Below are 57671 nucleotides of genomic sequence, written 5' to 3' on the forward strand. Positions count from 1 at the left end.
GTTGATGAAAGTGGTAAACAGATTTTTGATTCACCTGAACAAGTTGAACAGAATGTAGATTTAACAGTACAACTAAAACTAAATGCCGAGATCGGTAATGTGTTTGCCAAATCCTTTAATGTTGAGGATGTAGAGGCAAAGTAAGACGCGATCCGATTCTCAGACTATCACTATCTTTATTGTATAACAGCGGGTGTAGTGTGGATGATCTCTACACTATGCCCGTTTTGCTTTTCTTCTACCTATTAGTTTTCAAAGAATCGGTTGATCCTGATTCATCACAAATTGAACAAATCAGGCATACAGAACTACTACAGGCAATATGGTTAAGTACTGGCAATATCAAGAAAGAAGATATACCGAAATTTAGTATATATGAACTCGATTCATTGAACATTATTTCAAATAAAACCTTAGCTGAACAACAAGCAGAGAGGGAGAAGAAGATCGCAGAACAACAAAAAGCAAACATGCTTAATTGGATGGGAGTAAAGCCTAATGGCAAACAATAATAAACAATCAATGATATTTGAAATCACAGGTGATGAATCTGGATTACAAAAATCATTAAAAAACGCAGCAAATGATATAGGTGATTTTGGGGATCGTGCTGGCGGTGTGTTCGGTAGTTTCAATACCGGACTATCAACCACGGCTAAAGCTATGTCTGGTTTCGCTGGTGCGGTAGGGGTGGCAGGTATCGCCATTGCCGCCACATTAGCCAACGTACAAGCACAATCAGAAAAGGCGTTTGAAGTCTTTCAGGCAGCATCACTATCACAAACGGGCATAGTACAGATACAACAGGCGGCTAATATGTTTGCGGGTGTTGGTCTGACTATGGATCAAGTAGCCGATCAGATGAAAGATGCTAAGGATAAGTTAGGCGATGCTATCACGAATAACGCTGGCTCTATGCTAACCGATGTAATTCAACCATTGAAGTTGAATATGTTTGAGTTACAGAAAGCAGCAGAAAACGGTGAAGATATTATTGCTAAGATTTACTATCAAGCTAAGCAAATGGGCTTTAGTCAGGCTCAGATTGTACAGATGATGGAAACCGTAGCTAACGATGCTACTAAACGCATGACTGTATATAGAGAATTCAGTACTGAACAAGAGTACCAAAATAGCCTTGCTAATGAAACTATACAGTTAACAGCAGAGCAATCACGACAATTTGAAGAATATAGAACGGCAACTAATAATCTATCAAGGGCGTGGGATGCGTGGCGAAATTCAACACTTGCCCCTGTTGCTAAAAGCCTTGCTGATATTCTTGATCTAATGACTAAGATACTCAACAGTAAGCCAGTGGCAGCAGCCGCAGCAGCTACGAGTAAGCAGGGTATACAGGCCGTACAGGAATACCAAAAACAGTACCAACAGCAGATACAAAAAAACTCTTCTATCTATGGTGCTCAGATGGTAGAAGATCAGCAGAAGCAACAAGAAGCTAATAACAAAACCTTTGAGAATCTTTTAGCTAATCTTGATGCCGCACATAATCTACTTGATAAACAGAAAGAAGAATACAATAAAGGCTCAGATAGAAGTGTTATTGATACAGCGTTGAAACCTTATCTTTCAGCTAAGCAGAAGACACAAGCACAGATTGATACACTTGATGCTACTCACAAACAACTACGAGCAACTATTAAAGATTCTTTAGTACGTGCATATAAGGGTGATGAAGCGGCAATGAATGCCGATTTAGCTAAACTTGATGAAGGTTATAAAGCTAACCGCGAGAAGTTAGTAAAAAGTCTAACAGCCGATGAAGACAAAGCACGTGAAGATAAAGCTAAGAAAGACGAAGCAGCAGCTAAGAAAGCAAAAGCCGCACAAGATAAACTTAATGAACAAACTAAACGAGCAAAAGCTCTATTAGAACAAACGCTATCACAGATCGGTACTAACGAAGCTCAGATACGTATTACTCGTTTTGACTATGAACAAGATGAAATTGAAAAACGTATCAGTACAGCAGGTAAATTAGCTGGTAAGAGTGAAACTGAAATTACAGCAATGTTAGATCAGCAATATAAAAGCCGTGCGACTAAGTACAAAACTATGGTTGATGAAATGCTTGCTGAAACAGACCGTTTAAAACAAGCACAAAACATTGCCGCAATTGCCAGTGATCCGAATGCCACACCAGAGGCTAAAGCCAAAGCAGCAGCAGCGGGTAAGACGTGGACAGGTGACACAGCAGGTCAGGGATTAGGGTATACAAACCCATTAGACTTCTCACCAGATCCAACGAAAGTACAGCAAGTGAACACTGAACAGCAAGAGAACCAGGATGGGGCTAAAGCTCTATACGATGCCAAAGTAATTGGGTTCCAGGAGTACCAGGATCAGCTAACAGCGATTCAGGCCAACGCCGATATGAAACGTGGTCGATTAACCGCAGACGCACTAACCAGTACTTTAGGTATGTGGCAAGCGGGGGCAGGTGATGTAGGAACTATCATGGCTGGGGTTTTCGGTGAATCGTCAGCAGCGGCTAAGGCAGCTTTTGCCGTAAGCAAAGGTATTGCAATTGCACAGAGTATTATCAATATCCAGCAGGGCATATCCGAAGCTATCAAACTTGGGTGGCCTATGGGGATCGCAGCAGGTCTACAGGTAGCAGCTCAAGGTGCGTCCATTGTCCGTACTATCAAAGGTACAGCTATCCAGGGGCAAGCCCATGATGGTTGGGATTCACTACCAAGTACTGGTACATACAATCTTGAAAAAGGTGAACGTGTAGTAGGTAAATCACTAAACCAGGATTTAACAAAATACTTGAGTAATCAGGATGGTAGTAAATCTGGTGATATTAAGATTGACGCACCGTTAATTATTAATAGTAATGGTCAAATATCAGATTCAGATTTCCAAAAGATGTGTGATAAACACGCTGATACTATTGTTCAGGCAACACGTAAATCTCAGAAGAATAACGTATAAATATCATATAGCCCACATGGATTGTGGGCTAACTATTAAAGGAATAATAATATGTTAAATAAAACTCTTATTAGTGATTTCATGTTAACGGACAATATACCCCAATACCAAAACCAAACATGGACAGGTGAAACTATTACACGTGTTGTTGGTTCGCAGTACTTTACCCTTAGTTTCAAAGTTACCTTGAACAAGATGAACCGTGCTGAACTCGCTAACTTCTATGCTTTATATGGTCAGGGTAAACCGTTCTCTATGCCTCTTGGATGGTGGAGTACATACAACGGTACTCAAACATCACAAGTACAGGCAACAGCAGCAAGGGAGGCGGGGGCAACATCCATTGCCGTTAATGCTAATACACTTGAAGTTGGTACGTTAGTTCAATTCAACGGACACCAAAAATTATACCGAATCATAGCCAACACTGGCAACGTGATTACTATCTTCCCTGGATTAATCAAAAACATCCAACTTGGGGAAATAATGAAATATGACAATATTCAAGGTTCATTTATTCTTACACCACAGAACGCAGCATATCAGATGCCAAGTACAAACATTATGGAAGTGACAATAAATGCAACCGAAAACATCAGAGGTTAATTTATGTCTATTCCAAGTAATGTACTAACTAATGCGGATCTTGTCGCGTACTGGAACCTTACACGAGGCGATAACAAAACCGTACTAACAGAGAAAGAACTTTATCAATGTGGTGTTATGGTAAAGCTCATAGATGTACTTCCACCTACCGGAAGTAACATATACCTAACTGATGCCATTGCCGATCAGAACTATAATGGAATTAACTATAAGTCTGTACCTGATTTCCTTGATTCATCATTTGCTAACTATGTAGAAAAGAACCAAATCAACAATAACGGTACTTCTTTGAAAGTAAGTAATGTAAGCCAGGATTATCTTTCTATGGCGTTACGTGGATTGTGGAATGATGCCAAAGTTAATATCTGGATGGGCATTGTTAACCCAGCTACAGGGGGTATTTTATATGCCTATCGTATGTTTAGTGGTTACATTGATTACTTTAGTTCTGACTTTAACAACACAGCAGGTAATACCACAAATGAAACAACAGTAAATCTAAATTCATTGTGGAAGAAGTTAGACCAAACACAACGCCTGTTATCCAGTACATCAGTACACCAATCATTACACACTGGTGATAAGTTCTTTGACCTAATCGGAATACTAAATAGTTCAGAGCAATTCTGGAAGAGTAGTAAGAAATAATGAAAAACGGATTTATAACAGAGTACCTAAGTGGTTTAGTTGGTGAGCCGTTAGTGTACGGTACTAATGATTGTCATATCATGGTGCTAACAGTCATTGATATGATCACAGGTAGTAATTACCGTGATGAAATCTATCAGAAATACACAACACCAACAGCAGGTAGAAAATACGCAAAAGCAAACTGTAGTTATTCTACTCTACATCTATTGTGTAAAGAAAAAGGCCAGTTAGTAACTGAACCACTTGATGGGGATATCATCATTTCATCAGGTCACAGTACAGTTTATTGGCGTGGGAAAGTAGTAATTTTATCAGAAGATAAATCTAACTATATCGTTTCTCAATATATCCCAAATGAAAAAGACAAAATATACAGATTTAAAGGGGAATAACTATGGCAGTAGCAGCAGTTGCCGTAGCTATTATCGCAGGGGCATCAGCAGCGGCAGCAGCATACGCAGCAGGTTTAGCTTTAGCAGCAGTAGTAGCTATAGGTATTGGTACAGCAGCACTATCTTACATTAGTTCATCACAGATGATGAATGTAGGCCAGATGGGGGTAACGTATCCGAGTACGGGTAGTAACAATGCCCGATCAACATCACCAAGTACTGGTATACCGATTTCATACGGCGGTTCTAACCGCAACGCAACAGAGGTAGCCTATAACAAGTTAGGCTCTATCGTCGTTTGGCAGAACGTCTATAAAGGTATTTCAAACCAGTTATGTACGGTTCACGCGATCAGTATCGGTGAAATCGGGCAAGTACCAGGGGAACAATCACAAGGCGTAATCAAGCAGATCTATTTTGATAATGCTCCTGTACTCATGGATGGTGCGTACATCACCACAGAAGGGATCGTACCTACCTCAATGATGATTGAGAAGTACCGCAAATACTTACAGATTGAGGTACGTTTTGGTAAGCCGTCCTACGGTGGTTCTATGACGCTTGCCCGTCAATATGGCGGTAGTCAATGGACTGACAACATGCGTGGTGATGGTCTTGTACAGATCTGTACCGTAATCAAGAAAACCAACGATTCATTGATTGATGGGATTCTAACGAACCAGAACTATACATTATCGGTAGAAATGCGTGGACGTATGATCTATGACCTAACTGATAATGTACGTAAACCAAGTTCAAACCCACCAAGCCAACTATATGACTTTATCACTAATACAGAATTTGGTTTTGGGCTTGATCCTAATGATATTGATATTACCAGTTTCCGTAATATGGCAAACTATTGTGCTCAGAATCATTTCTATTCCAATGGTAATATTCAATATGATAAATCCTTTAAGGAAAACATTGAAAATATTCTACAAACATTTGGGGGTGTACTTTATGAATCAAACGGTAAGTACTATCTAACCGTTGATGCTCCTGATATTCCAAGTGTACATTTTGATGAAACAAATATTATTGGCAGTGTGAATATCACAACGGGTTCTAAGTCTGACTATTTTAATACAATGGACAGTACCTATACAAACCCAGGGAATGACTATTCACAAGATATTATCCGTTATCCAAGTGATGCCATTAGTAACGCATCCATTGCTAAAGATGGTTATATTATTAAGAAGGATTTAAACTATCTTTGGGTACAGGATAAAAATCAGCTTGCTATTCTTAGTAACATTGAATTACTAAAATCTAAGTACATTACGAACACGATTACTTTCAATACCTATGTGACAGATATGAAAGTATATGATGTGTTTACAATTGATTTTAAAGAAGCTGGATTTAGTAATAAAAAGTACAGATGTATTCAACGTACTGTACCAATGACCGTAGACAAAGCAGGCATTATCCAGATCACCGCGATTTCATATGATGATGGAATTTATCAAGGAAAAGATCCGGGACAATTCCCACAAGATGGATTGACCAATCTACCTAACCCAACATACGTAGAACCGCCAAGTAACCTACAGGCTCAACGTTTAGGGGCAACGGCATCAGGTAACACCGTTCTATTAACCTGGGATTTATCACAGGATACAACTGTACGTGGTTATAAGATTCGTTATAAACGCAGTGATTCCAGTGTTTGGATCAACGTGGGTAATGTAGGGCAGTACTCTACGAGTTTTGAGATATTAAATCTTCTATATGGTGTACAGTACGATTTTGCTATTGAGGCGTATAACACATTAGGTTATTCATCGGAATTAGTAGCTATCTATAATCAAACACCACAAGTTATATTCGCATTACCGAAGATAACTAACCTTGACATGGTGAATGATGATGTAGGTCTAAACCAGACATATGCTCAAGATTTTATTTTACGTTGGGATGATCAGGCTAACATAGCCGTTAATGGTAAAACCTTTGCTGATTTCTTCAAACACTATGAAATACGTGTGTATGACCGATACAGGAACTACATCACATCGTACTACACCACTACAAGCAACTGGACGTACTCATATTCAATGAATACCAGTGATGGCCTTAGCCGTTACCGTGTGTTTGGGATCATAGCTCATGGTTGGGGTACTGGTATCTATAGTGAAGAAGTTCAGATTGAAGTTAGTAACCCACAACACCCACAGTTGTTAGGTATCAATTTGAAGAGTGGTTATGATTCCGTGTTCATTGACTGGACTGAATCAAACGTACCAGATTATGCGGGGATAGTGCTTCAAATCGCACTTGATGAGGGTTTTAGCTCAGCTACAAAGTACTTTAGCAGTGCTAACCGCTATTCAGCATCGTTTGGTATCGAAGATGGTTCATGGTTCGCACGAGTAGCAGCCTATGACGTGTTCGGACAGGATGAACTTGTATGGTCGCCTACTATCGGTTTTAACCAGAACACGAAGGTTCCATACAGCAAATTAAACGAATCAGTAATTGATAGTCTACTTAACAGTGATAAGGCTACTGGCATTGTTGAGAAACAGATCGTAGATGAACTTGGTTCACGCTGGCAGATACAAGCAACTAACAATGGTAACGTATCAGGAATGGCATTAGCCAATGATGGCAAAACCTCTGTGTTTACCGTAATGGCGGATCGCTTTAGTGTTATCAGTACGGACAGTGCCAAATTATCAGACAGGGTTTATCCTCTTGTTGTTCAAAATGGGAAAGTATTTCTTAACTCAGCAGTAATAGCTGATGCAAGTATCAATACAGCCCAAATTAACAATTTAGCAGTGACTACCGCCAAGATTCAAAACGCAGCAATTGATAATACTAAGATTGCCAATGCCGCAATCCGTAACGCTCACATTATGGATGGTGTAATCGACTCAGCGAAGATCAGCCAGCAGATACAATCAAGTAATTGGGATGGTGTGAATGGTTGGATGATTAACAAGAACGGTACAGCCAACTTTGGTAACGCTACTATTCGCGGTACTATTTTTGCGAACAGCGGGGTACTCAACAACGTTACTATCAATGAAAACTGTAACATTCTTGGTACTCTAAGTGCCTCACGTATCGTAGGTGATATTTGCCGCCCTCAGTCTACAGGTATAGTATCAGTGCCGTTTATCTTTGGTTCACATAGTGTATCAGGTGGTCAGGCCGCTAATGATCCAGTAGCAAACCAACATTATGTAGCGTTGCGTATACGTGGTGAGGATTTTGATCGTATCCTTGATAGTAATATGACTATTACACTTACTTCATTTGAGCGTCAGTACTTCTATATTCGTATGGGTGGTGATGGTATTGGTTTAACAAACTTAGCTTTCGTTGATGCTGGTAATGAAGGACATAACACACCATATACGTTCCCAATCAATGGTATCTTTGTTCCTCGTGTTGGTCGTGGTAACTGGAATTATATCTATGTTATGTGTACTACATCGCGTTCTGGTTTAGCTTCACTTAATGTACCTTCATTATTGAATGCGTTTATATATCGAGCGGGAGATCAACCTTTATATAACGCGTAATAAATACTATTACCACGATTATATAATATAGGGAAATACTAAATGGGTATGGGAACAATTCTTGCTTTAGTTATTAGTGGTTTGGGTGTTATATATACTATCTTCCGTGACAATACAAAGGATACTACTGATTTATTAAGTCGTGTATCCTACCTTGAAACTACCATTGCGGTACAAGATAGTAACATTACACGTCTAAGCGACGAACAAGACAAGATGAAAGAAACCTTGCGAAACCTTGAAATTCAAATTCACGAATTGGATATCAAACTTGAAAGGATTATTACTATTCTTGAACAATCAAAGCAGTAATTAAAAAGGGATAGTACCGTAATTGATACTATCCCTTTTTTTACTTATTAGTTAGTTGTGCGATCATCGCATTAACTCTATTTGGTGTCTGACGATACCATAAACTATCTTTTGCTTGTTTGATTGCTTCCGTGTAGTTGGCATCACGTAGTGCTTGAATCATCTTTTTAAACTTCATCGTTCCAGATAGGCCAAGTTGAAAAATCATGATGATCATGAAGTCTTGCCAATCTTTAGGAATGGTTAGGTTTAGTTTACTTAGCTGGCTTGTTGCTATGGCTATATCTTTATCAAGTAGTCGAAGTGCTTCAATCTCAGTAATACCATTAGTGAAGTTTTCATTTGGTAGTACTTTATGCCCGAATCCTACAGTTAAGAATCCTTCTGTATCTTTATAAGGGTAGTACTTGTCATTGCGAAAGTATCCCATACGTGTTTGATATGCTCGTGAACCCTCATATTCTATTAATCGTGTTTTTAAATCCATCTTCATAAATACCTTTAGTTAATTTTAAAAAGGTATTTACTAATGGCAGGACGCATTAATAAGAATTGGGAAATGTTCGATAAAGACCAATGGGATATTGCAGACGTAACAGACGGCAACTATACATCTTTTGTTTACATCATAGAGTTTCCAGAAACAGGTGAATTCTATTATGGGAAGAAAATGATTTATCAAAAAGTTAAAAGCATAGATAAACTAAAAGTTACTTCTGTAGAATCTAACTGGAAAAACTACACAGGTAGTAGTAAGACAGTGAATGCTATGATTGATGCTGGCATGGATTATACAAAGAAGATTTTGTATTGTGTTAAATCAGACGCAGAAGCAAGCATTATTGAAACGGCGTTGATCTCATACTTTGGTTTACATCCAGACAATCTAAACAAGGCAATTCTATGTAAAGCACGTTTACCAAAGAACAGACGTGATTTATTCAATGTATTACAAGATTTAGTAGCGATGTTAGGGAATAGGTAATATGGCATGGAAGGGTGGCAATAGTCCTAATGATATGAAGCGATTCATAAACAAGAATAGCCCAAAGATAGGACAAGAATTTAAAAAAGAATTAAGTAGCCGTATGCGTATAGTTACACAGCACATTCAAAGAAAACTTGATAATGATGTAGCGGGTGGTGGTGTCGCGTTTACTGGAAAAAGTATGTACTTTAACTTTAGAAAGATAAGTGAGTTCAAGTCAGTTAACCAGATCATCCTACTACCTAATCAAGCATCATATCTAAAGTACGTTCTTGATCCGGCATATAAGAATGTTAATGAAGGGAAGATCATACCGTATCAGAATGCTAAGTTAACTAAGCAAGGTAACATTACACAACTACGTTCGAGAACCAAGAGTGATAAATACAAAAAGGTGAAGAGTAGGAACGGTAACACGTACTTAATCGACACTACCAAGAAATCCTCTAAACGTAATCCTAAATTGGCACGTGAACAAAGGGTGATTGGTTATTATGGTTCCGTTGGTAGAAAACCATTGTTTGATTTCTATGATGAAACCGAGAAGCAAGTAATAGAACAATTAAGAACATTACGCGGTACGTTTGATTACCGTTGGAGGAAGTAAGATGGATAACTTAGAAAATTTCCCATGTTATGATCATTCTGTACTAACAGATTTTTCTTTTCAGACAATACAACCTGTAAGTGTTACCTTACCATATGATAAAGCACTATCTGGTAGTAAGCTCATAAAAAAGAAAGTAGATAAAACAAAAGGCGATTTAGTCGTATATAGTTTTCATTATCATACAACACCTAAAGTAAATGAAGATGATGTATTGATGATTGAACTACTAAAAGAACAAGTAGAAGTAAAGGTACTATTATCTTACAACCACATTTTTAAAGGTCATCGCGTAGTTTCTTGTGTTTGCCAAATACAAGGATAACATATGTTAAGTATTATCATTGACCTTATCAAATCAGGGATTAGCCTTTTTACTAAGAATAAAACCGAAGTTGCTAAGTCAAAAGACGAACTTGAAACAGAAAAAACGAATGAAGCACAGGAAACAAACCGTGAAGAGATCAAAGCTGGTAGAGGCTGGAGATCATTCTTGGGTTATGCGTGTACTTTCATTCTTGTTTATAACTATATCTTAGTACCTATCTTAGATTACTTTGGTATTGTTTTATTCTCTTTCCCACTATCTGACATTATCAGAATCATCGTTTTGTTACTTAGTGGTAACTAATAAGAAAGCCCCTTATGGGGCTTTTTTGTTTTTGATGATTTATTTCTTGATAAGCAATGGATGAAGCTGTTAATCTTTTGAGAACGATACTAATAATGGTTGCTAATATGAAATATACAACAACATTTACTTTGATTATTAAGTTTCTTAGTAAAAATTTAAAGCCCATTTTATCATTCTTCTTTGGTGTCATTTTAGTACTTTGTTTTGTTAAAACTGATAAGTTATCTGATTCAATAAGTGCTTTAGCAAATGTTGTTATGGCATTTGCGGCTATTATGGGTTTAGTTTTTGCTAAAAGGTGGAAGCGTGATGCTACTAAAGATAAAGTTATTGATAGATGCGTAAAAATCCTTTCCGTACATCTATTAGATATCAGAAAGGATTTTGTACCAGCTTTACATGTTAGCGTCTTTAATGTTTGGTTTTCTTCATTCGTAGAAAAAGAAGTTACTACCTATAAAGATGTGCGTTCTATGAAAAAAATGGCTTCAAACTATGTTGGTTTGATTAAAAAAGAAAGTGAAATATATACTGAGTTTGTATCTGAACTTGAGTACTTAAAACTACTTTCATGGGATGTTAAGAAAGAACATAGTGAAGAAATAGATAAAATTAGAACGCACATGAAAAACATAGTAACCAAGGATCAAGAGCTATTAACACTAATCAATATAGTCTTTGGTATGTGGAATCTTAACGTTTATGAAAATGATGAAAGTAAAGCTCACACTGAACTTACATTCAATATTTCAAAAGATCCAAGGGTAGAAATGGCACTTAAGCTCATACCCGAAATCACCAGAGAAAGGGAAAATTTACAAACACTCATTGAAGGGATGCTAAGCAAGCAACTGAATGTTTTTTCTTTCATCGAACAATCTGAATAGTATTTTTTAGTGGCGGTAAACGTTGATCGATTGCGAGCAGTCCGTCGTGCCCCCGCCGATATCCACGACTAATACGCGCTTCTCTTCCGTCAGCGTGGCTTCAAAGTCCAGCCCCGCGGCAACCGGTTCATACTGGAATACCACATCGCGGAAGCCTGCGCGGTGCGCCGCGCGTTCAAGGATCCCCTGCGCCTGCTGGTTGGCCTCGTCGCCGCCCAGCCCCTGGAAGTTGATCGGGCGGCCAATCACCGCCTGGGTAATCGCATCGGTGACCTGCGTCTGCGCCTGATTGCGAATATGCAGCATCATCGCGCACACCAGGTCTTCAAACAGCGCGACCTGCTGCGGCTTCAGGCCGCTGGCGCCGAGGAAGGATTTTGGCGACTTAACGAAATAGACTTCTTCGGGGTCTTCAATGTAGTGCCCGAGCGAAGAGAGGCCGAACTGCACGCTGGACGGCGAAACGTCGATGTCTTCCTCGCGATTAAAGCTGACCGCCCGGCGCAGCAGCGCCTGGGTCTCCGCCGCCGTGGCCGGAACCTGGTGGTGGCGGAACAGCCATTCGCTCACCGCTTCACGCGTCGGTGCGCAGAGCATAGACGGCAGCAGCGTGCTCTCTTTTTCCATTTTCAGGAGCCGTGGCTGCCCGTTTTGCATAATCGCAACCGAGCAGTTTGCCGTACCGTAGTCAAATCCAATAAACACGATGAATCCCCATGCCGGTGAGAAGGGGCGAGACTTTAACGAAATGTCCGCATGGCGACAACAGGAATATGAAAGCAAGGCGAAACAGGACCTTTCCGTTTATGCTGTGAAGAACCCAAAAGGAGAGACGATGTACACCCTGAACTGGCTTCCCCCTTACGACTGGCAGTGGATGTTTGGCTTTCTTGGCGCGCGTGCGGTGACGGGCATTGAAACCGTCACAAACGACTACTACGAGCGCAGTTTTGCCTGCGAAGGGCATCAGGGAATATTTCGCGTGACGCCGGATATCGCTGCCCATACGCTGACCGTTACGCTCAGTCCGGGGTTGATTCCGGTTGCGCAGGCATGCCTCGAGCGCATAGAACGCCTGTTCGATCTCTCCTGCAACCCGCAGCACATAGCGGATACGCTGGGCGATCTCGGAGCTGCAAGGCCGGGCTTACGTTTGCCGGGATCGATGGATGCGTACGAGCAGGGCGTCCGGGCGATCCTCGGGCAGCTCGTGAGCGTGGCGATGGCGGCGAAGCTGGCGTCGCGCGTGGTGGCGTTATGCGGCGAACCGGTGGCGGATTGCCCGGGGTATCTCTGCTTCCCCACGCCGCAGGCGCTGGCGGCAGCGGACCCGCTGGCGCTGAAAGCGTTGGGCATGCCCGTAAAACGCGCGGAGTCGCTGATTCATCTGGCGCAGTCGGTTATCGACGGAACGTTTCCGCTTTTCCCGCCCGTGAATATAGAAGAGGGGATGAAGGCGCTACAGCAGCGGCCGGGGATGGGGCGCTGGACGGCAAATTATCTGGCCCTGCGCGGCTGGCAGGCGAAAGATGTGTTTCTGCCGGATGATTACCTGATTAAGCAACGCTTCGCAGGAATGACGCCCGCGCAAATTCGTCGTTATGCCGAACGCTGGAAACCGTGGCGCTCCTACGCGCTGCTGCACATCTGGTATACAGACGGCTGGGCACCGTCAGTTGATGGCGAAATAGCTGGTGTTTAGCAGAAGATCTAATGGCTGCGGCTCGGCGATAGTGTCGCCATAGATAAAATCAATGCCGATGCCCGAGAGCGTATCCATCATGATGGGCTGATTACACGGCCCTGCTATGGTCTTCATTCCCAGACGCTGGGCGTGGCCCTGAACAATGGTCACCATCATCTCATCCATCAGATTGCCATAGACGTTGCTGACCACCTCTGCGTCCAGCATCAGATAGTCGGCCATGTTCGGGCTCAGGTGCGTGAAGACGTTCATGTCGCGTCCTATCTGACTGAAGATCACACGGCAGCCCGCCTGGCGAAGCTTTTGCAGACCCCGTTGCAGGTTTTTATCCGGGCTGCACACCACGTCGGCAGAGATAACCAGATGCAGGAGACGGCCCGGCATGGGGCTTTTATCCAGCAGCTCGAGAAGTTCATCGACCAGCGTTACGCTGGCTAAACCGGCCTCGGAAAGCGGCAGTGCCACGCCCATGCCTTTACTGGCCACCTGCGCGGCGAAGGCACGGAAAAATTCACTAAAGATACGTCTGTCGAGGGCGTGCAAAAGCTCAGGCTCCGCCAGGCCCGAGCGGAAGGCATGCTCCTCCTGTACTTCACCCTGGCTGGTCCACAGGCGTAACGAAAGCAGCCAGAAATTACTGCTTTCCGGGATGCGCGGGGAGGCGACGCTGCGGGCGATCATCATCAGGTGATTGTCTTTAATCATGTGCCACTGTTCATCAAGCGACATCATGCTGCGCGTGTTGTGATCCCGCTCCTGCTGGGGTTCGTAAACCGTCACAGTACCGCGCCCGTTGTTTTTTGAGGCGTAACAGGCAATATCCGCCTGCGACATTACCTCCGACGCCTGATGGTTATTTTCATCAATCAGCGTGATACCTGCGCTGGCGCCGATCCGGTGCAGGCGGCCTTCCCACATAAAGTGATAGTCGTTGATGGCATGAATCAGGCGACCGGCAATATAGCGCGCGCTTTCAATATTGCAGTCCGGTAACAGTAACCCAAACTCATCCCCGCCCAGACGCGCCAGCACGTCGCTGGAGCGGAGCATGGTCAGCATCAGAGAAGAGAGTTCCCGCAGCAGGGCATCGCCCGCCGCATGGCCCGCCGTATCGTTGACGGCTTTAAAGCGATCGAGATCGATAAAGACAAGGGCATGGCGCTGTCGCGTTTCGCGAACGGTCTGCAGGAGTCGTTTGAGATGATTTTCGAAGCTGACCCGGTTTGCCAGATGGGTCAGGGCATCGTGGGAGGCGCTGTAGCTCAGCTGGCGCAGCATTTTGCGCGACTCTGTCACGTCCTGAATCACGATAACCGAGCCAATATTCTGTCCATCCAGCGTGCTGAGCGGCGTAATGCTGTAATGAATATCAAAATTACCACCGGTACGGCAGTTCAGCACCACGTCCTGATCGATATCAGAACGGGACATATCGCCGCTGTGAATATTCTCCATCAGCGGCCCTTTTTCACCAAAGGTGATATGCAACACCTTCAGGATCGGCTGGCCGATAGCTTCGGTCTGCAGCCAGCCGCTCATTTTCTCAGCGACCGGGTTCATAAAGGTGACGTTCATGTTGATATCGGTGCACAGCACCGCTTCACCGATAGAGTCGAGCGTGATGTGTAGCCGCTCTTTTTCCTGGAAAAGCGCCTCGTTAAGCTGCTTAACCTCGGTCATGTCCATGTTGATACCGAGCAGCCGTTCGACTTCGCCCTGCTTATTGAGCACCCGGTTCGCCAGGGAGCGAATATGGCGCACGCCTTCCTTCACGCGGATGCGGAATTCCAGCTTAAACGGCAGACGGGATATCAGCGAGTCCCGCAGCACCTTCTCAGCGTGGGCACGATCTTCCGGCAGCATCGTATCGTGCCAGAGCTGCCAGGTAGGCTTGATATGCGGCGGGATTTCATACAGCTCAAACATCCGCTTGTCCCAGCTGATGATGTCTGGCTCGAGATCCCACTCCCAGATGCCGATGCCGCCCGCTTCGTTAGCAAGCGTAATGCGCTCCATCAGGCGTTTATTGACCCACTCGGTCTGCTTCAGGTCGTTAATATCTTCAATCTGGGCGATAAAATAGAGCGGCGAGCCGTCGGCATGGCGCACGACGGAGACGGCAAGCAGCGCCCAGACCACTTCCCCGTCGCGGGTGTAGTAGCGCTTCTCGAGGGTGTAAGTGTTGATGTCGCCGTTGACCAGCTGTTCGAGCTGCTCCAGGTCGGTATTCAGATCTTCCGGCCAGGTGAGCTGCTGGAAGGTCAGCGACTGGAGCTCCGTCTGGCTGTAACCGAGGAAATTGCACAGCGCCTTGTTAGCCTGTAGCCATTTACCTTCGATGCTGACCAGCGCCATACCGATGGCGGAATACTCCATCGCATTGCGGAAACGCTCCTCGCTTTCGGTAATGTGCTTGCGCTCGGCGCGGAAGGCGTACATCACCATGGTCATCACGTTGGCAGGCAGGAGCAGCATCAGGAACGGCAGCCAGGGGGCGTTCAACATCGGCCCGACGTGTTGGGTTGTCAGCGCCACCGGGTTCCGGGCAATCATCAGCGACACAACCATCACGGTGACAAGAAACACCATGAATGCTTCCATTCGCGGCAAGCGCACTGCGCTCCACATAAGCAAAACGATAACGCAGGTGAAAGGCCACGGCAGCCAGGTAATGGCTGCCCAACTGAGGGCCAGCGTCACGGCCAGGGTGGTCAGGGTTTCCAGCAGCAATCGCGGGTCACGGTGGCGCAGCAGATAATGCGGTTTAAACAACAGTCCCAGTGGTACCACCGCCAGCGCGCCAATGGCTTCAGACAACACCCAGACGAAGAAATTACGCGCTGGTTCAGGGCCGGGCGCCAGCAGAGACACCAGGACGCCGCCCACCAGGGGCGGTATCACGGCGCTGCCGATGGCCACCCGGATCCAGTCATTCAGATTCTGCAGCGGGTTGTACCACGGCAGCAATTTGCGCAGCAATAACGCACCGGTAAAGGCTTCAACCACGTTAATTGAGGTGTAGGTGAGGTTTATCGATCCCCACGAAAACAGCATCCATGTGGCCAGAATATTGCCGAACGAACAGGCCAGGGCGATTCCCGGCCACATTTTTCCTGCATGGCGATAAAACGCCACCATCATAATGGCGGTGGGGAACCAGAGCGGGGCCAGCAGGGTGCCGAACCGGGTGAGCTCCAGCGAAAATAAGGTAAAGATAAAGGTGACCAGGCCCAGACAGACAAGTCGTATTAAAGGATGTGGGGTGGTAACCAAAACCCGCTGGTATTGTTTATTCATTACCGCTTTATCCAGAGACGCCATGCCGTCAGGGAAGATGTCCGAACGCGTGAATTTGATAATTTGGTTTATGCTAGTACAAACAATTTACAATTCATATGGTGACCGCTCAGAATTTGACACCACAGACTTATTAAATAGAAGCTCCGTGAAAAAAAACGGTTAAACGCTGAAAAAACGCTCATTTAAATTTCACTCAGGGAATAATACGTCACTTTTAAGCCAGTCTCGCAGAACCTGTGCATTCGACTGGTATCACGCCCGCGAAATCCCTATAATTGCCGCGTTTGACGCTCCGGCGTCGTCCTTCCTTAACATCCAGGTTAATCAGGTCGCTAAATTTATGACTGATAAGTCTCATCAGTGCGTCATTATAGGCATCGCCGGCGCATCGGCTTCAGGTAAAAGTCTAATTGCCAGTACGCTTTATCGCGAACTGCGTGAACAAGTAGGTGATGAGCATATCGGCGTCATTCCCGAAGACAGCTATTACAAAGATCAATCCCATCTGTCGATGGAAGAGCGCGTTAAAACGAACTATGACCACCCAAATGCAATGGATCACAGCTTGCTGTTCCAGCATTTAGAAGCGCTCAAGAGCGGCCAGGCGATTGAACTGCCCGTTTACAGTTACGTAGAACACACCCGCACCCAGGAAACCATCCGCATCGAGCCGAAAAAGGTCATTATCCTCGAAGGCATCCTGCTTCTGACCGACGCCCGCCTGCGTGAATCCATGAACTTCTCGATTTTCGTTGATACTCCGCTGGATATCTGCCTGATGCGCCGCATCAAGCGTGACGTGAATGAGCGCGGCCGTTCGATGGACTCCGTCATGGCGCAATACCAGAAAACGGTTCGCCCGATGTTCCTGCAGTTTATTGAGCCATCCAAACAATACGCCGATATCATTGTGCCGCGCGGGGGTAAAAACCGCATTGCTATAGATATCTTAAAAGCGAAAATCAGCCAGTTTTTTGAATAAGCCGCGTGAATTGTGTACCGTTCAGAGATAACCTGGTTTTACCCTGAGCGCTTATCGTCTCAGGGTACGATGCATGAAAGGAGAAAGTGCCATGCGTCTTTGTGATCGCGATATAGAAGCCTGGCTGGATGAAGGCCGTTTGTCTATTACCCCACGTCCACCCATTGAGCGTATCAATGGTGTGACCGTTGATGTACGGTTGGGGAATAAATTCCGCACCTTTAGCGGCCATACCGCACCGTTCATTGACCTCAGCGGGCCGAAGGACGAAGTCAGCGCTGCGCTCGATCGTGTGATGAGTGACGAAATCGTTATCGACGAGGGCGAAGCTTTCTATCTGCATCCGGGTGAACTGGCCCTGGCGGTGACGTTTGAATCTGTAACCCTGCCTGCGGACCTGGTCGGCTGGCTTGATGGCCGTTCTTCGCTGGCGAGATTGGGGCTGATGGTTCACGTGACCGCGCACCGTATCGATCCAGGCTGGTCGGGGCGTATTGTGCTGGAATTCTTCAATGCCGGTAAATTGCCGCTGGCGCTGCGGCCGGGAATGATGATCGGCGCGTTAAGTTTTGAACCGCTGTCAGGCCCGGCAGATCGTCCTTATAACCGTCGCCAGGACGCAAAATATCGCGACCAGCAGGGCGCGGTTGCCAGCCGCATTGATAAAGACTGATCGTTAGCCCATTGAGGATGCCATGAGAAGAGTTCTGACAACGCTGATGATTTTGCTGGTGGTGCTGGTGGCTGGCCTTTCGGCGTTGGTTCTGCTGGTTAACCCCAACGATTTCCGCGCTTACATGGTGCGGCAGGTCGAGGCACGCAGTGGTTATCAACTGAATCTTGACGGGCCGCTGCGCTGGCACGTCTGGCCGCAGCTCAGCATTCTCTCTGGCCGCATGTCGCTCACCGCGCCGGGAGCGTCCCAGCCGCTGGTGTCCGCAGACAACATGCGCCTTGATGTGGCGCTGATCCCGCTCATTTCCCATCAGCTGCAGGTTAAGCAGGTGATGCTGAAAGGCGCGGTGATTCAGCTCACCCCACAAACCGAAGCCGTGCGTGATGCAAATGCGCCGGTCGCGCCGCGCGAGAATACCCTGCCTGATGAGCCGTCCGATACTGGCTGGTCCTTTGATATCGGCAAGCTGAAAGTTGCCGATAGCGTGTTGGTTTTCCAGCATGAACACCAGGAGCAGGTGACCGTTCGCGACATTAACCTACAGATGGAACAGGATGCTCACCACTTTGCGACGGTAGAGTTTAGCGGGCGCGTGAATCGCGATCAGCGTGATTTGACCCTGTCGCTGAATGCGAATGTGAATGCGTCAGACTACCCGCATCAGCTCACGGCTGATATCCAGCAGCTTAACTGGCAGCTGACGGGGGCCGATCTTCCCGCCCAGGGTATCGCCGGGCAGGGAACGCTGCAGGCCGTATGGCGCGAAGAACAAAAACAGCTGGAGCTGGATAATCTCAACCTGCAGGCTAATGACAGTAGCCTGAAGGGGCAGGCGAGCGTCACGCTCGAAGAGAAGCCGAAGTGGGTGCTGAATCTGCAGTTTGACAGGCTCAACCTTGAAAACCTGTTGCCGCCTCTGCCAGCCAGCGCCACGGACAGCGATGCCACGCAGACGGGGCAAAGCCAGGCACCGGTATCACGTCCGGTTATCTCGTCTAATCTCGATCAACCTGACTATAACGCCCTGCGTGGATTCACAGCGGATATTCTGCTGAAAGCCAATAGCCTGCGCTGGCGAGGCATGGACTTTACCGACGTGAGCAGCCAGATGTTTAACCATAACGGTTTGCTGGTGATCTCCGAACTGAGCGGTAAGATGGGCGCAGGGAACCTCTCGCTGCCCGGTACGCTGGATGTCCGTAAAGACGTTGCCAGCGCCGAATTCCAGCCGCGTCTCGACAATGTTGAGATAGGCACCATCCTGAAGGCTTTTAACTACCCGATATCCCTGACGGGGCAGTTGACGCTCGCGGGTGACTTCTCAGGTTCGCAAATTGATGCCGATGCTTTCCGCCGCGAGTGGCAGGGGCAGGCGCATCTCGATCTGAAAAATTCCCGTATGGAAGGGCTTAACTTCCAGCAGCTGGTGCAGCAGGCGGTTGAGCGCAGCAGCGATGTAAAAGCCCAGGATAACTACGACAGCGCCACCCGCCTCGAGAGCTTCACCGCGGACCTGACTCTGGACAACGGCCAGCTTACTCTCGACGGAATGCAGGGCGCCTCTTCACTCTTATCAGTGACCGGTGAAGGCAAGCTGGATCTGGTGAAAGAGACGGCGGATACGCGCTTTAACGTTCGGGTACTTTCCGGCTGGCAGGGTGAAGGCAAGCTCATCGACTTCCTGAAAGAGACGCCGGTCCCGCTGACCGTATACGGCAAATGGCAGGCACTGAATTACAGCCTGCAGGTGGATCAGATCCTGCGCAAGCATCTGCAGGATGAAGCGAAACGTCGGCTTAGCGGCTGGGCGGATCGTAATAAAGATTCACAGGACGGCAAGGATGTGAAGAAGCTGCTGGATAAGCTGTGATGTCCGTTGCGCCGGGTGGCGGCTTCGCCTTACCCGGCCTACAAAAACCGAACATCGTAGGCCGGGTAAGCGAAGCGCCACCCGGCTTTTTTATACCTCAAAATCCAGTTCTTCTTCATCCCGCAGCGGAATGAGCTGAACCTTCTGCACTCGATGGTTTTCAATCTGCAGCGTTTTGAGCAGATAGTCTCCCACCTGAACCTCTTCTCCCGGCTGCGGGATACGCTGTAAGTACTCCATCAGCAGGCCGGCAATGGTGTGATATTCCCGTTTTTCATCCAGCGGCAGCGGCACGTATTGCACCAGGTCTTCCAGCGGCATGTGGCCGTTAGCCGTCCAGGAGCCGTCTGCGTTTTTCTGAATGTCGTGGCGCGCGTCAATCTCATCCACCTCGTTAGGCAGATTACCGGCGATCGTTTCCATCACGTCGCTGAGCGTGACCAGCCCTTCCACTGAACCAAACTCATCTACTACAAAGGCAAAGTGCGTGCGCGCGTTACGGAATTGCTCCAGGGCGGAAAGCAGCGGTAGCCCTTCCGGGAATACCAGCGGCTGGCGAACCAGGACGCGGAGATTGAGCGGCTCGCCGTGAAGCTGCTGCTGGAGCAGGTCAATAACGTGCACCACGCCCAGCAGCTCATCTTCCTCTTCACCGCCGGTCACCACCACGCGGGTGTGCTGGTTTTTATCCAGCAGGGCGCGAACGTGCGCTTCCGGGGCCGTCAGGTCGATATGTTCAATGTCATGTCGCGATGTCATGATGCTGCTAACCGTCCGCTGATTGAGATTGAGCACCCGCTCAATCATCAGCCGTTCCTGCGGGTTAAAGATCTGCCCGTCGCTGTGATCGGCCAGCATGGCGGAGGATTCGGCGTCCAGCTCGGCATCCTCTTTCTTACCGCTTAACAGGCGCATAACCGTGTCGGCCGTGCGCTGACGCAGGGTCTGATTCGCGGAAAGGAAGCGGCGGCGGTTAAATATCGCCAGCTGGTTAAGCGCTTCAATCATGACGGAGAATCCGATGGCGGCATACAGGTAGCCTTTCGGAATATGGAAGCCAAAGCCGTCGGCCACCAGGCTAAAGCCAATCATCAGCAGGAAGCTCAGACAGAGGATCACGATGGTCGGGTGACTGTTCACGAAGCGGGTCAGCGCCTTGCTGGCCATTACCATCAGCGTGATGGCAATAATGACTGCGGCCATCATCACCGCAAGGTGGTCCACCATCCCGACGGCGGTGATCACCGAGTCAAGGGAGAAGACCGCATCCAGCACCACGATTTGAGCCACCACCGGCCAGAATTTCGCCCCGCGGCGCTGGGTCGGGTTCTCGCTGTCTTTGCCCTCCAGCCGCTCGTTGAGCTCCACGGTGGCTTTAAACAGCAGGAACAACCCGCCGAAGAGCATGATCAGATCGCGGGCGCTAAAGCTCAGACCGTGAATGGAGAACAGAGGCTGAGTGAGCGTCACCAGCCAGGAGATAGAGGCCAGCAGCAGTAGCCGCATCACCATTGCCAGCAGCAGACCCGTTACGCGCGCGCGGTCGCGCTGGGAAGGAGGCAGTTTTTCAGCGAGGATGGCGATAAAGACCAGATTATCAATCCCGAGCACCAGCTCGATGACGACCAGCGTAACCAGCCCGGCCCAGATTGAGGGATCGGCAATCCATTCCATAGTAATAGCAATACCTTCTGTAATATGACAAATGTCACACTTCGATCATGGATAAAGCTGGGGGAAATTGCAATGCCGGGCTGAGATTTCTCTTAATACGACGGGTAAAAAAGAGAGCATTCTCAATAATCTGTAAATAAGCGAAATACGTATATTTAATTACAGGGAAAGCATTTTAGGATATATCGCAGGTGATGATTTTTACTTTCATTTTGTCAATATAAAGAAAATCCTAAAAGGTCAAAAATTTGCTCTTAATATTAATCTTAAAAACCGATATTAGGACAGTTGTCTCCTTGCCTGCTATTAGGTTAGCTGCAACAATTCTCCCAGCATCAAATGTTAAATCTCGGTGTTGCTATTAATGTTCGGTCTTCAGGGATGTTTATTCATTATTCGTCGGGTTTCTCAAGCGACTGATATATTTCCAGAAGACCTTGCTCAAGAGGGTTTCTATCCATAACACATTGTTTAGTCAGTGGATTGGTAACTGAAAGCCAAGGGCGGTAGCGTGCCTGAAAGCGTGTGAATCAGCCTCGATTATTCTGTCAAGAGCCAATGGATGAATAAGCTTTTTTTAGGACTGATGCCAGTTATATTTCTATTTGATTAACTGCATGCTGAAACCCAATACGACTCGAGCTTATTTAAATTGCACAGGATAATTACTCTGCCAAAGTGATAAATAATCAATGATGAAATCCAAAATGAAATTGATGCCATTATTGGTGTCTGTGACCTTGATGAGTGGTTGCACGGTCTTTCCCGGCAGCAATATGTCAACAATGGGTAAGGATGTGATCAAGCAACAGGATGCCGATTTTGATCTCGACAAAATGGTGAATGTTTATCCACTTACGCCTCGTCTGGTCGAACAATTACGTCCACGTCCGAATGTTGCCCAGCCGAATATGTCGCTGGACCAGGAAATTGCGTCCTACCAGTATCGAGTGGGGCCGGGTGACGTGATCAACGTGACCGTCTGGGACCACCCCGAACTGACCACGCCTGCGGGCCAGTACCGCAGCTCAAGCGACACCGGTAACTGGGTGCAGTCAGATGGCACCATGTTCTATCCCTACATTGGAAAAGTCCATGTTGCGGGGAAAACGCTTGCCGAGATCCGTAGTGATATTACCGGCCGCTTAGCGCAGTACATCGCCGATCCGCAGGTGGACGTTAATATCGCCGCATTCCGCTCGCAAAAAGCCTATATCTCCGGCCAGGTGAACAAATCCGGCCAGCAGGCCATCACCAACGTTCCTCTGACCGTACTGGATGCCATCAACGCCGCGGGCGGGTTAACCGACGGCGCCGACTGGCGCAACGTCGTGCTCACCCACAACGGGAAGGAGCAGCGCATTTCGCTGCAGGCGCTGATGCAAAACGGCGATCTGACCCAGAACCGCCTGCTTTATCCGGGCGACATTCTCTACGTGCCGCGCAATGACGATCTGAAAGTCTTCGTGATGGGTGAAGTGAAGAAACAGAGCACCCTCAAGATGGACTTCAGCGGTATGACGCTGACCGAAGCGCTGGGCAATGCTGAGGGTATCGATCTGACGACCTCTAACGCGACCGGTATCTTCGTGATCCGTCCGCTGAAAGGTGAGGGCAGCGCGAAAGGCAAGATTGCCAACATCTACCAGCTGGATATGTCCGATGCGACCTCTCTGGTGATGGCGACGGAGTTCCGTCTCCAGCCATACGATGTGGTGTACGTCACCACCGCGCCGGTTGCCCGCTGGAACCGTCTGATCAACCAGTTGCTGCCAACCATCAGTGGCGTTCGCTACATGACGGATACGGCGCGCGACATTCATACCTGGTAATCCGCGATGTTTAACAAAATTCTGGTGGTATGCGTGGGGAACATTTGCCGTTCCCCTACGGCTGAGCGGTTGTTGAAACACTACCAGCCCGAACTGACCGTTGATTCGGCAGGGCTGGGTGCACTGGTCGGTAAAGGTGCCGATGAGCGCGCAACGAGCGTAGCGCGGGATCATCACCTCTCTCTTGACGGTCACGTGGCCCGCCAGGTCACTGGCCGCATGTGCCGGGAGTATGACCTGATCCTGACGATGGAAAAACGCCATATTCATGCGCTGTGCGATATCGCTCCGGAGATGCGCGGCAAGGTGATGCTGTTTGGTCACTGGGACAATGAACGTGAAATCCCCGATCCGTATCGCAAAAGCCATGAGGCCTTTGAGGCGGTTTACACCTTACTTGACCAGTCTGCCCAACAGTGGGCGCAGGCACTGAAAGTTCAGCAGGGATAACAATGACAGAAAAAACAAGACCTTCTGCCGCCCCGACTTCGGGCAGTGATGAAATTGATATTGGGCGCCTGGTCGGCACTGTTGTAGAGGCAAAGTGGTGGGTGCTTGGCATTACCGCCGTATTCGCCGCGGCGGCCGTCGTTTATACGCTGTTCGCCACCCCTATCTACAGCGCCGACGCGCTGGTGCAGATCGAGCAGAATACCGGTAACTCGCTGGTGCAGGATATCGGCTCCGCGCTGGCGAACAAGCCGCCGGCATCCGACGCTGAAATTCAGCTCATCCAGTCACGTCTGGTGCTGGGTAAAACGGTTCACGATCTCGGGCTCGATATCTCCGTTACCAAAAATACCTTCCCAGTCTTTGGTGCCGGCTGGGACCGTCTGATGGGGCGAAGCAATGACACGGTGAAAGTCACTGACTTCGTGCTGCCGAAAGGGGCTGCCGATCAGACGTTTACCCTGACGGTGCTTGGCCCGAAACAGTATCAGCTAACCAGCGACGCAGGTTTTAGCGCCCGCGGTGAAGTGGGGCAGATGCTGACCAAAGACGGCGTCAGCATGATGGTCAGCGCGATTAACGCCCAGGAGGGCGGTGAATTCACCGTCACCAAATTCTCCACGCTGGGGATGATCAACAATCTGCAAAACAACCTGACCGTCACCGAAAACGGTAAGGACACCGGCGTGCTGAGCATGACCTTTACCGGTGAAGATAAGGATCAAATCCGCGACATCCTGAACAGCATTACCCGCAACTACCTTGAGCAGAACGTCGAGCGTAAGTCGGCGGAAGCGGCGAAAAGCCTGGCGTTCCTGTCAAAACAGCTTCCGGAAGTGCGCGCCCATCTGGATGAAGCCGAGAACAAGCTGAACGCTTATCGTCAGGATAAAGACTCCGTTGACCTGCCGCTGGAGGCAAAATCAGTCCTTGATTCGATGGTCAACATTGATGCGCAGCTCAACGAGCTGACCTTCAAAGAGGCGGAAATTTCCAAGCTTTATACCAAACGCCACCCGGCCTACCGCACGCTGCTGGAGAAACGCCGTACGCTGGAAGAGGAGAAGGCGAAGCTCAATGACCGCGTGACCGCGATGCCGAAAACGCAGCAGGAGATCGTGCGTCTGACCCGCGACGTGGAGTCCGGACAGCAGGTTTACATGCAGCTGCTGAACAAGCAGCAGGAGCTGAAAATCACCGAAGCCAGTACCGTCGGTGACGTGCGTATCGTCGATCCGGCGATTACCCAGCCAGGGGTGCTGAAGCCGAAGAAAGCGCTGATTATTCTCGGCAGCATTATTCTCGGCCTGATGCTCTCCATCGTCGGTGTACTGCTGCGTTCGCTGTTTAACCGCGGAATCGAAAGCCCGCAGGTGCTGGAAGAGAGCGGTATCAACGTCTATGCCAGCATTCCGCTGTCTGAGTGGCAAAAATCCCGTGACAGCGTGAAAACCATCAAGGGCGTTAAGCGTTACAAACAGAGCCAGCTTCTGGCGGTGGGTAACCCAACAGACCTTGCTATCGAAGCGATCCGCAGCCTGCGCACCAGCCTGCACTTCGCGATGATGCAGGCCAAAAACAACGTCCTGATGTTAACCGGCGTTAGCCCGTCAATCGGTAAAACCTTCGTCTGCGCCAACCTGGCGGCCGTTGTCAGCCAGACCAACAAGCGCGTGCTGCTGATCGACTGCGATATGCGTAAGGGCTACACCCACGAACTGCTGGGCACCAACAACGTTAACGGTCTGTCGGAAATCCTGCTCGGTAAAGGTGACATCAGCCAGAGCGCGAAACCTACAACGGTGCCGAAATTCGATCTGATCCCACGCGGTCAGGTGCCACCTAACCCGTCCGAACTGCTGATGAGCGAACGCTTCACCGAACTGGTGGAGTGGGCGAGCAAAAACTACGACCTGGTGCTGATCGATACGCCGCCGATTCTGGCCGTGACCGACGCAGCCGTCGTTGGCCGCCATGCGGGCACCACGCTGATGGTAGCGCGTTACGCGGTGAACACCCTGAAAGAGGTAGAAACCAGCCTGAGCCGCTTCGAGCAGAACGGGATTGAGGTGAAAGGGGTGATCCTGAACTCCATCTTCCGCCGCGCGACCGGGTACCAGGATTACGGGTATTACGAGTACGAATATAAGTCTGACAGCAAATAACAATCCCCCTCACCCTAACCCTCTCCCGAGGGGAGAGGGGCGGGGTGAGGGATCAGGGGAAGATCATGACCACACAACGCCCTTTAGTTTCAATCTATATGCCGACATGGAATCGTCAGCAGCTGGCGATCCGCGCAATCAAGTCGGTGTTACGTCAGGATTACGATAACTGGGAGCTGATCATCGTTGATGACTGCTCTTCCTCGTATGAACAGCTGCAAAAGTTTGTGACTGACCTCAACGACCCGCGGGTGGTCTATACCCACAACGCCATCAACTCCGGCGCCTGTGCGGTGCGTAATCAGGCGATTATGCAGGCCAAAGGGCAGTATCTCACCGGAATCGACGACGATGACGAATGGACGCCTAACCGCCTGTCTATTTTCCTGTCGCATAAAGAACAGCTGGTTACGCACGCTTTCCTGTACGCCAACGACTATGTCTGCCAGGGCGAGGTCTACTCGCAGCCCGCCAGCCTGCCGCTGTACCCGAAATCACCGTACTCACGCCGCCTGTTCTACAAGCGCAACATTATTGGTAACCAGGTATTCACCTGGGCGTGGCGCTTCAAAGAGTGCCTGTTCGATACCGAACTCAAGGCCGCGCAGGATTACGATATCTTCCTGCGAATGGTGGTGGAATACGGCGAGCCGTGGAAAGTGGAAGAGGCTACGCAAATCCTGCACATCAACCACGGGGAGATGCAAATCACCTCCTCGCCGAAGAAGTTCTCCGGCTACTTCCATTTTTACCGCAAGCATAAGGACAAGTTTGACCGTGCCAGCCGTAAATATCAGCTCTTTACCCTCTATCAGATCCGCAATAAGCGCATGAACTGGCGCACGCTGCTGACGCTGCTGTCCGTGCGTAACGGTAAGCGTCTGGCTGATGGACTTCGGGGGAAATAATGTTTCTGGAAGATTGCCGCGCTAACAGCTGGAGCCTGCGTCCGTGCTGCATGGTTCTGGCGTACCGCATCGCGCACTTTTGCTCGGTGTGGCGTAAGAAAAATGTCCTGAACAACATCTGGGCGGCACCCGTGCTGGTGCTGTACCGCATCATTACCGAATGCTTTTTTGGCTATGAAATTCAGGCCGCTGCCACCATTGGCCGCCGCTTTACCATCCATCACGGCTATGCGGTGGTGATCAACAAGTTCGTGGTCGCCGGGGATGATTTCACCATCCGCCATGGGGTGACCATTGGCAACCGCGGGCCGGACAGCCTGGCCTGCCCGGTTATCGGCAATAACGTCGAGCTGGGCGCGAACGTGGTGATCATCGGTGACATTACGATTGGTAATAACGTCACGATTGGTGCTGGCAGCGTGGTGCTGGACAGCATTCCGGATAACGCGCTGGTGGTGGGAGAAAAAGCCCGCGTGAAGGTGATTAAATGAACATTCTGCAATTTAACGTACGCCTCGCAGAAGGCGGCGCGGCAGGCGTGGCGCTGGATCTGCACCAGCGCGCGCTGCAAAAAGGACTCCAGTCTCGTTTTATTTACGGCTATGGCAAAGGCGGCAAGAAAAGCGTTAGCCACGATAATTTCCCGCAGGTACATAAGCACACGCCGCGCCTGACCTCGATTGCTAACATTGCGCTGTTCCGTCTGTTTAACCGCGATCTGTTTGGCAACCTGAACACGCTGTACCGCACGGTAACCCGTACCACCGGCCCGGTTGTGCTGCATTTTCACGTGCTGCACAGCTACTGGCTGAATCTGGAAGAGGTGGTGGCGTTCTGTCAGAAGGTGCAGGCCCACAAGCCCGACACCCGCTTCGTCTGGACGCTGCACGATCACTGGAGCGTAACCGGGCGCTGCGCGTTTACCGACGGCTGCGAAGGCTGGAAAAACAACTGCCAGAAATGCCCGACGCTGAGCAACTATCCGCCGGTGAAGGTGGATCGCGCGCATCAGCTGGTCGCCGGAAAGCGCCAGCTTTTCCGCGACATGCTGTCGCTCGGCTGTACGTTTATCTCCCCGAGCCAGCACGTGGCCGATGCCTTCAACAGCCTGTACGGGGCAGGGCGCTGTCAGATTATCAACAACGGCATCGACGTGGCGACGGAAGCCATTCTCGCCGAGCTGACGCCGGTGGCAGAAACCGCGGGCAAACCGAAAATCGCTATCGTTGCGCATGACCTGCGCTACGACGGGAAAACCAACCAGCAGCTGGTGCGCGACATGATGGCGCTGGGTGACAAAATTGAGCTTCATACCTTCGGCAAATTTTCCCCGTTCGAAGGGGCTAACGTGGTGAACCACGGGTTTGAAACCGATAAGCGCAAGCTGATGAGCGCGCTTAATGAAATGGATGCGCTGGTATTCAGTTCACGCGTGGATAACTATCCGCTGATCCTTTGTGAAGCGCTCTCCATCGGCGTGCCGGTGATTGCCACCCACAGCGATGCGGCACGTGAAGTGCTGGAAAAATCCGGCGGCAAAACTTTTGCGGAGCAGGAGGTTCTGCCTCTGGTTCAGCTGCAGAAGGCGCAGATCGCTCAGGCCGTTTTTGGCACTGACCTGGAATCGTTCCGCAACCGCAGCCGCAAGGCCTACAGTGGACAACAGATGCTGGAGGAGTATGTCTCGTTCTATCAGAATCTGTAGTTATCTGCTGCTGCCGCTGATCTACCTGCTGGTCAACGTCAAAATTGCCCAGCTCGGCGAAAGCTTCCCGATAACCATCGTCACCTTCTTGCCCGTTCTGCTTTTGCTGTATGTCGATAAAATCAACCTTAAGAAGCTGATGATTGCCTTAGGGTTGGGCACGGGCCTGACGCTGTTTAACTACATCTTTGGCCAGTCGCTGGATGCCAGTAAATACGTCACCTCGACCATGCTGTTTGTTTATATCGTTATTATTATCGGAATGGTCTGGAGTATTCGCTTCAAAACGATTTCTCCGCACAATTATCGGAAAATCCTCAGGTTCTTTTATATTGCCGTTGCGTTAATTGTTATGCTTGCTGCCATGGAGATGGCGCAAATTATTCTTACCGGCGGCAGTAGCCTGATGGAGATAATTTCGAAATATCTCATTTACAGCAACAGCTATGTATTGAACTTCATCAAGTTCGGCGGGAAGCGTACCACGGCCCTCTATTTTGAACCGGCGTTTTTCGCTCTGGCGTTAATCTCAATTTGGCTCAGCATCAAACAGTTTGGTATCAAAACGCCTAAGACCGATGCTATGATTCTTGCAGGAATTGTTCTGTCTGGATCGTTCTCAGGGGTAATGACATTTATCCTGTTTTACCTGCTGGAGTGGGCGTTCCAGTACCTGAACAAAGATGCGATTAAGAAAAAACTGCCGCTGGCGATTATCTCCCTGACGGTATTTATGGTAGGCGTGATATTTGCCTTCCCGTACATCTCAGAACGTCTGGGTGATTTGGGAACGGAAGGGTCTTCGTCCTATTATCGCATCATTGGGCCACTGGTGATGGTGGGTTATTCCTTAACCCATATTGATGGGGTGGTAAGATTCGGCTCACTTTACGAATATGTTGCATCATTCGGAATCTTTAACGGTGCGGATGTCGGTAAAACCATAGACAATGGTCTGTATCTGTTAATTATTTATTTTTCATGGTTCGCCGTACTGTTGACGCTGTGGTATCTGTTTAAAGTTTTCAAAATGATGATTAACGCGTTTGGTGATAACCAGAACTTTCGCGTACAACTTTATCTGTTTACGCCGGTGTCGCTGTTTTTTACCGGGTCAATATTTAGCCCGGAATATGCTTTCTTGATTGTCTGTCCGTTTATTCTGCGCAAAGCGCTTAATATTACGCACGTATGACGAAATGAGGTGATTTATGTTTCTTAGCGTCATTACTGTCGCTTTTCGTAATTACGAAGGGGTGGTAAAAACCTGGCGCTCGCTGCGCAACCTGGCGCGCGATCCAAGCCTCACCTTTGAGTGGATTGTGGTCGACGGCGGCTCGAACGATGGCACGGCGGAGTTTCTGGAAAAACTCAACGGTGAGTTCAACTTACGCTACATCAGCGAGAAAGATAAAGGCATCTACGATGCGATGAACAAAGGCATCAATATGGCGCAAGGCCGTTATGCCATCTTCCTGAATTCGGGTGATATTTTCCATGACGACGTGGCGCTGTTTGCCCGTCAGCTGGCGCGCCAGAAAGAGGACGCCATGTATATTGGCGATGCGCTGCTTGATTTTGGCGACGGACATAAAGTGTGCCGCAGCGCGAAGCCGGGCTGGTATATCTACCATAGTTTGCCCGCCAGCCATCAGGCCATTTTCTTTCCGGTAAAAGGTCTGAAAAAACAGCCTTATGATTTGCAGTATAAAGTGTCATCCGATTATGCGCTGGCAGCCAGTCTGTATAAGTCAGGTTACCCGTTCCGCCGAATGAAAGGGCTGGTATCTGAATTTTCGATGGGTGGCGTGTCAACCTCGAATAATCTGGAGTTGTGCCAGGATGCCAAAAACGTACAACGTAAAATATTACGCGTGCCGGGGTTCTGGGCGGAGTTGTCTTATTTTTTACGCGTGCGCACCACGAGTAAAACGAAAGCCTTATATAACAAAGCCTGAATATAAGGAAACGTAATGCAGGATCTGAACGGTTTCTCCGTACCGAAAGGTTTTCGGGGGGCGGGCGGTATTAAAGTGCAGCTATGGTGGGCCGTTCAGGCCACCTTATTTGCCTGGTCACCGCAAATACTGTACCGCTGGCGAGCATTTTTATTGCGCCTGTTTGGCGCAAAAATAGGAAAAAACGTAGTCATTCGGCCTTCGGTGAAAATTACCTATCCGTGGAAATTAACGCTCGGGGATTATGCCTGGGTAGGGGATGACGCGGTGTTATATACCCTTGGCGAGATTACGATTGGCGCAAATTCGGTGGTTTCACAGAAATGTTATTTGTGTACCGGAAGCCATGACTTTATGAGTCAGCATTTTGATATTACCGCCTCGCCTATTGTGATTGGCGAAAAATGCTGGCTGGCAACGGATGTTTTTGTTGCACCGGGTGTATCTGTTGGCGATGGCACGGTAGTCGGTGCCCGCAGCAGCGTTTTTAAATCGCTACCGGCAAATAAAGTTTGCCGTGGCAACCCCGCAGTGGTGATACGCGAACGCGTTGAAACTGATTAAATTCATAAGTAGAGGAATATAAACATGTCTAAAGTCGCTCTCATCACCGGCGTTACCGGGCAGGATGGTTCTTACCTGGCAGAATTACTGCTGGAAAAAGGTTATGAAGTACACGGTATTAAGCGTCGTGCGTCTTCTTTCAACACCGAACGTGTGGATCACATCTATCAGGATCCGCACGCGGCGAACCCGAAATTCCACCTGCACTACGGCGACCTGACCGATACCTCCAACCTGACCCGTATCCTGCAGGAAGTGCAGCCGGATGAAGTCTACAACCTGGGCGCGATGAGCCACGTTGCGGTCTCCTTCGAATCCCCGGAGTACACCGCTGACGTTGACGCCATGGGCACGCTGCGTCTGCTGGAAGCGATTCGCTTCCTGGGCCTCGAGAAGAAAACCCGTTTCTATCAGGCATCCACCTCTGAGCTGTACGGTCTGGTGCAGGAAATCCCACAGAAAGAGACCACGCCATTCTACCCGCGCTCTCCGTACGCGGTGGCAAAACTGTACGCCTACTGGATCACCGTGAACTACCGTGAATCCTACGGCATGTACGCCTGTAACGGCATTCTGTTCAACCACGAATCTCCACGTCGTGGCGAAACCTTCGTGACCCGCAAAATCACCCGCGCTATCGCCAACATCGCGCAGGGTCTGGAGTCTTGCCTGCACCTCGGCAACATGGATTCCCTGCGTGACTGGGGCCATGCCAAAGACTACGTGAAAATGCAGTGGATGATGCTGCAGCAGGAACAGCCAGAAGACTTCGTGATCGCGACCGGCGTGCAGTACTCCGTTCGTCAGTTCGTTGAAATGGCCGCGGCACAGCTGGGCATCAAGCTACGCTTCGAAGGCACCGGCGTGGAAGAGAAGGGCATCGTGGTTTCCGTGACCGGCCATGACGCACCGGGCGTGAAGCCTGGCGACGTGATTGTGCAGGTTGACCCGCGCTACTTCCGTCCTGCTGAAGTAGAAACCCTGCTGGGCGACCCAACCAAAGCGCACGAGAAGCTGGGCTGGAAACCAGAAACCACTCTGCAGGAGATGGTTTCCGAGATGGTAGCCAAAGATCTTGAAGCAGCGAAAAAACACTCCCTGCTCAAGTCTCATGGCTACGAGGTTGCCATCGCGCTGGAGTCCTGAGAATGACAAAACAACGTATTTTTGTCGCCGGTCATCGCGGAATGGTGGGTTCCGCGATTGAACGCCTGCTCGAACAGCGCGGTGACGTCGAAGTGGTTGTACGCACGCGCGACGAGCTAAACCTGCTCGACAGCCGTGCGGTACAGGACTTCTTTGCGAACGAACGCATTGACCAGGTGTATCTGGCGGCGGCTAAGGTGGGTGGCATTGTTGCCAACAACACCTACCCGGCGGATTTCATCTACGAAAACATGATGATTGAGAGCAACATTATTCACGCGGCGCATCTGCACAACGTGAACAAGCTGCTGTTCCTCGGCTCATCCTGTATTTACCCGAAAATGGCGAAACAGCCGATCGCCGAAAGCGAGCTGCTGCAGGGCACGCTGGAAGCCACCAACGAGCCGTACGCGATTGCCAAGATTGCCGGGATCAAGCTGTGCGAGTCCTACAACCGTCAGTACAACCGCGACTATCGTTCGGTGATGCCGACCAACCTGTACGGACCGCACGACAACTTCCACCCGAGCAACTCGCACGTGATCCCGGCGCTGCTGCGTCGCTTCCACGAGGCGACTGCCGAGAACGCCCCGGACGTGGTGGTGTGGGGCAGCGGTACGCCGATGCGTGAATTCCTGCACGTGGACGACATGGCTGCGGCCAGCATTCACGTGATGGAGCTGGATCGCGAGGTGTGGCAGGAGAACACCGAGCCGATGCTGTCGCACATCAACGTCGGTACCGGCGTGGACTGCACCATTCGCGAGCTGGCTCAAACCATCGCGCAGGTGGTGGGCTATAAAGGCCGCGTGGTGTTTGACGCCACGAAACCGGACGGCACGCCGCGCAAGCTGCTAGACGTGACCCGTCTGCATCAGCTGGGCTGGTATCACGAGGTGTCACTGGAGCAGGGTCTGGCCAGTACCTACCAGTGGTTCCTGGAAAACCAGCACCGCTTCCGGGGGTAACGATGTTTTTAAGTCAGGAAGATTTTGCCACGGTAGTGCGTTCCACTCCGCTCATCTCAATTGATCTGATCGTGGAGAACGAACGCGGCGAGTTCTTGCTGGGGAAACGAACCAACCGTCCTGCGCAGGGCTTCTGGTTCGTGCCCGGCGGGCGCGTGCAAAAGGATGAGACGCTTGCCGATGCGTTTGAGCGTCTCACTCTGGCGGAACTGGGTCTGCAGCTGCCGATGGCAGCGGGCCAGTTTTACGGGGTCTGGCAGCACTTCTATGACGATAACTTTTCAGGCACCGGGTTCACCACGCACTACATCGTGCTGGGGTTCCGCCTGAAGGTGAGTGAGGCAGACCTGCGTCTGCCTGATTCTCAGCACGACGACTACCGCTGGCAGACGCCAGAGGCGCTGCTGGCGAGCGACAATGTGCATGACAACAGTCGTGCCTATTTCCTCGCTGAACGTCAGTCCGGGGTGCCGGGCTTATGAAGATCCTCGTATACGGAATCAACTACTCGCCGGAATTAACCGGCATCGGGAAATACACCGGCGAGATGGTCGAGTGGATGGCGAGCCAGGGACATGACGTGCGGGTCATTACCGCGCCGCCGTACTACCCGGAATGGAAAGTGGGGGAGCGCTACTCAAGCTGGCGCTACCGTCGCGAAGAGGGTGCAGCGACCGTCTGGCGCTGCCCGCTGTATGTGCCTAAGCAGCCCTCGACGCTGAAGCGGTTGATTCATCTCGGCAGCTTTGCTCTGAGCAGCTTCTTCCCGCTGATGGCGCAGCGTCGCTGGAAGCCGGATCGCATTATCGGCGTGGTGCCGACGCTGTTTTGCACGCCGGGCATGCGCCTGCTGGGCAAACTCTCCGGCGCGCGCACCCTGCTGCACATTCAGGATTATGAAGTGGACGCCATGCTGGGCCTGGGGATGGCAGGCAAAAGCAAAGGTGGAAAGGTGGCGAAGCTCGCCAGCGCCTTTGAACGCAGTGGCTTACACAACGTGGATTACGTCTCAACTATCTCGCGCTCGATGATGAACAAGGCGCAGGAGAAAGGCGTCCCGGCGGAGAAGGTGATCTTCTTCCCGAACTGGTCCGAAGTGGCGCGTTTTCGCGACGTGACTGAGCAAGACGCTCAGGCGCTGCGTGCGCAGCTCGGTTTGCCTGAAGATCAAAAAATCATTCTTTACTCAGGCAACATCGGCGAAAAGCAGGGGCTGGAGAGCGTGATCGAGGCGGCTCAACAGCTGAACGAACATCCATGGACGTTTGTGATAGTCGGGCAGGGCGGTGGGAAAGCGCGTCTGGAAAAAATGGTCAGCGAACGCGGCCTGACCAACGTGAAATTCTTCCCGCTTCAGTCTTACGAGGCATTGCCTGCGCTGCTGAAGATGGGCGACTGCCATCTGGTAGTGCAAAAACGCGGCGCGGCTGACGCGGTGCTGCCGTCCAAGCTGACCAACATTCTGGCAGTGGGCGGCAACGCGGTGATTACGGCCGAAGCCGAAACTGAATTAGGCCAGCTGTGCGACAGCTATCCGGGGATTGCCGTGTGCGTGGAGCCGGAATCGGTTCCGGCGCTGGTGACCGGAATTGAGCAAGCACTTGCCATGCCAAAAGTGAACACGGTGGCACGTGAATATGCCGAACGCACGCTCGAGAAAGAGAACGTGCTGAGCCAATTTATTGCAGATATACGGGGATAAATCATGAGTCAAACCACTTTGTATCCGGTTGTGATGGCTGGTGGCTCTGGTAGCCGGTTGTGGCCGCTGTCCCGCGTGCTCTATCCAAAACAGTTCCTCTGCCTGAAAGGGGATCTCACCATGCTGCAGACGACGGTAAACCGTCTCCACGGCGTGGAGTGTGAAAGCCCGGTGGTGATTTGTAACGAACAGCACCGCTTTATTGTTGCCGAGCAGCTGCGTCAGCTGAACAAACTTACAGAAAACATCATTCTGGAGCCTGCCGGACGCAACACTGCGCCTGCGATCGCCCTGGCGGCGCTGGCGGCAAAACGCAGCAGCCCGAACTGTGACCCGCTGATGCTGGTGCTGGCGGCAGACCATGTCATCCAGCAGGAAGAGGCCTTCCGCGACGCGGTGCGTGCGGCCATTCCTTACGCCGAAAGCGGTAAGCTGGTGACCTTCGGCATCGTGCCGGATCTGCCGGAAACCGGCTACGGATACATCCGTCGCGGCAACGTGACGCCGGGTGAAGGCGACAGCGTGGCGTTTGACGTGGCGCAGTTCGTTGAAAAACCGAATCTGGAAACCGCGCAGGCGTATGTCGCCAGCGGTGAGTATTACTGGAACAGCGGGATGTTCCTGTTCCGCGCCGGACGCTATCTGGAAGAGCTGAGCAAATATCGCCCGGATATTCTGCACGCCTGCGAGAAAGCGATGGCGGTGGTGGACCCGGATCTCGACTTCATCCGCGTGGATGAAGAGGCGTTCCTCGCCTGCCCGGAAGAGTCGATTGACTACGCGGTGATGGAACGCACGGCGGACGCCGTTGTGGTACCGATGGATGCAGGCTGGAGCGACGTGGGCTCCTGGTCCTCCCTGTGGGAGATCAGCGCCCATACCCCGGAGGGTAACGTCCACCACGGCGATGTCATTAGCCACAAAACGGAAAACAGCTACGTCTACGCCGAGTCCGGCCTGGTCACCACGGTTGGGGTGAAGGATCTGGTGGTGGTCCAGACCAAAGACGCGGTGCTGATTGCTGACCGTAACGCCGTGCAGGACGTTAAAAAAGTGGTGGAGAAGATCAAGGCGGATGGACGCCACGAGCACCACATTCACCGCGAAGTCTACCGTCCGTGGGGTAAATATGACTCCATCGACGCAGGCGACCGCTATCAGGTGAAGCGCATCACCGTGAAGCCGGGCGAGGGGCTGTCGGTGCAGATGCACCATCACCGCGCCGAGCACTGGGTGGTGGTTGCGGGTACCGCTAAAGTCACTATCGACGGTGAAGTCAAACTTCTGGGCGAAAACGAGTCCATCTATATTCCGCTGGGGGCGACGCACTGTCTGGAGAACCCGGGGAAAATTCCTCTCGACTTAATTGAGGTGCGCTCCGGCTCGTATCTGGAAGAGGACGATATCGTGCGCTTCCAGGACCGCTACGGGCGGGTGTAGCACTCTGCATTATGCCCGGTAGCGTTACGCTTACCGGGCCTGCGAATGACAAAAAAATCAATTTGGCCATTTAGTGGTCAGGGCCGACTGTTGCCTGAAAAAGGGGTCATCATGGAAAAATTAACCTGTTTTAAAGCCTACGATATTCGCGGCAGGCTGGGCGAAGAGCTGAATGAAGACATCGCGTGGCGCATTGGCCGCGCGTACGGCGAATACTTAAAACCGCAGACCATCGTGCTGGGCGGTGACGTGCGTCTGACCAGTGAATCCCTGAAGCTGGCCCTGGCGAAAGGGCTGCAGGATGCGGGCGTGGACGTGCTGGACATCGGCCTTTCCGGAACCGAAGAGATTTACTTTGCCACGTTCCACCTGGGCGTGGACGGCGGTATCGAAGTGACGGCCAGCCACAACCCGATGGACTACAACGGGATGAAGCTGGTGCGCACGGGCGCCCGTCCTATCAGCGGCGACACCGGCCTGCGTGACGTGCAGCGCCTGGCGGAAGCCAACGATTTCCCGCCGGTGAACGAGGCGAAGCGCGGCAGCTACAAAAAAATCAACCTGCAGAAAGAGTACATCGACCACCTGCTGGGCTACATCAACGTGGAAAACCTGAAGCCGCTGAAGCTGGTGATTAACTCCGGCAACGGCGCGGCCGGCCCGGTTGTCGATGCCCTGGAAGCGCGCTTTAAGGCCCTGAACGTGCCGGTGACCTTCGTGAAAGTGCACAACACCCCGGACGGCAACTTCCCGAACGGTATTCCTAACCCGCTGCTGCCGGAGTGCCGCGACGACACCCGCAACGCGGTGATTGAGCACGGCGCGGACATGGGCATCGCCTTTGACGGTGACTTTGACCGCTGCTTCCTGTTCGACGAGAAAGGGCAGTTCATCGAGGGCTACTACATTGTCGGCCTGCTGGCGGAAGCGTTCCTTGAGAAAAACCCGGGTGCGAAAATCATTCATGACCCGCGCCTTTCCTGGAACACCGTCGACGTGGTGTCAGCGGCAGGCGGCACGCCGGTGATGTCCAAAACCGGCCACGCCTTCATCAAAGAGCGCATGCGCGAAGAAGACGCCATCTACGGCGGCGAAATGAGCGCCCACCACTACTTCCGTGACTTTGCCTACTGCGACAGCGGGATGATCCCGTGGCTGCTGGTGACCGAACTGCTGTGCCTGAAGGGGCAGACGCTGGGCGAGCTGGTGCGCGACCGTATGGCGGCGTTCCCGGCGAGCGGGGAGATCAACAGCAAGCTGGCGGAGCCGGCCAGGGCGATTGCGCGCGTGGAGCAGCACTTTGCGATTCACGCGCTGGAAATTGACCGTACGGACGGCATCAGCATGGCGTTCCCGCAGTGGCGCTTTAACCTGCGCTCGTCCAATACCGAGCCGGTGGTGCGCCTGAACGTGGAGTCTCGTGCTGACACCGCGCTGATGGAAGCCCGAACGAAGGACATTCTGGCGCTGTTGAATCAGTAATACTTGCCCCTCCCGGTGGGAGGGGGAACCGAATACAGGAACAACGATGACGAATCTAAAAAAACGCGAACGAGCGAGAACGAATGCATCGTTAATCTCTATGGTGCAGCGTTTTTCTGATATCACCATCATGGTCGGCGGATTGTGGGCGGTGTGTCGGATAGGCGGGCTGCCGTTCTTATACATGCATCTGCTGATGGCCCTGATTGCGCTGGTCGTGTTTCAGATGATCGGCGGAATGACCGATTTCTACCGCTCGTGGCGCGGCGTCAAAATGACCACTGAACTGATGCTGTTGCTGCAGAACTGGACCCTGAGCCTGATCTTCAGCGCAGGCCTGGTGGCCTTCAGCCATGATTTTGATAATCGCCTCGTCACCTATCTCTGCTGGTATTTGATCACCAGCGTCGGCATGGTGGTCTGCCGTTCCCTGATCCGTTTCGGCGCGGGCTGGCTGCGTAACCGCGGTTATAACCGTCGCTTCGTTGCGGTAGCGGGCGATCTGCCGGTTGGTAAGGTCCTGCTCGACAGCTTCCGCAAAGAGCCGTGGTTAGGGTTTGAAGTGGTCGGGATTTACCACGACGCGAAGCCGGGCGGCGTGCCGTCGGACTGGGCGGGCAATTACGAACAGCTTATTGAAGACGCGAAAGCCGGTAAAATTCACAACGTCTACATCGCCATGCAGATGAGAGACGAATCCCGCATTAAGCAGCTGATGCGCGAGCTGGCGGACACTACCTGTTCGGTGATCCTCATCCCGGACGTCTTTACCTTCAACATCCTTCATTCACGCATTGAAGAGGTGAACGGCGTGCCGGTGGTACCGCTGTACGACACTCCGCTGTCGGGCATTAACCGCGTGCTCAAGCGCGTGGAAGATATCGTGCTCTCCTCGCTGATTTTACTGCTCATCTCCCCGGTGCTGTGCTGCATTGCCCTGGCGGTGAAGCTGAGCTCTCCCGGCCCGGTTATTTTCCGCCAGACCCGCTACGGTATGGACGGTAAGCCGATTATGGTGTGGAAATTCCGCTCCATGAAGGTGATGGAAAACGACAAGGTGGTGACCCAGGCGACGCAGAACGATCCGCGCGTCACCCGCGTGGGGAACTTCCTGCGCCGTACCTCGCTGGATGAACTGCCGCAGTTTATCAACGTCTTTACCGGGGGAATGTCGATTGTTGGCCCGCGTCCGCACGCGGTGGCGCATAACGAGCAGTACCGCTCGCTGATTGAAGGCTACATGCTGCGCCATAAGGTGAAGCCGGGCATTACCGGTTGGGCGCAGATCAACGGCTGGCGCGGCGAAACCGACACGCTGGAAAAAATGGAAAAACGCATCGAATTCGATCTGGAGTACATCCGTGAATGGAGTATCTGGTTCGATATCAAGATTGTTTTTCTGACCATCTTCAAAGGTTTCGTGAACAAAGCGGCGTACTAAGATGAGCTTACGTGAAAAAACCATCAGCGGGGCCAAATGGTCAGCGATGGCGACCATCGTCATCATTGGCCTCGGTCTGGTGCAGATGACCGTGCTGGCGCGCATTATTGATAATCACCAGTTTGGCCTGCTGACCGTCTCGCTGGTGATTATCGCGCTGGCCGATACGCTGTCTGATTTTGGTATCGCCAATTCGATTATCCAGCGCAAAGAGATCAGCCATCTGGAGCTGACCACGCTCTACTGGCTGAACGTGGGGCTGGGGATTTTCGTGTTCGTGCTGGTATTCCTGCTGAGCGATACCATCGCCAGCGTGCTGCACAACCCGGATCTCGCTCCGCTGATGCGCACGCTGTCGTTTGCTTTCGTGGTGATCCCCCACGGGCAGCAGTTCCGCGCGCTGATGCAGAAAGAGCTGGAGTTCAACAAGATCGGCATGATCGAGACCAGCGCCGTGCTGGCGGGCTTTACCTTTACCGTCGTGAGCGCCCATTTCTGGCCGCTGGCGATGACCGCAATTCTGGGATACCTGGTTAACTCTGCCGTGCGTACGCTGCTGTTCGGCTACTTTGGCCGCAAAATTTACCGTCCCGGGCTTCATTTCTCTCTTGCGTCCGTCTCGTCCAACCTGCGCTTTGGCGCGTGGCTGACGGCGGACAGTATCATCAACTATGTGAATACCAACCTGTCGACGCTGGTGCTGGCGCGTATTCTCGGCGCGAGCGTGGCGGGGGGCTACAACCTGGCCTACAACGTCGCGGTGGTGCCGCCGATGAAGCTGAACCCGATAATCACCCGCGTCCTTTTCCCGGCGTTTGCCAAGATTCAGGACGACACCGAGAAGCTGCGCGTCAACTTCTACAAACTGCTTTCCGTGGTGGGGATTATTAACTTCCCGGTGCTGCTGGGGCTGATGGTGGTTTCCAGCAACTTCGTGCCGCTGGTGTTTGGCGAGAAGTGGAACGGCATCATCCCGATCCTGCAGCTGCTGTGCGTGGTGGGGCTCCTGCGCTCCGTGGGGAATCCGATTGGTTCCCTGCTGATGGCAAAAGCGCGCGTGGATATCAGCTTTAAGTTCAACGTGTTCAAAACCTTCCTGTTTATTCCGGCGATTATCGTCGGCGGGCATATGGCGGGCGCCATCGGCGTCACGCTGGGCTTCCTGCTGGTGCAGATCGTCAATACCGTTCTGAGCTACTTCATCATGATCAAGCCGGTGCTGGGCTCCAGCTACCGTCAGTACATCCTGAGCCTGTGGCTGCCGTTCTATCTCTCGTTGCCGACCCTGGCGGTGAGCTACGGCCTGGGCATCATCCTCAGCGGTCACCTGCCGCTGGCCGCGCTGCTGGCGGTGCAGGTTGCCGCGGGCGCGCTGGCATTTGGCGTGATGATTGTGCTGTCACGCAATGCGCTGGTGGTGGAGATGAAGCGCCAGTTTTGCCGTAACGAAAAAATGAAAACGCTGCTTCGCGCAGGCTAGTTATTTAAGAGGCCATTATGAAATTATTAATTCTTGGCAACCATACCTGCGGCAACCGTGGCGACAGCGCCATCCTGCGCGGTTTACTGGATGCAATTAACACCCTTAAGCCTGAGACCGAAGTGGACGTGATGAGCCGTTATCCGGTCAGCTCATCCTGGTTACTGAACCGCCCGGTGATGGGCGACCCGCTCTACAGCCAGATGAAACAGCACAACAACGCCGCGGGCGTGATGGGCCGCGTGAAAAAAGTGCTGCGTCGTCGCTACCAGCATCAGGTGCTGCTTTCCCGGGTGACCGATACCGGCAAGCTGCGCAACATCGCCATCGCGCAGGGCTTCACTGACTTTGTTCGTCTGCTGTCCGGCTATGACGCCATTATCCAGGTCGGCGGTTCATTCTTCGTCGATCTCTACGGCGTGCCGCAGTTTGAGCATGCGCTCTGCACGTTCATGGCGAAAAAGCCGCTATTTATGATTGGCCACAGCGTGGGGCCTTTCCAGGATCCGCAGTTTAACCAGCTCGCAAACTATGTCTTCGGCCACTGCGACGCGCTGATCCTGCGTGAGTCGGTCAGCCTTGAGATGATGAAGCGCAGCGAGATTGACACGTCAAAAGTTGAGCACGGCGTGGACACCGCCTGGCTGGTGGATCACCAGGACGACAGCTTCCAGCCGAGCTACGCGGTGCAGCACTGGCTCGACGTGGCGGCGAAACAGAAAACCGTCGCGATTACCCTGCGCGAGCTGGCGCCCTTCGATAAACGTTTAGGCACGACGCAGGCGGCGTATGAGCAAGCGTTCGCCGACGTGGTGAACCGCGTGCTGGACAGCGGGTACCAGGTGCTGGCGCTGTCCACCTGTACCGGCATCGACAGCTACAACAAAGACGATCGTATGGTGGCGCTGAACCTGCGCAACCTGGTGAACGATCCGTCCCGCTATCATGTGGTGATGGATGAGTTGAACGACCTGGAGATGGGCAAGCTGCTCTCCGCCTGCGACCTGACCGTCGGCACGCGTCTGCACTCGGCGATTATCTCCATGAACTTTGGCACGCCTGCCATAGCCATCAACTACGAACACAAGTCCGCCGGGATCATGCAGCAGCTCGGTATGCCGGAAATGGCCGTGGATATTCGTCATCTGCTGGATGGTTCCCTTGGCGCGATGGTGGGGGATACGCTCGGCCAGCTGCCTGCGATCAACGAGCGTCTGGCCGTTGCGGTGAAAGCCGAGCGCGAAAAAGGCATTGGAATGGTGAAATCGGTACTTGACCGCGTGCGGGAGGGGAAATGAAGGTTGGTTTCTTCTTACTGAAATTTCCGCTGTCGTCTGAAACGTTTGTCCTGAACCAAATCACCGCGTTTATCGATATGGGATATGACGTGGAGATTATCGCCCTGCAAAAGGGCGATACCCAAAATACCCATGCGGCATATACCCAGTATGGGCTGGAGGCTAAAACCCGCTGGCTGCAGGATGAGCCGTCCGGGAAGCTGAGCAAGCTACGCCACCGGGCCAGCCAGACGTTGCGCGGGATCCACCGCGCGTCGACGTGGCGAGCGCTGAATATTTCCCGCTATGGTTCGGAATCTCGCAATCTGATCCTGTCGGCCATCTGCGGGCAAACGGCGCAGCCGTATCGTGCTGACGTATTTATCGCCCACTTTGGCCCAGCGGGCGTCACCGCCGCGAAGCTGCGCGAACTGGGCGTGATTGACGGTAAAATTGCTACCATCTTCCACGGCATCGACATTTCCAGCCGCGAAGTGCTGAACCACTACACTCCGGAATACCAGCAGCTTTTCCGGCGTGGCGACATGATGCTGCCCATCAGCGAACTGTGGGCCGGACGCCTGAAAAACATGGGCTGCCCGGGTGAGAAAATTGCCGTTTCGCGCATGGGCGTGGACTTAACGCGCTTCACTCGCCGTCCGGTGAAGGTGCCGGGTAAACCGCTGCAGATCATCTCCGTTGCCCGTCTGACCGAGAAGAAAGGGCTGCATGTGGCGATTGAAGCCTGCCGCCAGCTGAAAGCGCGCGGGGTGGATTTCCACTACCGCATTCTCGGCATTGGGCCGTGGGAGCGTCGGCTGCGCACGCTGATCGAACAGTATCAGCTGGAAGATGTCGTAGAGATGCCCGGCTTCAAGCCGAGCCACGAGGTCAAGGTCATGCTTGATGAGGCAGATGTATTTCTGCTGCCTTCCGTAACGGGGGCCGATGGCGACATGGAAGGCATTCCGGTGGCGCTGATGGAGGCGATGGCCGTCGGTATTCCGGTGGTATCAACCCTGCACAGCGGGATCCCTGAGCTGATTAAGTCTGACCATTCCGGCTGGCTGGTGCCGGAGAATAACGCGATGGCCCTTGCGGACCGATTAGCGGCCTTCAGCGATATTGACCAGCAGGCGCTGGAGCCCGTGCTCCATAACGCCCGACAAAAAGTGGAAACCGATTTTAACCAGCAGGTGATTAACCGCCAGCTAGCGAGCCTGCTGCAAACGCTTTAACGCCGAGGATGTATGCTGAAAAAGATTACCCGACGCACCTTTGTCTCTTCTCTGTCCGTTCTGGCGGCCACGCCGCTGCTGTCGTCCCGAATTGCGCGGGCGGCAAGCGGCAGAACGGTCTCTGTTAATCAGTACAATAACAACGACTGGATCGCCGCTTTTAAGCAGGCGTTTAATGATGGTGACACCGTCGTGGTCCCGGCCGGGCTCACCTGCGAAAACATCAATACGGGTATTTTCATTCCCGACGGAAAAACCTTGCTGATCCGCGGGGCGTTAACCGGCAACGGGCGCGGCCGCTTTGTTCTGCAGGAAGGCAGCAAAGTGATAGGCGAAGGTGCTGGTCGCACGGAGAACATTACGCTCGACGTTCGCGGCTCTGACTGCGTTATCAAAGGGCTGGCCATGAGCGGTTTTGGCCCGGTGACGCAGATCTATATCGGCGGCAAGAAACCCAGCGTGATGCGCAATCTGCTGATTGATAACATTAGCGTGAGCCAGGCCAACTACGCCATTCTGCGCCAGGGTTTCCATAACCAGGTGGATGGCGCCCGCATCACCAACAGCAAATTTAGCCATCTGCAGGGCGATGCAATCGAGTGGAACGTCGCCATCAACGATCGCAATATTCTGATCTCCGACCATGTTATCGACAACATCAACTGCACCAACGGCAAAATCAACTGGGGCATCGGCATTGGCCTCGCCGGCAGCACCTACGACAACGACTACCCGGAAAAACAAACCGTTAAGAACTTCGTGGTGGCAAACATCACCGGCAGCAACTGTCGCCAGCTGGTGCACGTTGAAAACGGTAAGCATTTTGTTATTCGTAATATCAAAGCCAAAAATATTACTCCCGACTTCAGTAAAAAAGCGGGAATAGACAACGCCACCGTGGCCATTTATGGCTGTGATAATTTCATTATTGATAATGTCGACATGGTTAACAGTGCCGGAATGTTGATCGGCTATGGGGTAATAAAAGGCGATTATTTGTCCATCCCGCAGAACTTCAAGCTCAACAATATTCACCTCGATAACCGCCAGCTTGCATATAAATTGCGCGGAATACAGATTTCATCCGGTAACGCTACCTCGTTTGTGGCGATAACCAATGTGGAAATGCAGCGTGCAACGCTGGAACTGCACAACAAGCCACAGCATCTTTTCTTACGCAATATCAATGTGATGCAGGAAGCCGCCGTGGGTCCTGCCCTGAAGATCAACTTCGACCTGCGCAAGGATGTGCGGGGCAAGTTTATGGCGAAAGACGAGACGTTGCTGTCACTGGCGAATATAAAAGCTGTAAATGAGAAGGGGCAGAGTTCGGTGGATATTGACCGGGTCGACCAGCAGGTAGTGAATGTGGAAAGGCTGAACTTTGCGCTTCCTTCCTTCAGAAAGTAAGTATTGACGTCACATCTCATTGAGAGCGCGGTAACCCCTAAAATTTGTTACTGAACTCAGCGATTTTAGGGTTTATAATCCGTGCCACATTTTCGTCAGTTCTGTCTTATCTTTAGCGATACCTCAGGGAATACAGTGATTACCGGAGGTTTGCCAAACACACATAACGCACTGAGTGGTTTATGAACGATAAAGTTTTGTTTATTGGCGCGTCCGGTTTCGTTGGGACTCGTTTGATCGAGATTTCTAAGGCTGAGTTTGATGTTACCAACTTCGACAAGCAGCAAAGCCATTTCTACCCTGAGATTACTGTCTCCGGAGATGTACGCAATCAGGAGCAACTCGATCATGCTCTTGCCGGTTTCGACACGGTAGTATTACTCGCTGCCGAACATCGTGATGATGTTAGCCCAACCTCGCTTTACTACGATGTAAACGTTCAGGGAACGCGTAACGTACTGGCAGCTATGGAAAAAAATAATGTTAAGAACATTATTTTTACCAGCTCAGTTGCCGTTTATGGTCTAAATAAAGTCAATCCTGATGAATCTCACCCGCACGATCCTTTTAACCACTATGGTAAAAGTAAGTGGCAGGCGGAAGAGGTACTGCGCGAATGGTTCAACAAAGCTCCAGAAGAGCGATCTCTGACAATTGTTCGTCCAACGGTCATTTTTGGTGAACGCAATCGAGGCAATGTCTTCAATCTTCTTAAGCAAATTGCGGGTGGAAAATTCGCAATGGTAGGTGCCGGAACTAACTATAAGTCTATGGCTTATGTCGGTAATATTGTTGAGTTTATCAAATTCCGATTGAGCAACGTCAAACCTGGTTACGACGTATACAACTATGTAGATAAACCCGATCTGAATATGAATCAGCTCGTTGCCGAGGTAGAAAAGAGCCTTAGCAAAAAAATCCCATCAGTTCATCTCCCTTATCCTTTAGGGATGCTTGGCGGTTATTGCTTTGATATTCTTAGCAAAGTCACCGGAAAGAAGTATGCGATCAGTTCCGTGCGTGTCAAAAAATTCTGTGCCACCACTCAATTTGATGCGACGAAAGTGCACGCCTCAGGTTTTAAAGCGCCTTATACCTTATCTCAAGGGCTGGACCGTACGTTGAAGTATGAGTTCGTACATGAGAAGAAAGATGACATCACGTTCGTTTCGGAGTAATGACTTAGAATCTGGGATTTGTCGGAAACACGTTTTTCTTCTTCTTTATTGGTAGGGTTTCCGACGATTATGGGTCACACTTATAGCGTAATGAGCTTTAGTAATCAGAGTTATGAGCCAAACGTGATTTGCATTCGACGAAGTAGACTTTCTTCTACAGGCATTTTTCCTGACACAGTTTATACTTCGTCAACCATATTAAGGTGGAAGAGATAATGATCAATTTGAAAGCAGTCATTCCGGTAGCAGGCCTGGGCATGCATATGCTGCCGGCCACAAAAGCCATTCCAAAAGAGATGCTGCCGATCGTCGACAAGCCAATGATTCAGTACATTGTCGACGAGATTGTTGCTGCAGGGATCAAAGAAATCGTCCTGGTTACTCACTCGTCCAAGAACGCGGTAGAAAACCACTTCGACACCTCTTACGAACTTGAGGCGCTGCTTGAGCAGCGCGTTAAGCGCCAACTGCTGGCGGAAGTACAGTCTATTTGTCCACCGGGCGTGACCATTATGAACGTCCGTCAGGCGCAGCCGCTGGGTCTGGGGCACTCTATTCTGTGTGCCCGTCCGGTTGTGGGTGATAACCCATTCATTGTTGTTCTTCCGGACATCATCATCGATACCGCTTCTGCCGATCCGTTGCGTTACAACCTGGCGGCAATGGTAGCACGTTTCAATGAAACCGGCCGTAGCCAGGTCCTGGCGAAACGCATGAAAGGCGATCTTTCTGAGTACTCCGTCATCCAGACCAAAGAACCGCTGGAGACGGAAGGGCAGGTGAGCCGCATCGTTGAGTTTATCGAAAAACCGGATCAACCACAGACGCTGGATTCAGATCTGATGGCCGTAGGCCGTTACGTTCTGAACGCAGATATCTGGGCAGAACTGGAAAAAACTGAGCCAGGCGCCTGGGATCGTATTCAACTGACCGACGCGATTGCCGAACTGGCGAAGAAGCAGTCTGTCGACGCGATGTTAATGACCGGCGACAGCTACGACTGCGGTAAGAAAATGGGGTATATGCAGGCGTTCGTGAACTATGGCCTGCGTAACCTGAAGGAAGGGGCGAAGTTCAGAAGCCGCATTGAGAAGCTGCTGGCTAACGACTGATATTTCTGTCTCCGACCTGAGCAAGCGGCAGTCATTATTTTGGTGTGTTAATATCCAACCAAAATGATGACTGCCGTTTTTTGTTATAAATCCAATATTTACATAGAGTTATCCAGACTGCTCCTGGACCGCTTTGTAGCGATTTGTGCTTGTTTCTGAGGTCGTTTAGGACGACAATTAACGGCAGTTTTTTGTCTGTAAACAGACAAGAAAAATCATTTAATCAAACATCGCTCAGTGCACTGGTAGCTGTTAAGCCAGGGGCGGTAGCGTGCTCAATTTCTGAAACCGCTTATACAAGCTCAGGTTTCAGAACGCCAGTATCCAGACATATACACTAGACGGAACAGATAACGTGAAAATTCTTGTGACGGGGGGGGCCGGCTTTATCGGCTCAGCAGTTGTACGACATATTATTAAAAATACCCAAGACGATGTCGTCAATGTGGATAAGCTGACCTATGCCGGTAATCTTGAGTCGCTTAGTGAAGTCAGCGAAAGCGACCGCTATGCCTTTGAACATGCGGACATTTGTGATAAAGACGCTATAGATCGCATCTTCGCAAAGCATAAGCCTGACGCGGTGATGCACCTGGCCGCTGAAAGTCACGTCGATCGTTCTATTACCGGCCCGGCTGCGTTTATCGAAACCAATATCGTCGGCACGTATGTGCTGCTGGAAGCCGCTCGTGCGTATTGGTCAACGCTGGAGGAACAGGCGAAGAAAGCGTTTCGTTTCCATCATATCTCTACCGACGAAGTGTATGGTGATTTGCCACATCCTGATGAGCATCCGGCATCAACTAAGCTGCCGCTCTTCACCGAAACCACGGCTTATGCGCCCAGCAGCCCGTATTCAGCATCAAAAGCCTCAAGCGACCATCTTGTTCGTGCCTGGCTGCGTACCTATGGTTTCCCAACTATTGTCACCAACTGTTCGAATAACTACGGTCCGTACCACTTCCCGGAAAAGCTGATCCCGCTGGTAATTCTGAATGCGCTGGACGGTAAAGCGCTCCCTATTTACGGTAAAGGCGATCAGATCCGTGACTGGCTGTATGTGGAAGATCATGCGCGTGCATTGTACGCAGTTGTCACTCAGGGGAAACCGGGGGAGACATACAATATCGGTGGGCATAACGAGAAGCAGAACCTGGACGTAGTACATACGATTTGCGATCTGTTGGATGAGATTGTGCCGAAAGAGGGGTCATATCGCGATCAGATTGCGTATGTGGCTGACCGACCAGGTCATGACCGGCGCTATGCGATTGATGCGCATAAAATTGGCGTTGAACTGGGCTGGAAGCCTGAGGAGACGTTCGAAAGCGGAATTCGTAAGACGGTGGAGTGGTATCTCGCGAATGAGAAGTGGGTGAGTAATGTTAAAAGTGGAGCATATGCTTCATGGCTTTCAAAACAGTATGGGGATAATAATAAATGAAAGGCATCATTCTTGCTGGTGGATCTGGAACAAGACTCTACCCAATTACTATGGGGGTTTCTAAACAGCTACTCCCTATATATGATAAGCCTATGATTTATTATCCGTTATCGGTATTAATGCTGGCGGGTATACAAGATATATTGATAATTACGACACCTGAGGATCAGGATGGGTTTGTCAGACTATTAGGTGATGGAAGACAGTTTGGAATTAATCTGAATTATGCAATTCAACCAAGTCCAGATGGCCTAGCTCAAGCATTTATAATTGGTGAGGAATTCATTGGTAATGATTCTGTTTGCCTTGTTTTAGGCGACAATATATTCTTTGGTCAAGGCTTTACACCAAAACTGCAAATGGCAAGTAACAGAGTCAGTGGTGCAACGGTCTTTGGCTACCAAGTGATGGATCCTGAGCGATTTGGAGTGGTGGAGTTTGATACCAATTTTAAGGTATTGAGTATTGAAGAAAAACCAGATAAACCGAAATCAAACTGGGCAGTGACGGGCCTCTATTTCTATGATAACGATGTAATCGACATTGCGAAAAATATAAAACCATCATCCAGAGGTGAGCTGGAAATAACAACTGTTAACGAAATATACCTTAATAATAATAATTTAAATGTTGAGTTATTAGGGCGAGGTTTTGCATGGCTCGATACGGGTACTCATGATAGTTTAATTGAAGCTGGTAGTTTTGTTGAAACTGTTCAGAAACGTCAAGGCATGATGGTTGCGTGTCCTGAAGAAATAGCATGGCGCAATGGGTGGTTAAGCAAAGATGATTTATTTAAATTAGGAAGTAATTTAAGCAAAAATCATTATGGACAATATTTAATGAAGTTGGCAAATCATATATGAAAATAGATTTTATTCCTCTTCAGGTTCATGGCGATGAACGAGGCGCATTAGTATCTTTAGAAAGAAAAAATAATATCCCTTTTGATATAAGGAGGGTGTATTATATTTTTGATACTAAGAAAGGTGTAACTAGGGGTTTTCATGCGCATCGAAAGCTAAAACAAGTTGCAATTGCAGTTAAGGGAAGTTGTCGTTTTATACTTGATGATGGCGTAGAGCGTGTTAGTGTTTTATTAGATAATCCGACGCAGGGCCTTCTTATCGACTCATTTATTTGGCGAGAAATGACCGACTTTACGGAAGATTGTGTTCTGATGGTACTAGCGGATATGGAATATGAAGAATTAGACTATATTAGAGACTATTCTGTTTTTAAAAATTTAGCACAACAGCAGCAGAAATGAATCGTCTTTGTGCCAAGTAATTGATGATCTTCGATTCTAATTCTCTATTAACTCATAATCTACGTAAATAAAGGTGCAAAATGGTTGACTTCTTAAATCTCAAAAAGATTAATAACCGTCAAAAGAATGAAATACTCAGTGCCATCGAGAAAGTGATTGATTCAGGCTGGTACATTCTGGGTGAGGAACTTAAGGCTTTCGAGAAAGAGTTTTCAGAATATTGTCAAGCTAATTATGCACTTGGGGTTGCGAATGGACTGGATGCTCTTATTCTGGTACTCAGAGCATGGAAAGAAATGGGAAAATTGAAAAGTGGTGATGAGGTTATTGTCCAAGGTAACACTTATATAGCTTCTGTATTGGCTATTACAGAAAATGATCTTATTCCTGTTCTAGTTGAGCCAGATGAAGATACTTTCAATTTAAGCGCAAGAAATATTCGTGCAGCAATTTCAGATAAAACAAGGGTCATTTTGCCTGTGCATCTTTATGGCCAAATCTCTCCAATGAAAGAAATTATGGAGATCGCCCGCGAAAAAAATCTACTCGTCCTTGAGGATTGTGCTCAGGCTCACGGCGCTCAAATTGATGGGAAACGAGCTGGGAGCTGGGGAGATGCTGCTGGTTTCAGTTTTTATCCGGGCAAAAATCTGGGAGCTCTGGGGGATGCAGGGGCTATCACAACAGATGATGTAGAATTATATAATGTATTAAAAGCATTGAGGAATTATGGTTCAGAGCAAAAGTATTTAAATATATATCAAGGCGTTAATAGTCGTCTTGATGAAATACAAGCTGCTATCTTACGTGTAAAGCTGAACAAGTTGGGAGAGGATATTAAAATTCGGCAGGTCATAGCGCAACGTTACCTTTCTGAAATAAAAAATCCATTGCTCGAGTTGCCGTATATTGAAAATATGGAAAACCACGTATGGCATTTGTTTGTAGTGAAAACTAATCATCGAGAAGAATTACAGAATTGGCTTAATAAACATAATATCCAATCACTCATCCATTATCCGGTACCACCTCATAAGCAAAGTGCTTACAATGAGATGAAGGACATTTCATTACCTTTGACAGAAAGTTTACATGCTAAAGTCTTATCCATTCCCATGGACCCGACGATGTCAGAAGAAGAAATTAATATCGTAATCAATGCCTTAAATGGTTTTGTGGGATGAAAAAACTTTTAAAAGTAACCGCCTCAACTGGTGTTTTAACCTTGGCAAAAATGGCTATGGGATTTGCTATTGCAAAGGTAGTTGCGATTTATACAGGGCCGTCTGGAATGGCCCTCCTTGGGCAGATTCAAGGATTTGTAACTGCCTTGACAGGGGTCATCAATGCACCTGTAAGTAACGGAGTAGTAAGGTATACATCCGAATATAGCAAGAGTGGTTATAATGAATGCTCGCCTTGGTGGCGAGCTTCTTTAATTTGGGTGCTCGCTATTTTTTTTATATTACTACCCTTTTCTTTACTAGCATCTGATAAACTATCTGAATATTTTTTTGGTAATATTCAATTTCATTGGGTTATTACTTTAACAGTACTATTGTTACCGTTTTCGGCACTGGGTACCCTTTTACTATCTATAATTAATGGCTTTCAAAATCATAGACGCTTCATTGCTATAAATTTCCTATCTGTGATGATTTCCAGTGTCGTCATGATTTTATTGATCATTCGTTATAATATAAAAGGTGCAATTATAGCTGCGACAATTCAAACAGCATTGATTGGTTTAGTTATATTTCTGGTTAATATAAAACAAAAATGGATGCAGATAAAAAACTTTATCGGGCATATTAAATTATCAGCATTCAATGGCATTGGTAAATATGTGCTTATGGCGATGACGAGTGCTCTGGTCATGCCTGTAGCATTGCTGATTATCCGAAATGTTTTGGTGCAACATACGGGCTGGCAGGGAACAGGTCTCTGGCAATCTGTATGGAAAATTTCTGAAGTTTACTTAGGTGTGATCACTATTGCACTGAGCACCTATTATTTACCAAAGTTGTCTCAATTAAGTGATGCAGACAGCATTATGGAAGAGGTTACCTCAACTGCCAAAATAATTGTCCCTATTGTATCTTTAATTGCGGCAATGGTTTATGCATTTAGAGATATCTTGATTCATATATTGTTCACAAGTGAGTTTAGCGAGGCAAGAGATCTCTTTTCTATTCAGTTATGTGGGGATGTGGTAAAAATAACCGCATGGTTATATGCATTTCCTATGTTGTCACGATGTGCAGTGAAATGGTATTTATTTACTGAAATTTTCTTTGGTATAATGTTTGTAGCTTTATCATATATATTGATCCCTATTTTTTTGTTAAATGGGGCTAATTATGCTTATTTAATCAGTTATATATTTTATGCTATCATTATAATTACAAATGTTAGACGAATTTTAATATAGGAAAAAACATTTGAATTTCATTATTAAAGCATATCACGCTACATTGAATATAGTATATCTGTTTCTGTTAAAGATATTCACTAAAAATACGATCAGATTTAACTCTCCAAAGTTAGGTAAAGGTTTGATTATTACAGTCGTTAATAATTCTATTTTAGATATTAGTAATTTATCATCCAGAAACAATGTGAGTTTTTTCGTTAGTCAGGGCATATTGGTTTTCAAAAAAAATTGTTTTGTCAATAATAATTGTTCATTTAATAGCTTGCATCATATTCAGATAGGTGAAAATACTATTTTCGGTGAGGGGGTTAAAGTTTACGATCATGACCACTCAATAGATGAGAATTACGTTGTAAGCAAAAATGATTTTGTAACTTCACCTGTTATGATTGGTGCTAACTGTTGGATAGGTTCTAATACAGTAATCTTAAAAGGTGTAAATATTGCGGATAATGTCATTATCGGTGCTAATTCGCTTGTGAATAAATCTATTTTAGTGTCTGGTATATATGTTACTAGAAACGGAATATTGACTAAGATTAAATAAAAATAGGCTTCACATGACCGATGCAGATACCAATAAAATAATCACAATAGCAGTTATTTCTTATAATTCAGGTGAGACTATTGCTGAAACTTTAAATAGTATTACGCGCCAGACATATAAGAAAAAACTTATTGAAGTTATAATTTCAGACGATGGTTCGAGAGATAATACGCTTTCTATTGCTCAGCAGTGGAAAGAGCAAAATAAACATCTTTTTAAAGATATAATAATCGTCTCTCATGAAAATAATAAAGGAGTTGCAGCTAATTGTAATCAGGCATGGAAATTGGCCTCAGGTTCATGGATAAAAAGCATTGCAGCTGATGATTTGTTATTACCTGAATGCATACAATTAAATGTAAAATATATTACTCATCACTCCTCAGCTAAAATTGTCTTTTCTGATATGATACCTTTTACGATTGGTGGAAATGGTGAGCCGATTAAACATGATAAACTGAAAATATGTGCTAAACAGCCATTGCAACTTAAATACATCCTTTCTGAGTGCTACTTGCTTGCTCCAACAGGGTTCATCAGTAAAGATGTGTTGGAATATGTTGGTTATGCTGATGAGTCATATCCAATGCTCGAAGATTATCCTCTTTGGCTTAAATGTCTAAGAAGTGGCTTAACGTTTTCCTATATGGAAGAGAACACTGTTCTTTATCGCAAGGGTGATTCTCTGTCGCAGCAAGGAAGTAGAATCGGCAATATGCTATACCTACAATCGTTATATTCTTTTCAGAAAGAAAAGATTTGGCCATTGTTGCCTTCACGAATGCTACTAAAAAAATGGGATGATTTTTTACTCTTTAAACAAAAAACACTCTGGATAAGGTTCTTTGGCAATAAAGTAACTGTGCCATATCTTGTTGTGCAAAAATTAATATTTCTAATAAGGCCTTATAAATTATTTAATTTTGCGAAAAAAATTCTAGTGAAGTAGAGAGATACAGATGGCTATTAATGTTATGTTGTTGCTATTTTTTGCGATAATTACTTTATTTGCAAATTTTCAGTTGCGTATTTTTAGCTTCAGACCAACAGTATTGGGAGCACTTTTCCTTTTAGCTCTCTTTATAGAGATTGTTCCCGGCACAATATTAGTGGCCTTTTTTAATTACCCTATGTCGTTCGGCGTTGATACACTTATAACTGACGAAAGTAAAATAGAAACATTCAGGTATACATATCTCTCAATATCAATTCTGCTTCTTATGGTTTCTCTTTCGTCTTACATTTGCCGATTTGATGTTGATATTACAAACTTAAATACAACTCATCTACGTGTTAAGTTAATTACTTTTTTCTCCTTTGTGGTAATTTTTATAAAGATATTTTCGGTTGGTGATGTTCCTTTTTTGATGGCAATGAGAGGAGATTTTGATGGTGCCGCTTTGGCGAAAGCCCAAATCCTCAGAAATGAAGTTGGATTTGGAGGCTTGTTTATTGGTTATATATTTGTATATTTCCCTTATATTTCACTCGTGTATTCATATTGTCATAAAAAGAAATATTTGTATAGTAGGTTACTATTCCGCATTAATCTCTTGTTAATAATAATATATAGCATGTACGACATGCAGAAATCTAAGCTTATCGTTGTGCTTTTTATTCTTTTTATTCTTTATTTGAAATCAACAAAACGTATCAATTATTTAATTATAACTATTATTCCCGCAATAAGTCTAATGCTCTTGTGTTCATTCTTTATACTTTTGCATAATATACCTTTAGGAGAAGTATTTGACTCTGTATTAGCCAGGCTGTTTATAGGTCAGACTGAAGGGTCTTTTATGATTTATCAGGCACTGACTCCGGATATTTCTCGTATTGCTTATGGGATGCCATTAGGAGGACTTTTTGGTGTATATGCAGTAGATCCGGCAGCCGAAATTATAACAATATTTTTTCCTACTGCAGGAGATGCATGGGTCAATTCAAATAGTTATTTCCAAGCTCACGCTTGGTCGATTTTTGGTGATGTTTCTTTGATACTTGGCCCATTTTTCGTGGCTTTGAATATAATTGGTTTATATTTCCTTAAAGAAATTTTTAGTAAGATTGATAGAGCATATGCTAGTTGCGTTTACATCGTATCTATTCTGACTTTACCGATCGTAAATGACTTTTCATATTTTCTTTTCTTCAAGTCTTGGTTTTGTATGATCGTGTTAATGATTTTTTACCTTGCAACGATTAAAATCATTGAATCATTTTTTAAATTAAAAAAAACAAAAAGTTAAGTTGATTTTTTTATGAGTAATTATAGAATCTTTTGGTGATTATATGAAAGTATTGCATATCGTTGGGAATAAAATAGAAAGTTCGAATGGTATTGGTCGTTTGCTGCCAGAAATGATAGAAATGCAAAATAAATACAGCAAAAATATGGAGAGTGCACTTTTCTGCATTAATGATATATATAATTCACCTGAGTTTGAAGTTATCAATAAATATGATGTCGATGATAAAATTTTTGATGACTATAATTTGTTTATTTTCCACGGGTTGTATTTTTACGAATATACTAGACTTGCTAAGAAGATAATGTCACGTGGAAAGAAGTATTTTATTAAACCTCACTCCAGTCTAATTATTAGTGCACAAAAAAAATCAATTATAAAAAAAACGTTGGCTAATTTTCTTTTCTTTAAGCGTTTTGTTAAAAATGCTAGCTCTATCATTTTTACAAATGAAGATGAAGCTAAAAATTCTCTTCAATGGAATTCTCAGTTCTTTTATGAAGGTAATGGCCTTTCAAGTATTCAGGTATCGGAAAAAAAACTTAGAAAGAAACGCCAACCATATAAGTTTGTTTATCTTTCTAGAATCGATTTCTCGCATAAAGGCACCGACATTCTCCTAGATGCTTTGGAACTACTGAAAGAAAAATATGGCGTAAATAATTTAGATCTTTCTATTTATGGTAAAGGGAATGAAAATGAGGAAAGTCAACTTATTGATCGAATTCAAAAACTTAATTTTTCTGGAGTGATTTTCAATGGCCCCATATATGGTGAAGATAAAAATTCTATGCTATATGATAAAGATATTTTTATTTTAACTTCACGATATGAAGGGTTTCCAATGGCTATACTTGAAGCTTTGGACGCTGGTTTGCCATGCCTTGTGACTCGCGGGGTAAATATGACGACTATTATCGAAAAGCACCAAGTTGGATGGGAATGTGAGACAACGGTTAATGGCGTCGCTGAGTTAATCTTATCTGTACTCAAAATGGATAGCAGTTTAATAGATAATATGTCCACTTGTGCTCGAGAATATATTATAAAAGAACATAATTGGCCTTCGCTCGTTAATCACTCCGAATCGATTTATACAGAATTATATAAGAGGAATATGTGAAAAGAAAGATTCTTATATTAGGAGGTGCGGGATTTATTGGGATTAACCTCATTGAGCACTTTTTACTACATAATTACGATGTGATTGTCTATGGCAGAAATAGACCCTTAGGTTTCGAAGAGAAAATTATATTTATTGAAGCTGATTTAACTAGTATCAATGATAAAAAGGAATATATTAAAAGCCTTGAAATAGACACAGCGATATACCTAATAAACACTTTCTCTGTGAATTCAAAAGTCAACAATTATCAGTCACTGCTGGACGATAATAAATATTTGATAAATGAAGTTTTTGATCTTGTTAAACGTTTTATTTTTTTCTCTTCGGGAGGAAGGGTATATAAAAGCAGTGAAAGGCCCCATCATGAAGATGAAAATCTTGAAGCTGTCTGCGATTATGGCAAAAGCAAAATAGACCTTGAAGCTTTTGTAATGTCATGTGGTGCCAGAAAGAAAAAACAATATCTGATTGTGAGACCTTCAAATCCTTATGGACCTCATCAAACCTTAACAGGCAATCAAGGATTGATTTCAATAATTACTGGGCGCATAATTTCTGGTCAGGTAGTTGATGTTTGGGGAAGTGGAAATGAGGTAAGGGATTATATATATATAAAAGATTTCGTTAATATGTTCTATTCGCTTTTTTGCATAGAAAATCCGCTCCATAATGTATATAATATAGGCTCATGTACTGGCGAGTCGACTTTATCAATTTTAACGACTGTTCGTCAGCACTTACCAAATTATAATGTTCGAATTAACTATATCCCTAACGATAATATAATTAAGTCTAATATTCTCTGCAATAGGCGTATATTAGATGAAATTGGTCCTTACAACTACACAGATATCAACTCTGGAATTGCACGTTTCCTTGAGTGGTTACAGATAGCATCACGAAATAAATGATGTTTTTTATTTGGGATTATTCATGAAAATAAGTGTTTTACTATCTCTCTATATAAAAGAATCGCCAGATTATTTGGATGCATGCCTTGCCAGTTTGTGTAATCAAACTTACTTGCCTAATGAAATCGTCATTGTTTTCGATGGTCCAGTCACTACCGAATTGACTGCGTGTACAATCAAATGGTCTGAAAAATTGCCCATAAAGGTCGTGAAAATTGAAAATAATGTGGGCTTGGGTGAAGCGTTAAATATTGGGTTGAAGTCGTGTACCCATAATGTTGTTTTTAGAATGGATACTGACGACATATGTCACAAAGACCGTTTCTTGAAACAAGTGTCATACTTTGAGAATAACCCTGAAATAGGTTTGTTGAGTTCAACTATCGGAGAGTTCAGGGAGTCGATTGATGATGTTTACGCCTATCGCAAACTACCATTGACACATTCAAA

General features: G+C 48.3%; 53 protein-coding genes and 1 pseudogene (2 of these 54 running past the window's edge). 50 read left to right on the top strand and 4 right to left on the bottom strand.

Annotated elements, in window-relative coordinates; translation table 11 throughout:
- The 8 genes in view from AC4IBF_RS07290 to AC4IBF_RS07325 are tightly spaced (at most 56 nt apart) and all read left to right on the top strand, a layout consistent with a single transcriptional unit that may run on beyond the window.
- Positions 1-144, top strand: partial view of a hypothetical protein gene (locus AC4IBF_RS07290; protein WP_032659434.1) — the 3' portion only. Its footprint begins 147 nt before the window's first position; 144 of the gene's 291 nt are visible here — the last part of the coding sequence; its start codon lies beyond the left edge, outside the window; its stop codon occupies positions 142-144.
- A 56-nt stretch (positions 145-200) separates the two neighbouring features.
- Positions 201-512 carry a hypothetical protein gene (locus AC4IBF_RS07295; RefSeq protein ID WP_133052131.1) on the top strand — a complete coding sequence of 104 codons (312 nt, stop codon included), beginning with the start codon at positions 201-203 and terminating at the stop codon, positions 510-512.
- Complete coding sequence (locus AC4IBF_RS07300) at positions 499-2961, top strand: hypothetical protein (RefSeq protein ID WP_097577555.1); 2463 nt, start codon at positions 499-501, stop codon at positions 2959-2961. Before AC4IBF_RS07295 ends, AC4IBF_RS07300 begins: the two co-directional genes overlap by 14 nt.
- Positions 2962-3012: 51 nt before the next feature.
- On the top strand, positions 3013-3567 hold the full coding sequence (locus tag AC4IBF_RS07305; RefSeq protein ID WP_491463226.1) for a hypothetical protein: 555 nt from the start codon (positions 3013-3015) through the stop codon (positions 3565-3567).
- 3 nt (positions 3568-3570) lie between these two features.
- Positions 3571-4215, top strand: coding sequence for a hypothetical protein (locus AC4IBF_RS07310; protein ID WP_050597010.1), 645 nt, complete (start codon positions 3571-3573; stop codon positions 4213-4215).
- Positions 4215-4610, top strand: a complete 396-nt coding sequence (locus AC4IBF_RS07315; protein WP_133115902.1) for a DUF6950 family protein — start codon at positions 4215-4217, stop codon at positions 4608-4610. The genes AC4IBF_RS07310 and AC4IBF_RS07315 overlap by 1 nt, the downstream gene beginning before the upstream one ends.
- 2 nt (positions 4611-4612) lie before the next feature.
- Positions 4613-8149: a phage tail tip fiber protein gene (locus tag AC4IBF_RS07320; RefSeq protein ID WP_097577556.1), complete on the top strand. Its 3537-nt coding sequence runs from the start codon at positions 4613-4615 to the stop codon at positions 8147-8149.
- A gap of 42 nt (positions 8150-8191) precedes the next feature.
- The gene (locus AC4IBF_RS07325) at positions 8192-8461 is read left to right on the top strand and encodes a hypothetical protein (RefSeq protein WP_032986760.1); all 270 of its coding nucleotides are present in this window, start codon (positions 8192-8194) and stop codon (positions 8459-8461) included.
- A gap of 40 nt (positions 8462-8501) precedes the next feature.
- Here AC4IBF_RS07325 and AC4IBF_RS07330 read toward each other — a convergent pair whose 3' ends face one another.
- Positions 8502-8954, bottom strand: coding sequence for a glycoside hydrolase family protein (locus AC4IBF_RS07330; protein ID WP_308726433.1), 453 nt, complete (start codon positions 8952-8954; stop codon positions 8502-8504).
- Positions 8955-8990: 36 nt separating this feature from the next.
- Between AC4IBF_RS07330 and AC4IBF_RS07335 the strand changes: the two genes are divergently transcribed.
- The 5 genes from AC4IBF_RS07335 to AC4IBF_RS07355 all read left to right on the top strand — a co-directional run bounded on the left by AC4IBF_RS07335 (position 8991) and on the right by AC4IBF_RS07355 (position 11577).
- A complete protein-coding gene (locus AC4IBF_RS07335) occupies positions 8991-9446 on the top strand; it encodes a hypothetical protein (protein ID WP_050505966.1) in 456 nt (151 codons plus the stop codon).
- A gap of 1 nt (position 9447) precedes the next feature.
- The gene (locus AC4IBF_RS07340) at positions 9448-10056 is read left to right on the top strand and encodes a hypothetical protein (protein WP_032986763.1); all 609 of its coding nucleotides are present in this window, start codon (positions 9448-9450) and stop codon (positions 10054-10056) included.
- 1 nt (position 10057) lies between these two features.
- Positions 10058-10381 carry a hypothetical protein gene (locus AC4IBF_RS07345; RefSeq protein ID WP_133051899.1) on the top strand — a complete coding sequence of 108 codons (324 nt, stop codon included), beginning with the start codon at positions 10058-10060 and terminating at the stop codon, positions 10379-10381.
- Between the two features lie 3 nt (positions 10382-10384).
- Positions 10385-10687, top strand: a complete 303-nt coding sequence (locus tag AC4IBF_RS07350) for a hypothetical protein (protein WP_012125113.1) — start codon at positions 10385-10387, stop codon at positions 10685-10687.
- A gap of 107 nt (positions 10688-10794) precedes the next feature.
- On the top strand, positions 10795-11577 hold the full coding sequence (locus AC4IBF_RS07355; protein WP_163288215.1) for a hypothetical protein: 783 nt from the start codon (positions 10795-10797) through the stop codon (positions 11575-11577).
- 33 nt (positions 11578-11610) lie between these two features.
- Here the strand turns inward: AC4IBF_RS07355 and yegD are convergent.
- A pseudogene (gene yegD, locus AC4IBF_RS07360) lies at positions 11611-12282 on the bottom strand (molecular chaperone); the annotation flags it as partial.
- 130 nt (positions 12283-12412) lie between these two features.
- On the opposite strand from yegD, the gene alkA reads away from it, so the two are divergent.
- Complete coding sequence (gene alkA, locus AC4IBF_RS07365; protein WP_491463227.1) at positions 12413-13279, top strand: DNA-3-methyladenine glycosylase 2; 867 nt, start codon at positions 12413-12415, stop codon at positions 13277-13279.
- Here alkA and AC4IBF_RS07370 read toward each other — a convergent pair.
- On the bottom strand, positions 13250-16579 hold the full coding sequence (locus AC4IBF_RS07370) for a diguanylate cyclase (RefSeq protein WP_127731630.1): 3330 nt from the start codon (positions 16577-16579) through the stop codon (positions 13250-13252). The two genes, alkA and AC4IBF_RS07370, sit on opposite strands and share 30 nt — an antisense overlap.
- Positions 16580-16922: 343 nt before the next feature.
- On the opposite strand from AC4IBF_RS07370, the gene udk reads away from it, so the two are divergent.
- The 3 genes from udk (at position 16923) to asmA (ending at position 20110) form a co-directional block, all read left to right on the top strand.
- Positions 16923-17564: a uridine kinase gene (gene udk / locus AC4IBF_RS07375; RefSeq protein WP_008500855.1), complete on the top strand. Its 642-nt coding sequence runs from the start codon at positions 16923-16925 to the stop codon at positions 17562-17564.
- 91 nt (positions 17565-17655) lie between these two features.
- Positions 17656-18237, top strand: coding sequence for a dCTP deaminase (gene dcd, locus AC4IBF_RS07380; RefSeq protein ID WP_111965787.1), 582 nt, complete (start codon positions 17656-17658; stop codon positions 18235-18237).
- 22 nt (positions 18238-18259) lie between these two features.
- Entirely contained in the window at positions 18260-20110 is a 1851-nt protein-coding gene (asmA, locus tag AC4IBF_RS07385) for an outer membrane assembly protein AsmA (RefSeq protein ID WP_288460856.1), read from the top strand.
- Between the two features lie 90 nt (positions 20111-20200).
- Here asmA and AC4IBF_RS07390 read toward each other — a convergent pair whose 3' ends face one another.
- On the bottom strand, positions 20201-21784 hold the full coding sequence (locus tag AC4IBF_RS07390) for a TerC family protein (RefSeq protein ID WP_115875802.1): 1584 nt from the start codon (positions 21782-21784) through the stop codon (positions 20201-20203).
- Between the two features lie 692 nt (positions 21785-22476).
- Between AC4IBF_RS07390 and AC4IBF_RS07395 the strand changes: the two genes are divergently transcribed.
- The 33 genes from AC4IBF_RS07395 to AC4IBF_RS07555 all read left to right on the top strand — a co-directional run.
- Positions 22477-23616, top strand: a complete 1140-nt coding sequence (locus AC4IBF_RS07395) for a polysaccharide export protein (protein ID WP_014170829.1) — start codon at positions 22477-22479, stop codon at positions 23614-23616.
- Between the two features lie 6 nt (positions 23617-23622).
- Positions 23623-24066 carry a low molecular weight protein-tyrosine-phosphatase Wzb gene (wzb, locus tag AC4IBF_RS07400; RefSeq protein ID WP_023312405.1) on the top strand — a complete coding sequence of 148 codons (444 nt, stop codon included), beginning with the start codon at positions 23623-23625 and terminating at the stop codon, positions 24064-24066.
- 2 nt (positions 24067-24068) lie between these two features.
- The gene (wzc, locus tag AC4IBF_RS07405) at positions 24069-26231 is read left to right on the top strand and encodes a tyrosine-protein kinase Wzc (protein WP_111965784.1); all 2163 of its coding nucleotides are present in this window, start codon (positions 24069-24071) and stop codon (positions 26229-26231) included.
- A gap of 65 nt (positions 26232-26296) precedes the next feature.
- Complete coding sequence (gene wcaA / locus AC4IBF_RS07410) at positions 26297-27139, top strand: colanic acid biosynthesis glycosyltransferase WcaA (protein ID WP_023312403.1); 843 nt, start codon at positions 26297-26299, stop codon at positions 27137-27139.
- Positions 27139-27630, top strand: coding sequence for a colanic acid biosynthesis acetyltransferase WcaB (gene wcaB / locus AC4IBF_RS07415; protein ID WP_115875801.1), 492 nt, complete (start codon positions 27139-27141; stop codon positions 27628-27630). Before wcaA ends, wcaB begins: the two co-directional genes overlap by 1 nt.
- On the top strand, positions 27627-28844 hold the full coding sequence (wcaC, locus tag AC4IBF_RS07420; protein ID WP_491463228.1) for a colanic acid biosynthesis glycosyltransferase WcaC: 1218 nt from the start codon (positions 27627-27629) through the stop codon (positions 28842-28844). The genes wcaB and wcaC overlap by 4 nt, the downstream gene beginning before the upstream one ends.
- The gene (gene wcaD, locus AC4IBF_RS07425; RefSeq protein WP_008499419.1) at positions 28819-30039 is read left to right on the top strand and encodes a colanic acid polymerase WcaD; all 1221 of its coding nucleotides are present in this window, start codon (positions 28819-28821) and stop codon (positions 30037-30039) included. The genes wcaC and wcaD overlap by 26 nt, the downstream gene beginning before the upstream one ends.
- Positions 30040-30055: 16 nt before the next feature.
- Positions 30056-30802 carry a colanic acid biosynthesis glycosyltransferase WcaE gene (wcaE, locus tag AC4IBF_RS07430; RefSeq protein WP_136195400.1) on the top strand — a complete coding sequence of 249 codons (747 nt, stop codon included), beginning with the start codon at positions 30056-30058 and terminating at the stop codon, positions 30800-30802.
- A 15-nt stretch (positions 30803-30817) separates the two neighbouring features.
- The gene (wcaF, locus tag AC4IBF_RS07435) at positions 30818-31366 is read left to right on the top strand and encodes a colanic acid biosynthesis acetyltransferase WcaF (RefSeq protein ID WP_045908623.1); all 549 of its coding nucleotides are present in this window, start codon (positions 30818-30820) and stop codon (positions 31364-31366) included.
- 24 nt (positions 31367-31390) lie between these two features.
- The gene (gene gmd / locus AC4IBF_RS07440) at positions 31391-32512 is read left to right on the top strand and encodes a GDP-mannose 4,6-dehydratase (RefSeq protein WP_003863514.1); all 1122 of its coding nucleotides are present in this window, start codon (positions 31391-31393) and stop codon (positions 32510-32512) included.
- A gap of 2 nt (positions 32513-32514) precedes the next feature.
- The gene (gene fcl, locus AC4IBF_RS07445; protein WP_045403007.1) at positions 32515-33480 is read left to right on the top strand and encodes a GDP-L-fucose synthase; all 966 of its coding nucleotides are present in this window, start codon (positions 32515-32517) and stop codon (positions 33478-33480) included.
- A 2-nt stretch (positions 33481-33482) separates the two neighbouring features.
- On the top strand, positions 33483-33962 hold the full coding sequence (locus tag AC4IBF_RS07450; protein ID WP_115875796.1) for a GDP-mannose mannosyl hydrolase: 480 nt from the start codon (positions 33483-33485) through the stop codon (positions 33960-33962).
- Positions 33959-35182, top strand: coding sequence for a colanic acid biosynthesis fucosyltransferase WcaI (gene wcaI / locus AC4IBF_RS07455; RefSeq protein ID WP_111965779.1), 1224 nt, complete (start codon positions 33959-33961; stop codon positions 35180-35182). The genes AC4IBF_RS07450 and wcaI overlap by 4 nt, the downstream gene beginning before the upstream one ends.
- A 3-nt stretch (positions 35183-35185) precedes the next feature.
- A complete protein-coding gene (gene cpsB / locus AC4IBF_RS07460) occupies positions 35186-36622 on the top strand; it encodes a mannose-1-phosphate guanyltransferase (RefSeq protein WP_047174549.1) in 1437 nt (478 codons plus the stop codon).
- Between the two features lie 111 nt (positions 36623-36733).
- Positions 36734-38104, top strand: a complete 1371-nt coding sequence (cpsG, locus tag AC4IBF_RS07465) for a colanic acid biosynthesis phosphomannomutase CpsG (protein WP_491463229.1) — start codon at positions 36734-36736, stop codon at positions 38102-38104.
- 46 nt (positions 38105-38150) lie between these two features.
- On the top strand, positions 38151-39545 hold the full coding sequence (gene wcaJ / locus AC4IBF_RS07470) for an undecaprenyl-phosphate glucose phosphotransferase (protein WP_111965777.1): 1395 nt from the start codon (positions 38151-38153) through the stop codon (positions 39543-39545).
- 1 nt (position 39546) lies between these two features.
- Positions 39547-41025 carry a colanic acid undecaprenyl disphosphate flippase WzxC gene (gene wzxC, locus AC4IBF_RS07475; RefSeq protein ID WP_044596701.1) on the top strand — a complete coding sequence of 493 codons (1479 nt, stop codon included), beginning with the start codon at positions 39547-39549 and terminating at the stop codon, positions 41023-41025.
- A 17-nt stretch (positions 41026-41042) separates the two neighbouring features.
- Positions 41043-42323 carry a colanic acid biosynthesis pyruvyl transferase WcaK gene (wcaK, locus tag AC4IBF_RS07480; protein ID WP_045908618.1) on the top strand — a complete coding sequence of 427 codons (1281 nt, stop codon included), beginning with the start codon at positions 41043-41045 and terminating at the stop codon, positions 42321-42323.
- Positions 42320-43540: a colanic acid biosynthesis glycosyltransferase WcaL gene (wcaL, locus tag AC4IBF_RS07485; RefSeq protein ID WP_288460869.1), complete on the top strand. Its 1221-nt coding sequence runs from the start codon at positions 42320-42322 to the stop codon at positions 43538-43540. The genes wcaK and wcaL overlap by 4 nt, the downstream gene beginning before the upstream one ends.
- A 12-nt stretch (positions 43541-43552) precedes the next feature.
- Entirely contained in the window at positions 43553-44950 is a 1398-nt protein-coding gene (gene wcaM / locus AC4IBF_RS07490; RefSeq protein ID WP_047652462.1) for a colanic acid biosynthesis protein WcaM, read from the top strand.
- A gap of 182 nt (positions 44951-45132) precedes the next feature.
- On the top strand, positions 45133-46128 hold the full coding sequence (locus AC4IBF_RS07495; RefSeq protein WP_211438253.1) for an NAD-dependent epimerase/dehydratase family protein: 996 nt from the start codon (positions 45133-45135) through the stop codon (positions 46126-46128).
- A 215-nt stretch (positions 46129-46343) separates the two neighbouring features.
- Positions 46344-47240 carry a GalU regulator GalF gene (gene galF / locus AC4IBF_RS07500; protein ID WP_017383282.1) on the top strand — a complete coding sequence of 299 codons (897 nt, stop codon included), beginning with the start codon at positions 46344-46346 and terminating at the stop codon, positions 47238-47240.
- A gap of 355 nt (positions 47241-47595) precedes the next feature.
- The gene (gene rfbB / locus AC4IBF_RS07505) at positions 47596-48684 is read left to right on the top strand and encodes a dTDP-glucose 4,6-dehydratase (RefSeq protein ID WP_491463230.1); all 1089 of its coding nucleotides are present in this window, start codon (positions 47596-47598) and stop codon (positions 48682-48684) included.
- Positions 48681-49550 carry a glucose-1-phosphate thymidylyltransferase RfbA gene (rfbA, locus tag AC4IBF_RS07510; protein WP_491463231.1) on the top strand — a complete coding sequence of 290 codons (870 nt, stop codon included), beginning with the start codon at positions 48681-48683 and terminating at the stop codon, positions 49548-49550. The genes rfbB and rfbA overlap by 4 nt, the downstream gene beginning before the upstream one ends.
- On the top strand, positions 49547-49954 hold the full coding sequence (locus tag AC4IBF_RS07515; RefSeq protein WP_491463232.1) for a sugar 3,4-ketoisomerase: 408 nt from the start codon (positions 49547-49549) through the stop codon (positions 49952-49954). The genes rfbA and AC4IBF_RS07515 overlap by 4 nt, the downstream gene beginning before the upstream one ends.
- Before the next feature lie 80 nt (positions 49955-50034).
- Entirely contained in the window at positions 50035-51138 is a 1104-nt protein-coding gene (locus AC4IBF_RS07520; RefSeq protein ID WP_491463233.1) for a DegT/DnrJ/EryC1/StrS family aminotransferase, read from the top strand.
- Complete coding sequence (locus AC4IBF_RS07525) at positions 51135-52385, top strand: O-antigen translocase (protein ID WP_491463234.1); 1251 nt, start codon at positions 51135-51137, stop codon at positions 52383-52385. The genes AC4IBF_RS07520 and AC4IBF_RS07525 overlap by 4 nt, the downstream gene beginning before the upstream one ends.
- 124 nt (positions 52386-52509) lie before the next feature.
- Positions 52510-52935 (top strand): acyltransferase, encoded by a 426-nt coding sequence (locus AC4IBF_RS07530; RefSeq protein ID WP_491463235.1) that lies wholly within the window; start codon positions 52510-52512, stop codon positions 52933-52935.
- A gap of 13 nt (positions 52936-52948) precedes the next feature.
- Positions 52949-53884: a glycosyltransferase gene (locus tag AC4IBF_RS07535; RefSeq protein WP_491463236.1), complete on the top strand. Its 936-nt coding sequence runs from the start codon at positions 52949-52951 to the stop codon at positions 53882-53884.
- 10 nt (positions 53885-53894) lie between these two features.
- The gene (locus AC4IBF_RS07540) at positions 53895-55184 is read left to right on the top strand and encodes a hypothetical protein (RefSeq protein WP_491463237.1); all 1290 of its coding nucleotides are present in this window, start codon (positions 53895-53897) and stop codon (positions 55182-55184) included.
- Between the two features lie 43 nt (positions 55185-55227).
- Positions 55228-56307, top strand: a complete 1080-nt coding sequence (locus AC4IBF_RS07545; protein WP_491463238.1) for a glycosyltransferase — start codon at positions 55228-55230, stop codon at positions 56305-56307.
- Positions 56304-57221 (top strand): NAD-dependent epimerase/dehydratase family protein, encoded by a 918-nt coding sequence (locus tag AC4IBF_RS07550; RefSeq protein ID WP_491463239.1) that lies wholly within the window; start codon positions 56304-56306, stop codon positions 57219-57221. The genes AC4IBF_RS07545 and AC4IBF_RS07550 overlap by 4 nt, the downstream gene beginning before the upstream one ends.
- A gap of 22 nt (positions 57222-57243) precedes the next feature.
- Positions 57244-57671: the 5' portion of a glycosyltransferase gene (locus AC4IBF_RS07555; protein ID WP_491463240.1), read on the top strand. 382 nt of this gene lie beyond the right edge of the window; the window shows 428 of its 810 coding nt (coding positions 1-428); it begins with the start codon at positions 57244-57246; its stop codon lies beyond the right edge, outside the window.

It is taken from the genome of Enterobacter sp. Taxon_8, from assembly GCF_058354585.1.

What these genes read in the sequence shown, in the direction of transcription:
- AC4IBF_RS07340 (WP_032986763.1), top strand. Translation starts at nt 9,448, where the DNA reads ATGGCATGGAAGGGTGGCAATAGTCCTAATGATATGAAGCGATTCATA.
- wcaE (WP_136195400.1), top strand. Translation starts at nt 30,056, where the DNA reads ATGTTTCTTAGCGTCATTACTGTCGCTTTTCGTAATTACGAAGGGGTG.
- cpsG (WP_491463229.1), top strand. Translation starts at nt 36,734, where the DNA reads ATGGAAAAATTAACCTGTTTTAAAGCCTACGATATTCGCGGCAGGCTG.
- wcaJ (WP_111965777.1), top strand. Translation starts at nt 38,151, where the DNA reads ATGACGAATCTAAAAAAACGCGAACGAGCGAGAACGAATGCATCGTTA.
- AC4IBF_RS07370 (WP_127731630.1), bottom strand. Translation starts at nt 16,579, where the DNA reads ATGAATAAACAATACCAGCGGGTTTTGGTTACCACCCCACATCCTTTA.
- AC4IBF_RS07325 (WP_032986760.1), top strand. Translation starts at nt 8,192, where the DNA reads ATGGGTATGGGAACAATTCTTGCTTTAGTTATTAGTGGTTTGGGTGTT.
- fcl (WP_045403007.1), top strand. Translation starts at nt 32,515, where the DNA reads ATGACAAAACAACGTATTTTTGTCGCCGGTCATCGCGGAATGGTGGGT.
- AC4IBF_RS07335 (WP_050505966.1), top strand. Translation starts at nt 8,991, where the DNA reads ATGGCAGGACGCATTAATAAGAATTGGGAAATGTTCGATAAAGACCAA.
- AC4IBF_RS07535 (WP_491463236.1), top strand. Translation starts at nt 52,949, where the DNA reads ATGACCGATGCAGATACCAATAAAATAATCACAATAGCAGTTATTTCT.
- AC4IBF_RS07545 (WP_491463238.1), top strand. Translation starts at nt 55,228, where the DNA reads ATGAAAGTATTGCATATCGTTGGGAATAAAATAGAAAGTTCGAATGGT.
- wcaM (WP_047652462.1), top strand. Translation starts at nt 43,553, where the DNA reads ATGCTGAAAAAGATTACCCGACGCACCTTTGTCTCTTCTCTGTCCGTT.
- galF (WP_017383282.1), top strand. Translation starts at nt 46,344, where the DNA reads ATGATCAATTTGAAAGCAGTCATTCCGGTAGCAGGCCTGGGCATGCAT.
- AC4IBF_RS07390 (WP_115875802.1), bottom strand. Translation starts at nt 21,784, where the DNA reads ATGGAATGGATTGCCGATCCCTCAATCTGGGCCGGGCTGGTTACGCTG.
- wzc (WP_111965784.1), top strand. Translation starts at nt 24,069, where the DNA reads ATGACAGAAAAAACAAGACCTTCTGCCGCCCCGACTTCGGGCAGTGAT.
- wcaA (WP_023312403.1), top strand. Translation starts at nt 26,297, where the DNA reads ATGACCACACAACGCCCTTTAGTTTCAATCTATATGCCGACATGGAAT.
- cpsB (WP_047174549.1), top strand. Translation starts at nt 35,186, where the DNA reads ATGAGTCAAACCACTTTGTATCCGGTTGTGATGGCTGGTGGCTCTGGT.
- wcaB (WP_115875801.1), top strand. Translation starts at nt 27,139, where the DNA reads ATGTTTCTGGAAGATTGCCGCGCTAACAGCTGGAGCCTGCGTCCGTGC.
- wcaD (WP_008499419.1), top strand. Translation starts at nt 28,819, where the DNA reads ATGTCTCGTTCTATCAGAATCTGTAGTTATCTGCTGCTGCCGCTGATC.
- wzxC (WP_044596701.1), top strand. Translation starts at nt 39,547, where the DNA reads ATGAGCTTACGTGAAAAAACCATCAGCGGGGCCAAATGGTCAGCGATG.
- wzb (WP_023312405.1), top strand. Translation starts at nt 23,623, where the DNA reads ATGTTTAACAAAATTCTGGTGGTATGCGTGGGGAACATTTGCCGTTCC.
- udk (WP_008500855.1), top strand. Translation starts at nt 16,923, where the DNA reads ATGACTGATAAGTCTCATCAGTGCGTCATTATAGGCATCGCCGGCGCA.
- AC4IBF_RS07345 (WP_133051899.1), top strand. Translation starts at nt 10,058, where the DNA reads ATGGATAACTTAGAAAATTTCCCATGTTATGATCATTCTGTACTAACA.
- AC4IBF_RS07315 (WP_133115902.1), top strand. Translation starts at nt 4,215, where the DNA reads ATGAAAAACGGATTTATAACAGAGTACCTAAGTGGTTTAGTTGGTGAG.
- alkA (WP_491463227.1), top strand. Translation starts at nt 12,413, where the DNA reads ATGTACACCCTGAACTGGCTTCCCCCTTACGACTGGCAGTGGATGTTT.
- rfbA (WP_491463231.1), top strand. Translation starts at nt 48,681, where the DNA reads ATGAAAGGCATCATTCTTGCTGGTGGATCTGGAACAAGACTCTACCCA.
- dcd (WP_111965787.1), top strand. Translation starts at nt 17,656, where the DNA reads ATGCGTCTTTGTGATCGCGATATAGAAGCCTGGCTGGATGAAGGCCGT.
- asmA (WP_288460856.1), top strand. Translation starts at nt 18,260, where the DNA reads ATGAGAAGAGTTCTGACAACGCTGATGATTTTGCTGGTGGTGCTGGTG.
- wcaK (WP_045908618.1), top strand. Translation starts at nt 41,043, where the DNA reads ATGAAATTATTAATTCTTGGCAACCATACCTGCGGCAACCGTGGCGAC.
- AC4IBF_RS07540 (WP_491463237.1), top strand. Translation starts at nt 53,895, where the DNA reads ATGGCTATTAATGTTATGTTGTTGCTATTTTTTGCGATAATTACTTTA.
- wcaC (WP_491463228.1), top strand. Translation starts at nt 27,627, where the DNA reads ATGAACATTCTGCAATTTAACGTACGCCTCGCAGAAGGCGGCGCGGCA.
- AC4IBF_RS07495 (WP_211438253.1), top strand. Translation starts at nt 45,133, where the DNA reads ATGAACGATAAAGTTTTGTTTATTGGCGCGTCCGGTTTCGTTGGGACT.
- AC4IBF_RS07350 (WP_012125113.1), top strand. Translation starts at nt 10,385, where the DNA reads ATGTTAAGTATTATCATTGACCTTATCAAATCAGGGATTAGCCTTTTT.
- gmd (WP_003863514.1), top strand. Translation starts at nt 31,391, where the DNA reads ATGTCTAAAGTCGCTCTCATCACCGGCGTTACCGGGCAGGATGGTTCT.
- AC4IBF_RS07515 (WP_491463232.1), top strand. Translation starts at nt 49,547, where the DNA reads ATGAAAATAGATTTTATTCCTCTTCAGGTTCATGGCGATGAACGAGGC.
- wcaL (WP_288460869.1), top strand. Translation starts at nt 42,320, where the DNA reads ATGAAGGTTGGTTTCTTCTTACTGAAATTTCCGCTGTCGTCTGAAACG.
- AC4IBF_RS07330 (WP_308726433.1), bottom strand. Translation starts at nt 8,954, where the DNA reads ATGAAGATGGATTTAAAAACACGATTAATAGAATATGAGGGTTCACGA.
- AC4IBF_RS07450 (WP_115875796.1), top strand. Translation starts at nt 33,483, where the DNA reads ATGTTTTTAAGTCAGGAAGATTTTGCCACGGTAGTGCGTTCCACTCCG.
- AC4IBF_RS07520 (WP_491463233.1), top strand. Translation starts at nt 50,035, where the DNA reads ATGGTTGACTTCTTAAATCTCAAAAAGATTAATAACCGTCAAAAGAAT.
- AC4IBF_RS07320 (WP_097577556.1), top strand. Translation starts at nt 4,613, where the DNA reads ATGGCAGTAGCAGCAGTTGCCGTAGCTATTATCGCAGGGGCATCAGCA.
- AC4IBF_RS07395 (WP_014170829.1), top strand. Translation starts at nt 22,477, where the DNA reads ATGATGAAATCCAAAATGAAATTGATGCCATTATTGGTGTCTGTGACC.
- AC4IBF_RS07300 (WP_097577555.1), top strand. Translation starts at nt 499, where the DNA reads ATGGCAAACAATAATAAACAATCAATGATATTTGAAATCACAGGTGAT.
- wcaF (WP_045908623.1), top strand. Translation starts at nt 30,818, where the DNA reads ATGCAGGATCTGAACGGTTTCTCCGTACCGAAAGGTTTTCGGGGGGCG.
- AC4IBF_RS07525 (WP_491463234.1), top strand. Translation starts at nt 51,135, where the DNA reads ATGAAAAAACTTTTAAAAGTAACCGCCTCAACTGGTGTTTTAACCTTG.
- AC4IBF_RS07310 (WP_050597010.1), top strand. Translation starts at nt 3,571, where the DNA reads ATGTCTATTCCAAGTAATGTACTAACTAATGCGGATCTTGTCGCGTAC.
- wcaI (WP_111965779.1), top strand. Translation starts at nt 33,959, where the DNA reads ATGAAGATCCTCGTATACGGAATCAACTACTCGCCGGAATTAACCGGC.
- AC4IBF_RS07305 (WP_491463226.1), top strand. Translation starts at nt 3,013, where the DNA reads ATGTTAAATAAAACTCTTATTAGTGATTTCATGTTAACGGACAATATA.
- AC4IBF_RS07355 (WP_163288215.1), top strand. Translation starts at nt 10,795, where the DNA reads ATGAAATATACAACAACATTTACTTTGATTATTAAGTTTCTTAGTAAA.